Origin of the sequence: Rhizobium gallicum bv. gallicum R602sp (genome assembly GCF_000816845.1) — a bacterium.
Lineage (GTDB): Bacteria > Pseudomonadota > Alphaproteobacteria > Rhizobiales > Rhizobiaceae > Rhizobium > Rhizobium gallicum.
The window spans coordinates 1,433,913-1,490,730 of the sequence record NZ_CP006880.1 but is presented as its reverse complement, the minus strand read 5'-3'; the positions used below and the strand labels follow the sequence as shown (position 1 = coordinate 1,490,730).

The 56,818-nt window shown below is 59.9% G+C and carries 52 protein-coding genes and 1 tRNA gene (2 of these 53 only partly in view); 28 read left to right on the top strand and 25 right to left on the bottom strand.

Annotation, left to right across the window (positions count from 1 at the left end; genetic code table 11):
- The 10 genes from tssJ to RGR602_RS30065 all read right to left on the bottom strand — a co-directional run.
- Positions 1-176 carry the start of a type VI secretion system lipoprotein TssJ gene (tssJ, locus tag RGR602_RS30110; protein ID WP_040115647.1) on the bottom strand. 286 nt of this gene lie to the left of the window's left edge, so the window shows 176 of its 462 coding nt (coding positions 1-176); the start codon lies at positions 174-176; its stop codon lies off the left edge, out of view.
- Complete coding sequence (gene tagH, locus RGR602_RS30105) at positions 176-1,444, bottom strand: type VI secretion system-associated FHA domain protein TagH (protein WP_040115646.1); 1,269 nt, start codon at positions 1,442-1,444, stop codon at positions 176-178. Before tagH ends, tssJ begins: the two co-directional genes overlap by 1 nt.
- Positions 1,441-2,502 (bottom strand): type VI secretion system baseplate subunit TssG, encoded by a 1,062-nt coding sequence (gene tssG / locus RGR602_RS30100; RefSeq protein ID WP_040116607.1) that lies wholly within the window; start codon positions 2,500-2,502, stop codon positions 1,441-1,443. The genes tagH and tssG overlap by 4 nt, the downstream gene beginning before the upstream one ends.
- Entirely contained in the window at positions 2,466-4,340 is a 1,875-nt protein-coding gene (gene tssF / locus RGR602_RS30095) for a type VI secretion system baseplate subunit TssF (RefSeq protein WP_040115645.1), read from the bottom strand. Before tssF ends, tssG begins: the two co-directional genes overlap by 37 nt.
- A gap of 2 nt (positions 4,341-4,342) precedes the next feature.
- A complete protein-coding gene (gene tssE, locus RGR602_RS30090) occupies positions 4,343-5,101 on the bottom strand; it encodes a type VI secretion system baseplate subunit TssE (RefSeq protein WP_040115644.1) in 759 nt (252 codons plus the stop codon).
- Positions 5,088-5,537, bottom strand: a complete 450-nt coding sequence (locus tag RGR602_RS30085; RefSeq protein WP_040115643.1) for an Hcp family type VI secretion system effector — start codon at positions 5,535-5,537, stop codon at positions 5,088-5,090. The genes tssE and RGR602_RS30085 overlap by 14 nt, the downstream gene beginning before the upstream one ends.
- Before the next feature lie 28 nt (positions 5,538-5,565).
- Positions 5,566-7,074: a type VI secretion system contractile sheath large subunit gene (gene tssC, locus RGR602_RS30080; protein WP_040115642.1), complete on the bottom strand. Its 1,509-nt coding sequence runs from the start codon at positions 7,072-7,074 to the stop codon at positions 5,566-5,568.
- 3 nt (positions 7,075-7,077) lie between these two features.
- Positions 7,078-7,614: a type VI secretion system contractile sheath small subunit gene (tssB, locus tag RGR602_RS30075; RefSeq protein WP_040115641.1), complete on the bottom strand. Its 537-nt coding sequence runs from the start codon at positions 7,612-7,614 to the stop codon at positions 7,078-7,080.
- Positions 7,611-8,774, bottom strand: a complete 1,164-nt coding sequence (locus tag RGR602_RS30070) for a type VI secretion system protein TssA (protein ID WP_040115640.1) — start codon at positions 8,772-8,774, stop codon at positions 7,611-7,613. Before RGR602_RS30070 ends, tssB begins: the two co-directional genes overlap by 4 nt.
- Before the next feature lie 93 nt (positions 8,775-8,867).
- A complete protein-coding gene (locus RGR602_RS30065) occupies positions 8,868-10,961 on the bottom strand; it encodes a serine/threonine protein kinase (protein ID WP_040115639.1) in 2,094 nt (697 codons plus the stop codon).
- Positions 10,962-11,119: 158 nt separating this feature from the next.
- On the opposite strand from RGR602_RS30065, the gene tssH reads away from it, so the two are divergent.
- Positions 11,120-13,837: a type VI secretion system ATPase TssH gene (gene tssH, locus RGR602_RS30060; RefSeq protein ID WP_040115638.1), complete on the top strand. Its 2,718-nt coding sequence runs from the start codon at positions 11,120-11,122 to the stop codon at positions 13,835-13,837.
- Between the two features lie 37 nt (positions 13,838-13,874).
- Here tssH and RGR602_RS30055 read toward each other — a convergent pair whose 3' ends face one another.
- Positions 13,875-14,621, bottom strand: a complete 747-nt coding sequence (locus RGR602_RS30055) for an OmpA family protein (protein WP_040115637.1) — start codon at positions 14,619-14,621, stop codon at positions 13,875-13,877.
- 119 nt (positions 14,622-14,740) lie between these two features.
- Here RGR602_RS30055 and RGR602_RS30050 point away from each other — a divergent pair, with 119 nt between their 5' ends.
- The 8 genes from RGR602_RS30050 (at position 14,741) to RGR602_RS30015 (ending at position 23,138) form a co-directional block, all read left to right on the top strand.
- Positions 14,741-15,508: a PP2C family protein-serine/threonine phosphatase gene (locus RGR602_RS30050; RefSeq protein ID WP_040116606.1), complete on the top strand. Its 768-nt coding sequence runs from the start codon at positions 14,741-14,743 to the stop codon at positions 15,506-15,508.
- A 35-nt stretch (positions 15,509-15,543) separates the two neighbouring features.
- Positions 15,544-16,410 carry a M15 family metallopeptidase gene (locus RGR602_RS30045; RefSeq protein ID WP_052451812.1) on the top strand — a complete coding sequence of 289 codons (867 nt, stop codon included), beginning with the start codon at positions 15,544-15,546 and terminating at the stop codon, positions 16,408-16,410.
- 44 nt (positions 16,411-16,454) lie between these two features.
- Entirely contained in the window at positions 16,455-18,905 is a 2,451-nt protein-coding gene (locus RGR602_RS30040) for an ImcF-related family protein (RefSeq protein WP_223844086.1), read from the top strand.
- Positions 18,906-19,430: 525 nt separating this feature from the next.
- Positions 19,431-20,216 (top strand): SDR family NAD(P)-dependent oxidoreductase, encoded by a 786-nt coding sequence (locus tag RGR602_RS30035; RefSeq protein WP_040116605.1) that lies wholly within the window; start codon positions 19,431-19,433, stop codon positions 20,214-20,216.
- Positions 20,217-20,372: 156 nt separating this feature from the next.
- Positions 20,373-21,116 (top strand): SDR family NAD(P)-dependent oxidoreductase, encoded by a 744-nt coding sequence (locus tag RGR602_RS30030; protein WP_040115634.1) that lies wholly within the window; start codon positions 20,373-20,375, stop codon positions 21,114-21,116.
- Positions 21,113-22,030 (top strand): RNA polymerase sigma factor, encoded by a 918-nt coding sequence (locus tag RGR602_RS30025; RefSeq protein ID WP_040115633.1) that lies wholly within the window; start codon positions 21,113-21,115, stop codon positions 22,028-22,030. Before RGR602_RS30030 ends, RGR602_RS30025 begins: the two co-directional genes overlap by 4 nt.
- A gap of 279 nt (positions 22,031-22,309) precedes the next feature.
- On the top strand, positions 22,310-22,666 hold the full coding sequence (locus tag RGR602_RS30020; RefSeq protein WP_040115632.1) for an ArsR/SmtB family transcription factor: 357 nt from the start codon (positions 22,310-22,312) through the stop codon (positions 22,664-22,666).
- Positions 22,650-23,138, top strand: coding sequence for an SRPBCC family protein (locus RGR602_RS30015; RefSeq protein WP_040115631.1), 489 nt, complete (start codon positions 22,650-22,652; stop codon positions 23,136-23,138). The genes RGR602_RS30020 and RGR602_RS30015 overlap by 17 nt, the downstream gene beginning before the upstream one ends.
- A gap of 398 nt (positions 23,139-23,536) precedes the next feature.
- Here the strand turns inward: RGR602_RS30015 and RGR602_RS30010 are convergent.
- Positions 23,537-23,612 (bottom strand) — tRNA-Val (locus RGR602_RS30010).
- Positions 23,613-23,884: 272 nt separating this feature from the next.
- Here RGR602_RS30010 and RGR602_RS30005 point away from each other — a divergent pair.
- Entirely contained in the window at positions 23,885-24,490 is a 606-nt protein-coding gene (locus RGR602_RS30005) for a class I SAM-dependent methyltransferase (RefSeq protein ID WP_040115630.1), read from the top strand.
- Positions 24,491-24,505: 15 nt separating this feature from the next.
- Here the strand turns inward: RGR602_RS30005 and RGR602_RS30000 are convergent, their stop codons facing one another.
- Positions 24,506-25,234 carry a YoaK family protein gene (locus RGR602_RS30000; protein ID WP_040115629.1) on the bottom strand — a complete coding sequence of 243 codons (729 nt, stop codon included), beginning with the start codon at positions 25,232-25,234 and terminating at the stop codon, positions 24,506-24,508.
- Between the two features lie 329 nt (positions 25,235-25,563).
- On the opposite strand from RGR602_RS30000, the gene RGR602_RS29995 reads away from it, so the two are divergent.
- From RGR602_RS29995 to RGR602_RS29965, 7 genes are read left to right on the top strand one after another with little or no spacing between them, the layout of a single operon-like run.
- Complete coding sequence (locus RGR602_RS29995) at positions 25,564-27,201, top strand: TIGR04028 family ABC transporter substrate-binding protein (protein WP_040115628.1); 1,638 nt, start codon at positions 25,564-25,566, stop codon at positions 27,199-27,201.
- Positions 27,202-27,254: 53 nt separating this feature from the next.
- A complete protein-coding gene (locus tag RGR602_RS29990) occupies positions 27,255-28,199 on the top strand; it encodes an ABC transporter permease (RefSeq protein ID WP_040115627.1) in 945 nt (314 codons plus the stop codon).
- Positions 28,196-29,113 (top strand): ABC transporter permease, encoded by a 918-nt coding sequence (locus RGR602_RS29985; protein ID WP_040115626.1) that lies wholly within the window; start codon positions 28,196-28,198, stop codon positions 29,111-29,113. Before RGR602_RS29990 ends, RGR602_RS29985 begins: the two co-directional genes overlap by 4 nt.
- On the top strand, positions 29,110-30,810 hold the full coding sequence (locus RGR602_RS29980) for a dipeptide ABC transporter ATP-binding protein (protein ID WP_040115625.1): 1,701 nt from the start codon (positions 29,110-29,112) through the stop codon (positions 30,808-30,810). The genes RGR602_RS29985 and RGR602_RS29980 overlap by 4 nt, the downstream gene beginning before the upstream one ends.
- Positions 30,807-31,856, top strand: coding sequence for a putative FMN-dependent luciferase-like monooxygenase (locus RGR602_RS29975; RefSeq protein ID WP_040115624.1), 1,050 nt, complete (start codon positions 30,807-30,809; stop codon positions 31,854-31,856). Before RGR602_RS29980 ends, RGR602_RS29975 begins: the two co-directional genes overlap by 4 nt.
- 35 nt (positions 31,857-31,891) lie before the next feature.
- Entirely contained in the window at positions 31,892-32,524 is a 633-nt protein-coding gene (locus tag RGR602_RS29970; protein ID WP_040115623.1) for a CMD domain protein, read from the top strand.
- A 12-nt stretch (positions 32,525-32,536) separates the two neighbouring features.
- Entirely contained in the window at positions 32,537-33,148 is a 612-nt protein-coding gene (locus RGR602_RS29965) for an alkylhydroperoxidase domain protein (protein WP_040115622.1), read from the top strand.
- 30 nt (positions 33,149-33,178) lie between these two features.
- Here RGR602_RS29965 and RGR602_RS29960 read toward each other — a convergent pair whose 3' ends face one another.
- From RGR602_RS29960 to groES, 10 genes are all read right to left on the bottom strand, one after another.
- Positions 33,179-34,264, bottom strand: coding sequence for an ABC transporter ATP-binding protein (locus RGR602_RS29960; RefSeq protein WP_407692058.1), 1,086 nt, complete (start codon positions 34,262-34,264; stop codon positions 33,179-33,181).
- Positions 34,257-36,185: a glycoside hydrolase family 127 protein gene (locus RGR602_RS29955; protein WP_040115621.1), complete on the bottom strand. Its 1,929-nt coding sequence runs from the start codon at positions 36,183-36,185 to the stop codon at positions 34,257-34,259. Before RGR602_RS29955 ends, RGR602_RS29960 begins: the two co-directional genes overlap by 8 nt.
- Before the next feature lie 23 nt (positions 36,186-36,208).
- Positions 36,209-37,072, bottom strand: a complete 864-nt coding sequence (locus RGR602_RS29950; RefSeq protein ID WP_040115620.1) for a carbohydrate ABC transporter permease — start codon at positions 37,070-37,072, stop codon at positions 36,209-36,211.
- Positions 37,069-37,983: a carbohydrate ABC transporter permease gene (locus RGR602_RS29945; RefSeq protein ID WP_040115619.1), complete on the bottom strand. Its 915-nt coding sequence runs from the start codon at positions 37,981-37,983 to the stop codon at positions 37,069-37,071. The genes RGR602_RS29950 and RGR602_RS29945 overlap by 4 nt, the downstream gene beginning before the upstream one ends.
- A gap of 75 nt (positions 37,984-38,058) precedes the next feature.
- Positions 38,059-39,297: an ABC transporter substrate-binding protein gene (locus RGR602_RS29940; RefSeq protein WP_040115618.1), complete on the bottom strand. Its 1,239-nt coding sequence runs from the start codon at positions 39,295-39,297 to the stop codon at positions 38,059-38,061.
- A gap of 41 nt (positions 39,298-39,338) precedes the next feature.
- Positions 39,339-40,367: a LacI family DNA-binding transcriptional regulator gene (locus tag RGR602_RS29935; protein ID WP_052451811.1), complete on the bottom strand. Its 1,029-nt coding sequence runs from the start codon at positions 40,365-40,367 to the stop codon at positions 39,339-39,341.
- A gap of 151 nt (positions 40,368-40,518) precedes the next feature.
- A complete protein-coding gene (locus tag RGR602_RS29930) occupies positions 40,519-40,806 on the bottom strand; it encodes a hypothetical protein (RefSeq protein WP_040115617.1) in 288 nt (95 codons plus the stop codon).
- A gap of 248 nt (positions 40,807-41,054) precedes the next feature.
- Positions 41,055-41,291 (bottom strand): hypothetical protein, encoded by a 237-nt coding sequence (locus RGR602_RS29925; RefSeq protein ID WP_040116602.1) that lies wholly within the window; start codon positions 41,289-41,291, stop codon positions 41,055-41,057.
- Between the two features lie 53 nt (positions 41,292-41,344).
- A complete protein-coding gene (gene groL / locus RGR602_RS29920; RefSeq protein WP_040115616.1) occupies positions 41,345-42,976 on the bottom strand; it encodes a chaperonin GroEL in 1,632 nt (543 codons plus the stop codon).
- Between the two features lie 51 nt (positions 42,977-43,027).
- Positions 43,028-43,342, bottom strand: coding sequence for a co-chaperone GroES (gene groES, locus RGR602_RS29915; protein WP_040115615.1), 315 nt, complete (start codon positions 43,340-43,342; stop codon positions 43,028-43,030).
- Between the two features lie 330 nt (positions 43,343-43,672).
- On the opposite strand from groES, the gene RGR602_RS29910 reads away from it, so the two are divergent.
- The 11 genes from RGR602_RS29910 (at position 43,673) to RGR602_RS29865 (ending at position 54,147) form a co-directional block, all read left to right on the top strand.
- Positions 43,673-44,179, top strand: a complete 507-nt coding sequence (locus tag RGR602_RS29910; RefSeq protein WP_040115614.1) for an Hsp20/alpha crystallin family protein — start codon at positions 43,673-43,675, stop codon at positions 44,177-44,179.
- Positions 44,180-44,412: 233 nt separating this feature from the next.
- Complete coding sequence (locus RGR602_RS29905) at positions 44,413-44,598, top strand: hypothetical protein (protein WP_040115613.1); 186 nt, start codon at positions 44,413-44,415, stop codon at positions 44,596-44,598.
- Between the two features lie 73 nt (positions 44,599-44,671).
- A complete protein-coding gene (locus tag RGR602_RS39550) occupies positions 44,672-45,046 on the top strand; it encodes a group II intron maturase-specific domain-containing protein (RefSeq protein ID WP_208867265.1) in 375 nt (124 codons plus the stop codon).
- 407 nt (positions 45,047-45,453) lie between these two features.
- Positions 45,454-46,485, top strand: a complete 1,032-nt coding sequence (locus RGR602_RS29900; RefSeq protein ID WP_040115612.1) for a hydroxyacid dehydrogenase — start codon at positions 45,454-45,456, stop codon at positions 46,483-46,485.
- Positions 46,486-46,802: 317 nt separating this feature from the next.
- Complete coding sequence (locus RGR602_RS29895; RefSeq protein WP_040115611.1) at positions 46,803-47,966, top strand: isovaleryl-CoA dehydrogenase; 1,164 nt, start codon at positions 46,803-46,805, stop codon at positions 47,964-47,966.
- On the top strand, positions 47,963-49,570 hold the full coding sequence (locus tag RGR602_RS29890; RefSeq protein WP_040115610.1) for a carboxyl transferase domain-containing protein: 1,608 nt from the start codon (positions 47,963-47,965) through the stop codon (positions 49,568-49,570). The genes RGR602_RS29895 and RGR602_RS29890 overlap by 4 nt, the downstream gene beginning before the upstream one ends.
- 7 nt (positions 49,571-49,577) lie before the next feature.
- Positions 49,578-51,557 (top strand): acetyl/propionyl/methylcrotonyl-CoA carboxylase subunit alpha, encoded by a 1,980-nt coding sequence (locus tag RGR602_RS29885; protein ID WP_040115609.1) that lies wholly within the window; start codon positions 49,578-49,580, stop codon positions 51,555-51,557.
- Positions 51,557-52,426: a hydroxymethylglutaryl-CoA lyase gene (locus RGR602_RS29880; RefSeq protein WP_040115608.1), complete on the top strand. Its 870-nt coding sequence runs from the start codon at positions 51,557-51,559 to the stop codon at positions 52,424-52,426. Before RGR602_RS29885 ends, RGR602_RS29880 begins: the two co-directional genes overlap by 1 nt.
- On the top strand, positions 52,426-53,214 hold the full coding sequence (locus RGR602_RS29875) for a crotonase/enoyl-CoA hydratase family protein (RefSeq protein ID WP_040115607.1): 789 nt from the start codon (positions 52,426-52,428) through the stop codon (positions 53,212-53,214). Before RGR602_RS29880 ends, RGR602_RS29875 begins: the two co-directional genes overlap by 1 nt.
- Before the next feature lie 62 nt (positions 53,215-53,276).
- Positions 53,277-53,648 (top strand): DUF2384 domain-containing protein, encoded by a 372-nt coding sequence (locus RGR602_RS29870; RefSeq protein WP_040115606.1) that lies wholly within the window; start codon positions 53,277-53,279, stop codon positions 53,646-53,648.
- A complete protein-coding gene (locus RGR602_RS29865) occupies positions 53,641-54,147 on the top strand; it encodes an RES family NAD+ phosphorylase (protein ID WP_040115605.1) in 507 nt (168 codons plus the stop codon). The genes RGR602_RS29870 and RGR602_RS29865 overlap by 8 nt, the downstream gene beginning before the upstream one ends.
- 328 nt (positions 54,148-54,475) lie before the next feature.
- Here RGR602_RS29865 and RGR602_RS29860 read toward each other — a convergent pair whose 3' ends face one another.
- Positions 54,476-55,972: a DegQ family serine endoprotease gene (locus tag RGR602_RS29860; RefSeq protein WP_040116601.1), complete on the bottom strand. Its 1,497-nt coding sequence runs from the start codon at positions 55,970-55,972 to the stop codon at positions 54,476-54,478.
- A gap of 307 nt (positions 55,973-56,279) precedes the next feature.
- On the bottom strand, positions 56,280-56,818 hold the 3' end of the coding sequence (locus tag RGR602_RS29855; protein WP_223844084.1) for an FAD/NAD(P)-binding protein. The gene runs 874 nt beyond the window's last position; the window shows 539 of its 1,413 coding nt (coding positions 875-1,413); its start codon lies beyond the right edge, outside the window; it ends in the stop codon at positions 56,280-56,282.

The following is a 56,818-nucleotide window of genomic DNA, read 5'->3' as shown; positions in this document are numbered from 1 at the left end:
TTCAGCCGAAGAATAAGGAGGGTCACCGGACGTTCCCCACCACCAGCGGCCGCATTCATCCCCGCTTGTCCCGTCGCCGTGACCGTTACGGTCGACGATTTTGGCGGGCCGCCCATGCAGGCGGAAAGCGCGCCTGTCGCGCCAATCACCATGATAAAGTCGCGTCGGTTAAGCATCAGTCGTTCTCCCTCTCTTCATAGCCGTCTCGAAAGTCGCTGCCGATCTCGCCCAGGAAGCGCGTCGACGCACTTTTGGCGATCTCGCGATAGCGTTTCTCATAAAGCTCCCAGAGCTTTGCCCGCCTGCCACCGGCAAGCAGGGCATCCAACGCGGAGTGCGATTTCAGTTCGCTTTCCAAGGTCGCCGGGTCGAAGCGGCCAATCATCCTGGCGAGCGCCGCTTGGACGCCGCGCCACGTTCGCACGTGGTGGTGTGCGAGATCGCGGATGGAACTGCCGATGGCGGCCTCAGGAGGAAGAAAGCCGGCCTGGCGCTGCGCCAGGAAGGTCGCGATCACATCGTCCACCGTGGGAAGGAATTTAAGAGGGTTGACCTCGGATGCTCCAACCACAGTCTGGGCGATCCTCGCTTCGCCTTTTTCTTCGGTGCGCTTGCGCAGGAGATGCATCAACCCTTCCAGCATCATCCGGTATTCCCGGCCGAAACTCTCCATCTGGGCGACCGGATCTGATGTCGTGAAATCATCGGCGCCGAGCCCCAGTCCCCGCAGGAAGGCGTCGCGCAAGGCGGTTTCGGTTTTTGCCGTCCTTTCCTGCATTGGCTTTGCTTGTGGTTTCGGGGCAGGGCGCGGTTCGGCTGGGGGCTCCGTGACAGACTGCTCGGGCGGCGTTGTACCGGGTAAAGAAAAATCCCAAGCCCCCTTGTCCTGACCCGATGCTGGCAACGGATCAAGGCTGAAGGGATCGTCGAACATGGGCGCCCCTTTTGCTGTCTCGCCCCTGCCTGCTGCGGCGAATGCCCCTGCGGCTGGTTGTTCGAATGGATCGGGCAATCCCGCCGGCCGCGGGGGGGGCGCTGCCGGCTCCCTGCGCCCGGAGAAGAAATCGTCCCGCTCGAAGCCGACCGGCGGTGGGGAAGCCGGCTGGTCAGACGCCCGCTCCGTCGACGTCGCCTGGAAATCGACGCGGACGACATAATTTCCGAGCTGCAGCCGCGCTCCGTCATGCAGCGGGGCGGAGTTCCCAAGCCCAAGCGGCGTGCGCGACCCATCGATGAAAAGCCCGCCGCTGGAGGTGTCCGTCACCACATACTGGCCGCGAACGCAGGCGATCGTGCAATGAGCGCGTGAGATATACATGTCGGGATCGTCGATCCGCCAGTCTGCGTCTGCGCTGCGCCCGATGACGAGCTCTCCCTCGACGAGCCGCATCTGGCGCACGGCTTGGGGTCGGGGGGCTTGCTCGAGAGTAAGGATGAGGCTCATGCCACAGCCTCCGGCATTTCCGGCCGCCAGCCAATGATGGTGCGTATGCACAGATCATCTGCGTCACTGCGATCTTTCGGTCGAGCGAGCCAAGCGATCTGTCCGATCCGCGCTGCTCCCATTTTGGCCGCGGGAACTTCGTCCCGCCTGAGCACGAGCCTTACGTCGACATCGAGCCCGTATCCCACGAGATCGCGGATCGCGGTCTGCAGGGTTTCGCGCCGTTCGCAGCCCGGTAGGAAAGCTACGTAGTCGGCAAGCGTCAACGGGCCGATGGAGAGCTCTATCCTTTGCTGCCGCTGGAACGTCCTCGGTCCGATCGTGGCGCTTCGTCCGAGTTGCACATGCGCGCCGCCAAGCCGGGACTGGAGCCCGTTTGGTATAGGCATAAAGGTGCCGACAAATTCGCGAAGCCGAACCGGCACCTTCAAGAGGTCGGCAAGAAACAGGGTGAGCCTCTCCGGCCCGTCTACCTGATGGGCAAGCGCCGGAGCGTGAGAGAGCTTCGTGGCATCGATAGCTGCGTACCCATCATGGGCCCTACCACACAAGCCAAGGCCGGCCAGGGCTGCCGACATTACGCGAATACGGCCGCCGTCTTGGCGCCTGACCTGCACAGCCGGATGAGCGTCGGCCCACGCCCGGTAAAAGAGGGCGATCATGCGATGCTGAAGAATATTCACGAAATCGACGAAGGTCGTATCGCTGACCTCCCGCATGTCCGCCCTGGAAAACCAGCGTTGCGACAGCCGATCCAGCACCCAGCGCGTTAGGTAGAGGGGCATTGGACCCTCTGGTCCGAGCAATCCGAGGTTCGAGACCGTGACGCGCGCCGGCGTGGTTTCGGTGGCCGGCTCGACCTTCGCGACATCCTGCACGGCAAAACCGAGCCGCACATGCTGTCCGAGCCGCGCCGGTTCCCGGTCCGGGCGGCCGGCCTGCCCAAAAAGCCGTCCGTCGTCTTCGAGGCGCCGCAAGAGCTCGAAAAAGTCGAACGCCTCAAGGGATGGAGCAGCGTCGTTCAGATCAGGAAGCGATTGCCCGGCGCTATGGGCCATAGCACATCCTCCTGCTTTTGTATGATCCGCGCGCGGGTTCGCACGAAAGCGTTGATTGCCGCATAGCGAGCAAAAAGCCTTGCCAGCAGCGCCGAGAGCAACAACGTGCTGTGCCCGGCAAGCACGGATTGGTCGATATGAAGCGTAACCTCGGTGCCGCGCGCAAAACACATTGGCCCGGCGATTGCCAAGCGCTCGATCAAGGGTCGAGCCTCGACGCGGGCGACGGCGCGCACGTGCCGGCTGAGACTTGGATCCCCGCGGTTCGCGTAAAGCTCAAGTAGAGCGTGAAGCGGATCAACCCCGCGGCCCTCCTCAGCCAGGCTGAGGAAATTCAGCGAGAGTTGCGCGATGAGCCGCCAGGCGAGTTCATCGGCTCTGGAGCCTTCCACTGCTTCAGCCGGGAGCGTCGCTGGAATCGAGGGCCACGGCGGCCGCAGCGCGCCAAGGAGTTGGATGGTCTCGACGGGATCGCCGCTCTCGAGCGTGAGGGACGGCGTATCGTCCAATATCGGTAGATCGCGATTGGTGCACAGGGCCGTCACCTCGATCCGCTTCGGTGGCCGGGCGGCTTTGGACTGAGCCGGGCGCGAAAGCGTGATGAAGACATCGTCACCTGTATAGGAGGTCCGCGTTTGCCCCTGGCGAAGCTCGTCTTCACTCGGGCGCCGCGGGCGGCGTTCGGTAAAATAGACCCAGCCGTTTCCACGGTTCTGGCCCAGGCTGAAGAGAGCCGGCATCTCGGCGTCGGGGCCTTCGGCATCGGCATCTTCGACGCGGATTGCGCGATAGATCTCGAAATCCCGTGGGCGGGTGCGATCGGCGTGAAGCACTTGCCGGGTCCGCCGTGCATCGAGTTCGATGACATTGCAGCCGCGCTCGAACAGATTGATGATTGGCGTTGCGAAGAGTTCGAAATCTTTCGCTGCGATATTCGCCAGCTCGGGGATGGGACGCCGCAACAGAAAGAGCAGTTCCAGCCCAGCCCCGCAGCGCCGAACGACCGGCTGCAGCCCTGTGACGCGCACATAGTGAAATCTTTCCGGCGCGATGAAGTATTCCCGCAAAAGCCTGTAGCCTTCGAATGTTTCGCGTGTGCGCGGCATAAGTGCTTCCTCGTCGGAGATCCCGATCATCTCCGGCTCCGGAAGTGCGCTCAGGGCATTATCGCGTCCTTCGGGGCGGGCGCCGGTCGCGGCGCAAGCGCCAAAGAGCGTATCGAAGAGCAGCGACGCCTTGCTCTTGCTACCAAAATAAAGATCCAGGCGGTCGAGCGACAAGTCGCTGAGCTTGCCTTTGCCGGTTCGATTGAAGGTGATGCTCAATGCCGCCGAACCGGTTACGCCGTCAATCGGAGCAATCCCCGCTGCGGCGAGTGCGCTTCTATCCTGTATGTAGGTGGCCGAGGTAATCGCGAGCGGCCAGAGCATCACGTCCTGGGCCGTGGTATAGATGCACCGGGTGGAAAGGCCTGGGCGGACGCTTGAAACCAGCCGGGTCCCGCGCTTCACAAGGTGTCCTGCGAGCATCGTTTGAACCTGCTGGCCCGGCTTCAGCAAAGCCATGGCGGTTGCGGGCGTCGGCGAAACGAGATCCGGATAGAAATTTTCGAGCACGCTTCGTGCGAAACGGGAGCTTTCTGCATCCACCTTCTGTCGGGTGCGCGCGGCCAGATAAGCCACGCCATCCAGTAGGCGTTCGACGAAGGGGTCGGGACACGGAGCCGTATCAAGGGAAAGGTTGCGTGCGATCGAGGGATGCATATCTGCAAACTCGGCGGCGAGCGCGCGGATGTGGGTTAGTTCTTCCTCGTAATACTCCAGGAAGACCCGGTCCATGGTCAGGTGTCCTTAAGTTCAGTCCGCGCCGAACCGTCGTCGAGGTTGAGTATCGTGCGCAGGAGCAGCCGTTCGGGCGCCGGCGAGGTAAGCAGCAGTGCGTCGATGTCGATCCTGAGGCCGGTCGCCCTGTCGCCGAGGCTGACGGTAACTTTCGTCGCGCTTTCCTTCAGCCGAGGTTCAAACGCGGCGAGCACGCTTCGGATTTCCTTCGACAGTTCATCGCGGTCGAAGTCACGGGAGGAACGGCCGGAGAAGGGGGGAACCCCATAATTGATCACGCTGCGGCGAACTTCCGGGAAATCCTCAAGCGACGGAGGGTTGTCCCCAGCCTGATCTGCCTCTAAATCCGTCAAGAGTGGCGTGGATTCGAAGCGTTGTGCATTAAAAAGCGCCTCGATGTCGCGCCGCACTGCCTCGCGCAGCACATCGGTCGAGACAACGACGCCGCGACTTTCCAGTTCTGCCTGGCGTCGCTCAAGAGAGAACAGGCGGTGTATGTTCTTCTTCTGCTCGGCGCTGATATCCGCAGCAGCCTCCATTTGGTGAACCCCTGCGGCAACCAGCCCGTTCAGACGTTCGAGGTCTATCTCTTTCTGGATCGCCTGCCGAAGTTGGTTGATTTCCGAGTTGAGCCCCGGCAGGTCGTTCACCAGGCGATCCCACAAGGACGGCTGGATCGCTTCGCGAGTCGCCCGCAGTTGTCCCCCGGGTCTCGTCTTCCTTCCAAATCCTTTTTGCCAGCTGTCACTTGCCGACATAGACATCCATCTCGACCTCGTCATTGTCGTCGTAATTGAAAGTGATGTTCTTGTAAGCGAAGCCGACGCGCTCTTCGATCACATCTGGCTCTTCCTCACTCGGCTTCATGGTGTAGTTGGTCACCGAAGCTTCCTTCAACGTGATGACCAGGTAGTCGCTCGTTTCGCCTTCTATCGTTCTGCGCGCTGAAAACTTGACCTCGTCCAGAAGCTTGTTGTCGAACAGAGCCTTCTTCAGATAGGGCGAGGCCTTATCGTAGTGCTTGATGAAATTGAGCATGCCCAAGCTGACGCGGCCTCTCCGCGATAGCGAATTCGGATCGAAAGGAGCCTGCATTTCAAACTCCACTCCGTGCACCTCGATTTCGTCTACGTGGCCGTCGCGAACGCTCGGCCCCGTGATGTCAGGTACCTTGAGAAAACCGTCGATTTTCATGAATAACCTCCCATCGGCTAAATGTTGTTCAAGACTTCATAGACGGCAGCTCCGAAACGAGCCGGAGCGAAGCATTGATGCCTTCCAGCTGGTAGTGGGGCCGCAGATAAAACCGAGCATTGTACCAGCCGGGGCGACCTTCGACGCTGTCAACCTGGACCTCGGCGGCTGCAAGGGGACGTTTTGCGCGCGCTTTTTCGTCGGCGAAGGCAGGGTTGGCGAGAACGTAGCGGTTGATCCACTCCGTCAGCCAAATCTGCATGTCGGCACGTTCCTTGAATGAGCCAATCTTATCGCGAGCGATCGCCTTCAGGTAATGGGCGAAACGGGAAACCGGGAAAAGGTAGGGCAGATTTGCACTCAGTCTCTCGTTGGCCTGAGCATCCGGGTCGACCAGACGGCCGGCTCGCGCCTCGTCGTCTTGCAACGAATGGGCGCCGATGAAGGCAGCAATATCAGTGTTCTTGCGATGGAGGATCGGCATCAGCCCGAGCTTGGCGAGCTCGGCCTCGCGCCGATCGTCAATGGCGACCTCGGTCGGGCATTTCATCGCCACCGTCCCGTCGTCGGTCGGGAAGTTATGGACAGGGAGATTGATCACTGCCCCGCCGTTCTCGACCCCGCGGATTTGCGTGCCCCAGCCAAACAGCTTGTGGCTGCGGTTGATGTTGACCCCCATTGGGAAGGCCGCGTTCATCCAGACATATCGGTGATGGTCGCCCTGGACCTCTTCCTCGAACGCGAAGCCCTTCACAGGAACGGTTTCTGCGCCATAAGGCAGCCTCGCCAGCACCCGTGGCATTGTCAACCCTATGTAACGGGCGTCCTCGCTCTCGCGCAGTGACTGCCATGAGGCATAGGCCGGCGACGACACGATCTGTTGCAGGTCTTGCGGGTTAGGCAGTTCCTGCCAGCTTTCCATGCGGAACAGACGGGGGGCGGCGGCGGCAATGAAGGGGGTGTGCGCCGAGGCGCAGATGCCGGACATGTTGCGGAGGAGACCGGCATCCTTCGGGTGATTTGAGAATTCGTAGGCACCGATCAGGCAGCCAAAGGGGTTGCCGCCGAGCATCGAGTATTCGTCGGTGTAGACTTTCTTGAATATGGGGCTTTGGTCCCACATCTGACCCTCGTAATCCTCAAGGGTATCAGCCAACTCCTCCTTCGAAATGTTCATGACGCGGATCTTCAACTTTTGATCCGTCTCGGTATTGTTCACGAGGTACCACAGTCCGCGCCATGTCCCCTCCATCTGCAGCACTTCAGGCGCATGGAGAATTTCGTTGGTCTGCTCGGTCAGCAGCTTGTCGATGCCGGCAATCAAGGACTTGATCGATTTGATCGCGTTGGAAGAGATGACTGTCGATTCTGTACGGCCGCGCGCAGCAAGCGCCAGATTTCTGACCAAGGTTTGAAGCTTGTCGCTGTCATCTTTTTTGACCTTGAAGTCCTTTTCCAGAAGTTCGCTGAATTCCTGAAGGTCGACTTCTTTGGCTTCCGTGACACCAACTGCAGCGGTACTTTCCTGTTCGGCCATGGCTCAGACCTCCGACTTGCTGCTATCTTCGAGCGCCTGATCGGCGATCTTTCCCAACAGGGGCTCGTTGTTCAAAAGTTGCGCGATGCGTTTTTCGGCGTCGATGCGGCCATCCATGAAACCGAGCAATTCCTCAAGTTGGCCGCGCATTCTCAGGAGTTCTGCAAGCTGTGGAACTTGTTCGGCAATACGATCCGGCGCGAAATCGGCCATGCTCGTAAAGGTCAGGTCTAGCGTAAGCTCTTCGTCGCGCTCTTCGCCGGCAGGCTGGGGAAGGGTGTTCTTCACGCGGGCTTTGACGCGCGGGCTGAGTGCTTCCATGAAACGACCGAACCTGTTTGCGTCGGTTTCGACAAAGGAGCGGTCCCGGACGGACTTGCGGGCCTCCGGCGTCTGGGAGGCGCCCGCGAGATCCGCCATCACGCCCATGACGAACGGCAATTCGATGGTGGTCGGACTGCCGTAAGTTTCGACTTCGTAAGCGATCTGGACGCGAGGCGCCCGGTTTCGTTCAATTACCTTGGCCTTAGTTTCGCTCATTGGTGATCACCTTTCGTCCCAGGGACAGGTTTTTTTCTTTCCGGCACACCGGCCAGAAGCCGGAATTCCTTCAAACCGGAGGGCGCCAGGTCCTCCATGAGTTCCAGAAAATCCATCGGCACCATACGTTTGATCCTGTGCGCCAGATGGGGAATAGGACTCGACGGTTCAGTGCGGTCGTAGAAGGCAATGATGAGGTCGATGCACTTTGTGACCTCCTCGCGCGAGGTGAGCCGCGACGGAAAGACTGCCGGTGCTCCGCTGTAAGCCGGAGCTGCGTCAGAGATCGTTTTTGCAGCCGCGCTCTCACGATCGAGCGTTTCCTCGTTTGCAGTTTCCTGCCTGGGGTTGGGCTTGACACGCTCAAGCGTAGAGATCACTCGCTGCAGGAAGCGACTGAGATCTGGCAAGGTCACGCGCACATCCCCGCCGAGTCGCCGATTGAGCGATGTCTCGAGGGCTTCCATCGCTGTGGCGGCAGCGTTTGCGCTGACGATGAGCGCGGACGCCTCGTCCCCGGCTTGTTCCGCAAACGCCGCGCAGCCGATCCTCACGCGATTGAGTAACTGGTCGTGCTCGCTTACGAGCGACGCCTTCTCAGCGTCGCTCAGTCCGGGTGCAGCCTCGTTGAGAACGGTTCGGGTGTCGAGAGCCCCGCGCTCGAGATCGCGCCCTGTGACGGGCCCGACGCTCCGTGGCGCAAAGAAAGTCATCTTCCGAAGATCGCCGAGTAGCCCATCCTTCTCGTTTTGGAGTTGGAGAAGAGCATTAGTCCGGCGCAGGGCGGCATCCCGTGGAGGCAAGCCCTCACGAAGTTCCGGATGCATCGTTTCCCAATGCATGTCGAAGCTTCCGGTGATCAGGTTCAAGCCTTCCGCGAGGCCAGCAAGACCTTGTTCATTTGCAAGGGCGCGGGTCACGATCACGAGGAGCCTCAGATCCCGTCCGTGCGGGCGCAACTCTTCTGATTTTCGAAGGACGATCGACCAATCGACCGGGACCTCGGTCCGTGAGACCGGGTTATTGCGTTCGTCGCGGCTGATCTCGATCTGCGGTTGCACAAGGCGTTCCAACTCGTGGAATCGTCCGTCATTCCGTAAGCTTTCGCCCGACGGGTTGTCGCCGTTCAGTGGACTTAACCAGAGAGCCGAGTTGAACAACAGATCCCCCCGTTAACCGACTAGTATTCCCCTACTTTTGCTTTTACCACAACTTCTTGTTCTAGACTAATGGCAGATTTCTGGGACTTGCAATTATTTGCGCGTGTCGATTAACCGGGTCGTCATTGACAGCATCGAGACATGACCGGCCGCTACCACTGCACGTAAATCTTCGGCAAAGGACTTGGTGGACTCGGTTGTTGGTCGAAGCTGGGGGAAAAGCGGCTGGTCTGTCTGCATAGCAATTATCAGAGTTCTGCCGAAGGTGTTGTCGACGGCGAAGGTGAGCTTTGCGGGGTCGGCGGCACCCTCTGCCGTTGGATAGGCGACCCGAATGGTGCGCATGCCATCTGTCACGGTCCCGATTTCGGCGAGTGCATGATCGGGTCTTTTGATGTTCGGAAGAACATTGAAGAGATTGCCGGTGACGTCGGCGATGGCGACCCACAAGTACCCCTTGTCGAGCGAAGCCGGCGCGAGCACGTCGATAACGGGATTGTCGCCAACCGAATAGATGCCGGACATGTTCGGCTCGGATCTGTCGCCATAGCCAAGAACGATCGTCATCTGACCTTGCGGCGTATCCGGCAGCAGCACTTGAACAACGCACAGCTGGGCGCTGAGTACCGTGGTATCGAAGCGCAGCTCGCGATCTCCGACGTGGGGTGCGAGTGCCTGCTGGAGGGCGTCAATGTCGCCGCTTGAAGCGACGTCTCCTTGGATGGAGATCGTTGATCCGAGGGGAAAGGTACCGCCCTCCGGTTGTTGAACGCGCAGTGGGCCGCAGGTCTGAAGCGGCACGATAAGGGGTTTCAGTTGGTCCGGCGACAGATCTCGCGGGCCGGCAGCAATACGGGCGACAGGCCGGTAGCCGGCCGCTTTTGCTGCCGCATTAAATCGTGTGACCGCAGCTTCGCGTCCCGCTTTATCGGCGGCGAGGCCCGAGAGGCGGACCGTTCGATCAGCTATTTCAAGCTTCCACTCGTCGAGCGGAACGGCGGCCGCAAAAAAGACATCGACGTCCTGCGACCACCGTTGGGATGGCGCGCCCTGGGCGAGTGTGAGGGCGTTATTAGGTGGGGGAAGCCCGACCGTGCGGGTGAAGTTTGCTAGGATTGCCTGATGCTGGTCGGCGTCGGGAGCGAAACCGGCAAGCGTGGGCCGCCCTTGCGCGTCCACCCCGGCAGTGAGTTTGTAGGGCGTCGCGATCGGCAGGGCAGTCGGAGACAAGCTTTCAAAAACTCCGAGAAGCCAAAGTCCGCCAATAGCGGCCAGCGCCGCAAGAGGCAGAATAAGAAGCCATGGCCGCAACATGAGCCTCTTGTTGCGCCCGCCCGGCCGTGCTTTGGCGTGACCAGGTTGCAGCAACCGTCCGATTTCATTCACGACCGCGGCGGCACTCGGTGGCCGGTGGGCCGGGTCAGGCTGAGTGAGGTCGTCGATCAGCGTCTTGAGCGGTTCTGGAACGCCCGAGGTGTCAAGCCGGCGCTCCTTATGACGGACGACCTCGCCCGGACTCCTTCCGACGTCTGGAACCCTTCCCCGAAAGGTTGCGAGCAGCGATGCGCCCAAGGCATAAAGGTCGGACCGCGGCTCCGCTTGCCCATGCATCTGCTCCGGCGCGGCATATTCATACTTGCCCGCAAACTCGTTGCCGACAATCGTGCGCGCTCCTGTGTTGCTGTCCTTGGCGATACCAAAATCGATAATGACGGCTTCCTCCGGCCTGCCGTCGCGAAGGATGATGTTGTCAGGAGAAAGGTCGCGGTGGACGATCTTGCGCTCGTGCGTTGCGACAAGACCTTCGGCCACTCTGTGTGCCACCACTAGCAGATCCCGCGCGGTAGCCCCGCCCTGCTCGAGCCACTCACTGAGCGGCGTGCCGGCAACGTAGTCCATCACCAGATAGACGTGGCCGTCGCCGGTCTGGCTGCAGTCGGTGTAGCGCACGACCGCGTGGTGGGAGATGCTGCGCATCTCCTCCTCTCGCTTCATAAGCTCCAGATAGCCGGCATTTGCCGAGAGCTCCCGCTTCAGCGCCTTAAGCGCCACCACGCGGCCGGTGATCCGGTTGCTTGCTCGATAGACTTCACCTGTTCCACCGCGGCCGAGGACACCCTCGATCTCGTAGGTGTTGTTGAGCACCTGTCCTTTGCGGAAGATGTCGCCAGGCAGAGGATCAATCATCTGGAGCCTCCCAGCGCACCCAGAACCACGCGACATAATATTCATCAAGAACACGCGGGTCGAATATTTGTCAAGAATACACTAATGTGGCACGCTGTGACTAGCGATCGAAGACCAGCGACGCCCTATTCAAGATCACATGATAGGAGCCGACCGACATGCAGCAGAGCTTCAAGCGCAAGGAACTGGTCGGCAAACTCAATCCCGTTTGCTTGCGCGCTTTCAAGGCGGCGGCGGACGCGGCCAAGCTTCGCGGCAATCCCTATGTCGAACTCGTTCACTGGATCGAACAGCTGGCCCTGGTCGACCGCGCAGATTTTCAGCTTATCTTCCACGATGCTGGCGTGGATCTCGGCCGGCTTGCTGCCGATATGGCGAGGGCGATAGACAAGCTTCCCTATGGCGCTACCTCCATCGAGGAGTTTTCCGATCACATCTTTCATGCCATCCAGGAGGCCTGGAGCCTGGCAAACCTGCAGTTCGGATCTGACGAGGTTCGCGGAGTGCATGTTCTGCTGGCCTGCAGAAAGGTAGCGGTACTTGACGGGCTTCTGTTGAAGATCAGCGCCGAATTCGATCGGATCGAGGCGGATTCCCTGATCCCCCGGCTGGACGACGTGCTGGCCGGATCACTTGAGAATGCCGGCAAGGCCGAAGCTCCAGACCCGTCGCGGAAAAAACGCCCCGCGGGCGGCGACTCCGCACTGGCGAAATACGCCACCGACCTCACCCGGCGCGCACGCGACGGCCAAATTGACCCGGTCCTGGGCCGGGATCCAGAGATCCGGCAGATTGTCGATATCCTCATGCGCCGGCGCCAGAATAACCCGATCCTGACCGGCGAAGCCGGAGTGGGAAAGACGGCGGTGGTCGAGGGTTTTGCGCTCCGCCTTGCAGAAGGAGATGTGCCGCCGCCGCTGAAAGGTGTGGCGCTACACCTGCTGGACATCGGTTTGATGCAGGCAGGGGCGAGCGTCAAGGGCGAGTTCGAGAAGCGGCTGAAGACAGTCATCGAGGAAGTCCAGGCATCTGAAACTCCGATCATCCTCTTCATCGATGAAGCTCATACACTGATCGGGGCAGGCGGGGCAGCGGGAACGGGAGACGCGGCAAATCTTCTTAAACCGGCATTGGCGCGTGGCGAGCTGCGCACGATCGCTGCAACGACATGGGCAGAATACAAGCAGCATATCGAGAAAGACCCGGCTTTGACCCGCCGCTTCCAGGTGGTCAAGGTTGAAGAGCCTGATGAAGAAGCCGCCATCCTGATGTTGCGTGGCGTGGCAGGCGTGCTGGAGAAGCACCATCAGGTGCAGATTTTGGACGAAGCCATCGAGACAGCCGTCAGCCTTTCACATCGCTATATCCCCGCACGCCAACTGCCGGACAAGGCAATCAGCCTACTCGATACGGCCTGCGCGCGCGTGGCGGTATCGCAGCACGCGACACCGGCTGAGGTCGAAGATCTTCTGCGGCGCAAGCAGTCTCTCGAGGTCGAGCAGGGCATTATCGGGCGCGAAGCTGCAATCGGCATCGAGGTCGCGGAGCGCCAGTCGAAGGTCGAAGCCTCGCTCGTCGAGACGGAAGCCGCGTTGCTTTCCGCAAAGGCCCGTTGGGAAAAGGAACAGTCAATGGTCTCCGAAATCCTCGATCTACGGGCGGGGCTACGGGGAAAGGGAGTTAAGCTTGATGCGGTGCTGGCCGAGGGAGAAGCAGACCAGGAATTGCCGGTGGCCGCTGACGTGGATCTCCCCGAGCAGGAGAGCGGCGATGGAGTACTCCCGAACCAGGGCGCCGATCTTGCACGGCTCAAGGTGCTGATGGCGGAACTTGCGGGCGTTCAGGGCGAGACGCCGCTCATCCTGCTTTCCGTCGACAGGAACGCTGTGGCCTCCGTCGTGCAGGACTGGACGGGTATTCCCGTCGGCCGGATGCTGACCAGCCAGACTGAAAAAGCGCTACAGCTCGCCGAGGTTCTGGGAGAGCGCGTCGTCGGCCAGGAATTTGCAATGGAATCAATCGCGCGGCGCGTGCAAACCAGCCGTGCGGGACTTGGCTCACCTGAAAAGCCTGTGGGCGTTTTCCTGCTGTGCGGCCCTTCAGGCGTCGGCAAGACAGAAACGGCGCTGGCGCTCGCCGAAGCTCTCTATGGAGGCGAACAGAATCTGATTTCGATCAACATGTCGGAATTTCAGGAGGCACACACAGTTTCTACCCTCAAGGGTGCCCCTCCCGGCTATGTCGGCTACGGCAAGGGAGGGGTACTGACCGAAGCCGTGCGGCGGCGCCCCTATTCCGTCATTTTGCTCGATGAAGTCGAGAAGGCGCACCCGGATGTGCACGAGATCTTCTTCCAGGTTTTCGACAAGGGAATGATGGACGACAGCGAGGGCCGACGGATCGACTTTAGGAACACCCTTATCCTGCTGACGTCGAATGTCGGTTCGGACGTTATCATGAAGCGAACAGACGGCGGCAGGACGCGGCCGCCGCTTGAGGAACTCGAAAGCGCACTGCGGCCGCCACTGCTGAAAGTGTTTCCGCCAGCGTTCCTCGGGCGGGTGATTGTCGTACCTTATTACCCGCTCTCAGATTCAATGATCGATGCGATCACACAACATCATTTCGCCAAGATCGCGCGCCGACTGCGCGCCAGCCATGACGCCGAACTGGTCATCGGGAACGGGGTTCTGGAATTGATCAAGGCTCGGTGCACCGAAGTTGAATCGGGGGGGCGCATGATCGACGCGATCTTGACAAACACGCTACTGCCGACGCTGAGCCAAGGCGTTCTGAACTGGGCACTCGAAGGCAAACGTCTCACCAAGGCCACGGTCGGAGCATCTGCCGAAGGCTTCACCTACGCGTTTGAATAAGAAAAGTGCTCCCGCCAGCTAGCAGCTGCAGCCGTCTTTAGCTCACAGCCTGGAATTCTACGCGCCTGTTCTCGTCAGCCTTCGGATTTTCCTGGTTGAGAAGAAACTGCTCGCCTGCCCCAACTGCTTCGAGCCGTTCCCGAGCGATGTTGCAATCATCCGTGAAGAAGCGGGTTACCTCCTTCGCGCGCAGGACTGACAGGTGCTGATTGTAGCTTGCGCCTCCGACAGCATCCGTGTGACCGATGATACGGACGAGTTTGATGTCCATATCCTTCATTACTCCGCAAAGCTTCTGCAGCATCGCCTTTTGGTTCGGAGCTATGGCTGCTGAATCGAAGTCGAAATTTACGCGGACGTTGATCTGGTCGTCGGGCGGCAGCTTCCAGTATGTCTGCGGATCGCTTGTCACTGCTGCGGATACGGCAGTCGTCGGTGATGTCGCTGTCGGTTGCGGGATTGATGGCTGTCCTACAGCTGGGGCAGCTTGGGTTCCTTGGGAAGCAATGGCTGCAGGGGCAGGGGGAGCCGGAGCGGGTTTGGCTGCGCCGGTTTCCGGCGTGGCAATTGTCACCGGTACGGCCGCGGCTTTGGGCGTGGAATTGGAGTTGGTAAGAACCAGGCCACGCGTGGCTCCGAGCCGTGCCGCCTTGAACAACTCGATCTGTCGCTGAAAGCGCTCTTTAAGCGCCGAATCGTTCAGTTCCTGCGCACCCAAATCAGTTTGGGTCACGAAGAATAGAGCGAGAAACACCGTCAGCTTGGTGGTCAGCAGGCGCTTCATCTTAGGCTCCTTTGGCAAAAAGGTTTCGCCTCCTATGAAATTACTATAGGATGACTTTAGCTGCAACCGATCCGCTAGCCGCTCTCGCGACGGATCGATCTAATGGGGTTCATCCGATCATGACCCCGGATTCTCGGGACAATGCTTCAACGCGCGTGCCCAACCGGCCGGGCAGGCCGCAAGGAGCGGGACTAAGTCATACCGGGCATGTGCGAACAAACAACGAAGACGCGATTCTCACCGATCCCTCGGGTGTCCTTTGGGCAGTAGCTGACGGGATGGGCGGCTACGGCCACGGCGACGTCGCAGCTGACCTGGTCATCGAACAGCTCGCCCTGATCCCGCACACTCCCGTTTCCGGCGCTCACCTCGTTGCTGCGCTGCAGTCAGCCAATTCCGCCGTCCGTCGTTGGGCGGCTTCGGCCAATGTGCCACAGATGGGCGCTACAGTGGTCGCGGCACTCGTCGACGGCGGAGCGACGACAATCGCTTGGGTGGGAGATAGCCGAGCCTATCGTTTGCGAGGAGGTGAGTTGCTGCAACTCACGCGCGACCATTCGGTAGTGCAGGAACTTCTCGATGATGGGCACCTTAGCCCCGCCGGTGTCCGGCAGCACCCGCAATCCCACGTTGTTACTCGGGCAATCGGCGCCGCCGACCGTCTGGACGTGGATTGCGTCGAAGTCGCGCTAGAGCCGGGCGACTTTCTTCTTCTTTGCTCCGACGGATTGACCGATTGTCTTGCCGAGCGCGAGATCATCAATCACTTGAGCGCGCCGAGCCCAGACGCCGCCTGCCGGCGACTGGTAGCGGCCGCTCTCGATCAGGGCGCTCCAGACAATGTCTCTGTGGTAGTCGTTCGGATTGACGGAGATGCAGCGCCTTGAGGCCATTAAATCCGATTGCGGCTGTCGTCATTGGAATGAGCGTCATTCTTGCGGCGGCCGTTTTCGCGTTTGTTGGCGACCTGCTTCGGGACACGGACCGTGATCCGAATGCAGGAAGGATCGATCGGTTAACTCAACAGCTCGCTCAGCAGGACAGAGAGATCCAGTCGCTGCGAGCTGAACTGAACTCGGTCGAAAGAAAGGTGACGGAACTTGAGGGAAAAGTGAAAGAACGAGCGCAGGCGCGCCCCGAGCCCGTCCCGCCAGGCACCGACATCACCCCGTCGCCCGGGGAACCTCTGAGCCAGCAGTCATTTTCGATCGACCAGTTCGGCGGTATGGCGCCGCCCGAGGAGACCGAAAATATGACGGAGCCCATGCAGCTGGCGAAGAAGCGCTTCAACGAGGGCGTCATACGCCCGACCCCGGCAGTGCTCCGCCAAATCCTTGGCGAGCCGCGAACTACCTATTCCACAAGCTGCCAGCCGGTCAACAACCCGAAATTGCTGAGAAACCTAGTAACCCGAGAAATAGGACATTTCCGCCTAACGATGATCAAGCCCGCCCTCGATTCGCTGGGGCATATCATGGAGCGCCTCCGAAAGGAGGAGCCGGATATCTATGCCGCGATCGGCACTGCTGGTGCGCTGTGCGCGCGTTATGTGCGAGGCTCGAACAGGTCGGTGTCGTCGCATGCCTGGGGCGCGGCCGTCGATCTGACACTCAAGAAGGACCTCGACAGGATGGGAGATAGCAGCACGCAGTTCGGACTTGTCGTGCTCGCAGAGTTCTTCAACGATGCCGGTTGGTATTGGGGTGCTGGCTATACCCGCGAAGATTCCATGCATTTTGAAGTGGGTGAGGCGCTGCTTCGTAAATGGGCCGCGGAGGGCCAACTGTGAGAGACTATTTCCAGACTCCGGGTCGGGATGGAGTGGGAGCGGACGTGCTTCCAGCACTGGCCGAGCCTCTGCTTGGCCTCGCGAAGCGAGCCGAAAGCGAGAAGCGGCCTGATCCGCAGGAGTTGGCCGCGACCGCTCGCATGCTCGTGGCCGAGTTCGAGAAAGAAGGACGCCGCAGGAACGTTCCGCCGGATTGGATTCTCGATGCGCGCGACGCGCTCGTGGTGTTGCTCGATGTCCGTGTGCGTAGCAATCCGGCGCTGCCAATCAGACGGTGGGAGCGTGCGCTCGCGGCCGCTCTTCCGATCAGCCACATGATTGGCGCCGATGGTCTCGCCGAAAGGGCGGCCCAGGCGGCGAAAGGGGGGCTCGCGCGGCGTGATCTGGCGCGCTTTCTCGGGCACTGCAGTGAAGCCGTTCAAGCTGCACAGTCGAAGGAGGAGCAGCACAGAACGCGAGCAGATCGCGGCCTGGTCTTTCTTCCGGTGGCTCTGTTCTTCGCGGTGCTGGTGGCCTGGGCCGGGTGGGCCGAATGGCAGTTTCGCGAGCGGCTGCTGGCACAATTGCCCGACGTCCGCAGCGTTGTGGAAGCTGGCAAGGCCGCCACGCCAGCCGCGCGGGCGGCTCAACTCGATGCCTTCGTGGCGGCGGTCCGGCTCATTGAGCAGGATGCCGCCCGCTCACCGCTTGGCCTCATTCACCATATAGAAATGGTCGATCCCGCTGCAGCAGCGCGCCGTCGCTATGGCGAGGCGGCCGAAGCCTTGGTTGCCGAGCCGCTCGCCGAGGCACTGGCTATTGCGCTTGCCACGGAAGGGGAGGCGAATGCGCTCTACGATTCCCTCCGCGCTTTGTCGACACTGAAAGGGACATCGGACTGGCAGCCCAGGTTTCTGGGGGGCTGGGTCGCCGATCGCGCCGAGAGCTTCCCCGAACTTGCTTTGCTGGCTGAACATGTTGCTGCCATGCCCAAGCCGCAGCCGGGGCTTCCATCTCCCGATCCCGAAACGATCGCCCAGGCGCGGCAATTCGCTGCTGAAGGCTTGGCCAGTGAGCGGGCCTTGCTCGAACTGGCACGTGCCGAAAAGACGGCAGCTGTTCCTCCCTGGTCTCTCAGTCAGGCGGCCCCTGGTCTCGACACGATCTTAATCCACCGGTCGGGCCTGCCGATCGAGCGCGGAGTCCCGGGTCTCTATACGGAGGCTGGATGGAACTATGCGAGGTCGGGCGCCGCCGATGCTATCCGCCGGGCAACGTCCGAAGCCGCAACGCTGCTCCCCTCGGGCGGCACGACGACCACGGAAGCGGTGATGGATCTCCTCCAAAAGCGTACGCTTGAGGTGTGGACGCAGTATCTGGGTGAGCTTCGCGTGAGGCCGTTCACAGACCAACCCACTTCTGTCGTGATCAGCGGTGGGCTGAGCGCACGCAACTCGCCGCTCTCGGCGCTTATCCGCGAGGCATGGCGTCAGTCCGGCGGGACCGACCGGAGCCGAAGCCACGCCAACCAGCTTCGAGTCGCAACGGCATTGGGTCCGGCCATCCAGTTCGTGGAGCAGGGCCGGATGTCGGAAATTTCGCAGCTCTTTGTCTCGCTGAACGTGGCTCTCTCCGTCCTCGATGCGGATGCGGAGATCGGCAAGAAATCCCTCATGGACGCACAGGAGCGCGCCAACTCGATCGTTGCCTTGCAGCAAGCCCCGCTGCTGGTTGTGCAGATCGTCGAGGACGTGATCTCTCAGACGGCTACCCCAAAAGTGCCGGAGGTTGCTGCGGATCATGTCCCAAAGCAGGCGACCTCGGCACCGCAGCCTGCACAGTCATCACAATCACCTTGGGGTTCTCAGGTTGCGGCCGCCTGCCAGGCCGCCGTAAGCGGCCATTATCCATTCTTTGATGGACCTGATGCGGACATGGCCGAAGTCGCGCGGATCTTCGCGCCGAACGGCACCATAGAAAGGTATTTCCGGGCGCAACTGGCACATTTGATGGACACGTCGACGACACCGTGGCGATGGAAGCCGGAAGCGCGACTTTCAGGCTATTCACCCGGAAGCGCGGCCTTTCTCCAAAAGGCGGTTGCCGTTGGCGAGGCCCTTTTTCAAAAGGGAGCCTCGCCCGACATCCCGATTGTGCTGGAGGCTCTTGCCCAACGAGGAGCCGCGACTGTCTCGATCGGCGGCGCTCATGCCCCGGTCATCACTTCCGGGGAGTCGGTCACATTGAACTGGCCGGGAGCCTCGCCCGCGCAAGGCTTTGAGATATCCTTCAATACTGGTCCTGGGCTCGAGAAGAAGAGCGCACGCGGTCCATGGGGCCTGTTGCGGTTTTTGGATGGGTCGCGCTTGCGGCCCCGCGAGGCCGGCCGACGGTTCCTGATCGATGTCCGTGCCAAGAGCGCGCGCGCCTATCTTCAGATGTCCTTCGCAGGAGCTGCCAACCCGGTGTCGGTACGCTCACTGATGCGCGGCTTGACCTGTCCATTCACGCTCTGAATGCAATATTCGAATTTTTGCACATAATACCCGCGCGGTTGGGGCGGGGTCAATTCCTTCGCTTCGCTTGACATGAGGTTTCAGATATCTGGCGATTAATGGAATGTCGTGTCATTCGGCGCGCCAAATCGGCACTCACGAGCAATTTCATTTTAAAGCTTACGTCGAGGAAAAGGGTGTCGGAGAGTTTTTCAACACTATCGGCCCTAAGCGGCCATTAGGATGGGAACCCTCATGATCATTTTACGAGTTTGACCGTCGCAGAAGCGAGTCCGCCACCGGCGGCACCGCGGTCGAAATGAACTGCTCGAGGACTCTGCGCAAATTCAGGCCAACTTTCTGCTCAAGGCCACGCCTTGACCAAATGGACGTTCGATCTCGCCTTCAGTGATCTGGGATCGCGCAAACGCCTAACCGAAAACCGTCAGCATGCTCGCAATATTTCTCTTGGTAATGTCGGAAGGGGGAACTCGCGATCGTCTTCTAGTGCCAGCTTATGTAAACAGTGGCAAAAAGGAGAGGTGCATGTTGCTGAAAGATCGAAATGCAATTGTTTATGGTGCCAGTGGGGCTGTTGGAGCAGCCGTGGCAAAGGCATTTGCCCGAGAAGGCGCTCGCGTCTTTCTGGCGGCCCGTCATAAGGATCGGTTGGATGCGGTTGCGGACGATATTCGGACGCGGGGTGGAATGGCGGAGGTGAAGCCTGTGGATGCAACGGACAAGCAAGCTGTTGAGGCGCAACTCGCGCTGATCTCCGATAAGGCGGGTCCGGTCAAGATAATGTTCAACGCGATCGATTGGGGCGACACACAAGGTGAGCCACTCGGGACGATTTCATTGGAGAAAGTCCTTCGGCCCGTTCAAACCGGTCTCACAACGTGGTTCTACACCGGAACTGCAGTTGCGGATCATATGGCGCGCAACGGTGGCGGTTCCATCGTCGGTATCAGTGCGAACGCTGGACGCCAAGCTTTCCCGAACGTGGGCGGGTTTGGAATTGCCTGTGCTGCCGTCGAGCATTTTTTGCGACAGTTAGCAGTAGAGAACGGGCCCTTAGGAGTGAGGGTCACGTGGGTTCGTTCGCCGGGCTCCCCAGACTCTCCCGGCGTTCGCGACGTTTGGTCGATGGCTGCGCGTGAGCGTGGTATGACTTTCGATGAAATCCATAAAGAGTTCGCCAAGGATACCCCGTTGCGGCGTGTGACGCCGCTCGCGCAAATAGCTGACGCGGCGGTACTCCTGGCCAGCGACTTGGCGGCCGGCATGACAGCCACGATGGCCAATGCGACAGGAGGCGCACAGATCGACTGAATTGCTGCTCGCGTATCGGGACTCGTAGACACAGTGTGGACAGTCAGTACGATAGCTTCCCACGCCCGAGCGCGAAAATGATGACTCTTTTCAGCTCATTCGAACGTCCTTGTCGCGACTGCCTTTGCGCGGTTTGGATCCAATGAGGAAAAGAACATGGATTTGGATGGAAAACGAATAGTTGTCGTCGGTGGTAGCCGCGGGTTGGGCTTCGGAATGGCCGAGGCGTTTGTAGCGCGCGCAGCTAAAGTGACCGTCGTGGCTCGCGACGCGACGACTTTGCAAGCGCTGGGCGAGCAACTAGCCGTCACGACTGTGTCTGCTGACGCGACCAGTATCGACGCCGCGAACAGGATCATGTCAGAGACACGACCTGATGTCGTCATCATGAATGCTGGTGCGGAACCGCCCATGGAACGTATCGACCGCGTTAGCTGGGAGGCGTTCACGACCAACTGGAACGTCGACGTGAAGGCCGCCCTGCATTGGGTCCAGGCTGCTTTGACGTTGCCGATGGCGTCGGGCGGGCTGGTCGTTCTCGTTTCCAGCGGAGCCGCGGTGCAGGGCTCGCCGCTATCGGGAGGTTATGCAGGAGCAAAACGGGCGCAGTGGTTCATTGCAAAATATGCTGAGGGCTTGTCGACCCAGCTCGGCCTGGGCCTGCGTTTCCGGGTCATCGTTCCCCGGCAGATGTTCACAGGAACGGGCGTGGGCAACGCCGGAATCTCCGGCTATGCTGCGGCGGCGGGCCGGACATACGCCGAACAGGCCGCTACCTGGCCGGACATGACACCGCGTGGCTTTGGCGATACGGTAGCCGAACTGATCGGCAAGACGGCGCTAGAAGAGGCTATGATCTACGCCGTGCGTGGAGACACCGGCGTGACGGTCATCGAATGATGGATGAAGTTGCGCTCGAAGCAGAAGCGAAGAACACACTGTACGCGGTGCTGGCCAAGGAGGCGGATGCAGTTCGCCCGGAACTGCATCGCTATGCCGCCCGATTGGTCGGCTCGGTGATCGACGGTGAGGACGTAATACAGGACGCGTTAGTCAGTGCGTTCGCGATGGTCGGCTCGATCTCGTCGGGCACGCCGCTGCGACCCTGGCTGTTTCGCATTGTTCACAATCGCGCCATTGATGCGCTGCGCCAGCGAAGTACCCGCCGGTCGGAGCCGCTGGAGACGGCCTTTGATTTAGCTGATGTCAGTGCTGTTGATCCAGAGGATGCACTGAGTCGGCAGGAAACGGTGCGGATCGCCTTGGCTCACTTTGCTAAATTGCCGGTGCCGCAGCGTAGCGCGGTGATCCTCAAGGATGTGCTGGGAGAGTCCATCGCAGACATCTCCGCGCTATTGGGCCTGAGTACCGATGCTGTCAAAGCCCATCTCTCACGTGGTCGGGCAGGATTGCGATCCATCTCCGAGTCAGAGTCCGAAGTTCCGCTGTCCCCAAGTGCCGAGGTTCTGAATTTCGCAGCGCTCTTCAACGCGAGGGATTGGACGGCTCTGCGCAGGCTGCTTGCCGAGGATGTTCGGCTTCGTCAGGCACGACGGCCGCAGGTCTCCGGTGCGGCGAACGTTGGCCGATTCTTTTCCTATTATGCGGATTATCCGCGGGTTTGGATCGAGCCGGCTTGTCTGGAGGGCAGGGAAATAGTGCTGGTCTCGGCTGCGCCGTCCGCTGCTCCTGCTTACTTCATGCTGCTTGAATGGAGGGACCAAAAGATAACACTGATCCGCGACCATCGATATGCGACCTACGTCATGGAGGGCGCGGCTGTGACGCGGGCCGCATCGCAACGCGAATATTAGGCCTGGCGGTCTCATGGCTCGTGTTGGCGCACAGATGTCGTCGCGTCAAACCAATGCGATGGCCGCTTTCGGTCCGAGGCAACAACTGCCGATCGGCATGGTCGATTTGACTGGGAAAGGCGGAGTCGTCGATTGTTCCACCACGACGATCAAGTCATGCAAGCAAGCTTGCCCTTCCATCTGCCGTGATTTCGAACTTAACCGGACGGCCGGTTTTTTTGCTGGACGACCATGCCCGAGTTCGAATTTCCGTTCCTGTCAGGTTAGACTCTGAACTATATGGTTCATTATGTAAGCTCTTCCCTCGATCTCTCGTTTGCGGCGCTGTGCGATGCGACCCGCCGCGGGATCATCGATCAGCTTGGGCGAGGGGACGCGTTGATCACCAGTCTCGCGGATACGTTCCAGATGACGCTGACCGGCATGAAGAAGCACATCCAGGTTCTCGAGCGAGCGGGGCTCGTCGTCACGCAGAAGGTCGGACGGGTGAGAACCTGCAAGCTTGGGAAACGCGGCCTCAAGGCGGAGGCCGAGTGGATCGAGGCACATCGCAAGCTCTTCGAGGCCCGCTTCGAAGCACTGGACGAAATTATCAGCGAAATGAAACAGGAGGGAAGCGATGAATCAGCAAGTTAACAGTGCAGCTGGTGCGCAGAACAGCACGTCAGTCGAGCGTAGAGGGGATCGCGAGCTCGTCGTAACGCGGACATTCAATGCGCCGCCGAGCACGGTTTACAGGGCGTGGAGCCAGCCCGAGCTGTTCCAGCGCTGGTGGGTGCCAAAATCGGCATCCGGCGTTTCGCTCGTATCGTGCGATATGGACGTCCGTACCGGCGGCAAATATCGGCTGGAATTCGGCGCCGGCGGTTCGGACACCATGGCCTTCTACGGCAAGTATCTCGAGGTGGTGCCGAACGAGCGCATCGTCTGGACCAACGACGAGGGCGAAGAAGGCGCGGTCACGACCGTGACCTTCGAGGACCAGGGCGGGAAGACGCGGCTGAATTTCCACGAAGTCTATCCGTCCAAGGAGGCGCTTGAGGAAGCACTACATGGCTCGGCGGCCGCATTGCCGGAGCAGCTGGAGCAGCTCGACGAATTGCTATAGGCGAGTGGCGCGGGTCGGGAAACTCGCCTCGGGGGAACGTCTGCTCTTGGGAAGTGGCTCGACCGGCCCTTCAGGCCGCTAATCTCGTATATGATGACGCCCGTATGTTCGGTATTGCCCAACAAATGCGGAAACTCTGTGAGGAAATAATGCCCACGGCCCAAGAAGGCTGTCTGCCACGATCGCAGCAAGCGCCGGCGCGAAAGCACATGAACTGATGGCTCGTTATGGCTGGGCCACGACGCAACATGCCGAGATTTATACCAAGGGCGCCGATCGCGCGCGCCTAGCTGTAAGTCTTCACGCCTTGTCGCAGAACAAATCGAGGCCGCCAAAACCCCACCTTATTCCCGGTGCGGGAACGAGCAGAAAAGAAAAACAAAGGCATTTTAAGGGAATGGTGGGCGATGAGAGACTCGAACTCCCGACATCCTCGGTGTAAACGAGGCGCTCTACCAACTGAGCTAATCGCCCCTCGATGCCGCAGCATCCAGCGTGAAGGCTCTCTATCGATATCGGCGCAGAACTGCAAGACCATTGGCGGGTTTTTTCGCCAAAATTTTTGAACCGGCAATCATCACCTCGTGTGCATCACGGGCACGCTCAGATTATTGTGAACCGCCAAGGGCAGGTCCCTTGTCTCGCAAGCTTTCGTAATGCCGGGCTTGCGTATAGAGATGGGCTGCGTCGCGGCACATTCTGGTGTTGTGTCGCGACTAACAAATCATTCCGCACTGGAGCACAGAGTGAAAACGCGCGAAGAGCGGCTGCGTCTGAGGAGCAGCACACCTCGAACAAGACTTGATTTTGTCCATACCGAAGGCGCCAAACTGCTGCCTGATCGCAATGAACTCCTCTATCGTCTGCCCAATCATGCAGTTGCAGCCGAGATTGGCGTCGCTGAAGGAGAGTTCACGTCTGAAATACTCAAGCGGAACCGCCCCGAAAAACTTTTCCTGATCGATCCATGGGGGATGGATCGTTACTCCGCCGGCATGGCGACGGTGAGCGAGAAATATGCCGGCGAGATAAAAGGGGGAACGGTGGTGATCCGGCAGGGCACGTCGCTTGAAGCCCTCAGCACGTTTGACGATGGTTTTTTCGACTGGGTTTATATCGACACCGATCATTCCTTCGAACTCACCTGGAAGGAGTTGGTCCTGTCAAACAGCAAGGTCAATCGCGGCGGACGAATTGCCGGCCACGATTTTTGTACCGGTAACACCGTAAAGCCGATCGTCTACGGCGTCGTGGAAGCCGTCAACAAGTTCTGCGCGGAATGCGGATGGCGCTTCGAATACCTGACGCTGGATCCGGATGCGCATTTTTCCTTTTGCCTGCAGCGCCTCTGATGTACCAGCCGTAAGTCACGGGGCGTGTGCCCGCTGCTGCCGCACCCGGAAAATGCCGGCCATGGCAATCGTCAGCAAGAGCGCGGCAGTGGCGATAAGCAACAAGCCGCCGGCGGCGCGATAGACGACGACGCCCACGATCCCGCCGAAGAGGAACGCAAGGATGGTTTGGACATGTAAAAGGAGCTTGGCGCGGTCATACTGCGCCTCGCTGGCTCGCTCCCGTCCGCGCAGGATGTCAAATGCCATCCCAAGCTCTATGCCGACATCGGTCGCCATTCCCGATATATGGGTGGTCCTTACCCGAGCGTTGGAAATGCGGGTGACGACTGCGTTTTGAAGGCCCATGAGAAAGGCAAGGCCGATCACCAGAACCGGTGCCCGCCATTCTCCAAGCAGCCAAAGGTCGGCACAGCCGAGTACCGCAAGCAATATCGCCTCGGTCAGGATGCTGTAGGCGTAGATGGCATGTATGTTGCGTCTGCGGCCGGCATTGATGAGCAGCGTCGAGACGGTGGCGCCCATTATGAATGTGACGATGATCGCAAGGTAGAACAGGGCGGAAATCCACGCGCCGACGGCAATGTGGTCGGAAAATGTGGAGATGTTTCCGGTCATGTTCGCAGAAAAGAAGCCGACCGCGTAAAAGGCGGCCGCGTTGAGCGCGCCAGCGATCGCTGCAAGGCAAGAGGCGAGCTTCCTGTCAATCTGTTCGTTGCGTTCGTGCCCCTGGCGGATCAGCATGGTCTGTCTTCAACGTGGCGGGATTGGGTCAATGCTTAGAAAAAAAGGTCAATGGGACGTTAATCCTCGATGCGGTCGAGCTTTTTGGCGGTCGCCGAGAGCAGAGGAATCTGCACAACCCAGTTCTATCGCCCGAAACCTGAACGTCAACAGGGTCGACATCTCGACTTTTCGACGGGCGCATTTGCCTCTCCATGCCGGATGTTGCCGGTTTTATCGTCGCGCGAGTTCTTCATTTCACCTTACGGGCGTAAAATAGAACATCAATTCTATGGATTAAGACATGAAAACCGTATCCTTCGGCTATGTTTCATCCGAGGGAAATAGACATGAGCTTCAAAAATTTGGGCGCAGCCGCATTGATCGGGGCATTGTCGTTGACGATTTCTGCTTCCGTGGGCATTGCGGAAGATGCGGCCAAGCCGGTTACCGGCGGCACGCTGATCTATCTCGAGCAGCAGGCGCACACCAATCTTTATCCTCCGGCCGGCGGTTTTTATCCGAATGGCGGCGTGCTCAATCAGATTACGGATAAATTGACTTATCAGAATCCGAAGACGCTCGAGATCGAGCCCTGGATCGCGCAATCCTGGACGGTGAACGAGAATGCGACGGAATATACTTTCCGGTTGCGCGCAGGTGTGACTTTCTCGGACGGATCGCCGCTCGATGCGAACGCGGTTGCGAAAAACTACGATACGTTCGGTCTCGGTAACAAAGCGTTGAAGCAGCCGGTTTCGGAAGTCATCAACAATTACGACCATTCCGAAGTTATCGACCCGCTCACCATAAAATTCTACTTCAAAAGGCCATCGCCGGGATTTCTGCAGGGAACGTCGGTTATCGGCTCCGGCCTAGTTTCGCTGGCGACGCTGGCTTTGCCGTTCGAACAGCTCGGGGATGCAACGAAGATCATTGGCTCGGGCCCCTTTGTCGTCGAAAGCGAAACGCTCGGCAAGGAGCTTTCGCTGAAGGCGCGCCAAGACTACAACTGGGGTCCTCCAAAGTTTAAACATCAGGGCCGCGCCTACCTCGACGGGATCAAATTTGTCATCACCGGGGAGGACAGCGTGCGGATCGGCGCGCTGCTGTCCGGCCAGGCGGATTTCATCCGCCAAGTGCAGGCCTATGACGAAGAGCAGGTCGAAAGCCAGGGTTATAAGATCTACGCGCCGCCCACGCGCGGCGTGAACAACAGCGTCGTCTTCCGCCCAGACAACCCGCTCGTTGCCGATCTGCGCGTCCGACGGGCGCTGCTGCATGGCACGAACACGCAGGAGATCGTGTCGACGCTTTTTTCCGTGAACTATCCCCAGGCAAAATCGATCATCGCTTCGACGGCGCAGGGCTATGTCGATCTGTCCTCGAAGCTTGCCTACGATCCTGCCGAAGCCGCAAAGCTGCTCGACGATGCCGGCTGGAAGGCCGGCGCCAATGGCGTGCGTGCGAAAGACGGCCAGCCACTTATCTTGACAGCCTATGAATCGCCACCGCAGCCCCAGAACAAGGCAACGCTACAGCTTGTCGCGCAGCAATGGGCGAAGCTCGGCGTGACGCTCAATGTTCTTGCAGGCGATGCCGGCAGCAAGACGGTCGATGATCTCGATCCGGACAAGACGCCCGTTTCGCCGGCGATGGTGGGCCGCGCCGATCCCGACGTCATCAAGAGCCAGTACTATCCGAAGAATCGCGACGTTCTTCGCCAGAAGGGCGGGTTGAGCGACAAGGTGAAGTCCTTTGCGGACGGCAGGCTGAACGGCCTGCTTGAGCAGCTTTCGTCAGAACCCGATCCTGCGAAGCGCCTGACGATTGCCGGCGAGGTTCAGAACTACGTGATCGATCAGGCCTATGCAATCCCGATTTTTGAAGAGCCGCAGGCCTTTGCCGGCGCACCTTATGTGCAAGGGGTAGCCTTCGAGGCGGTCGGCCGCCCGAGCTTCTACAGCATCTGGCTTGCTGAACACTAACCGGGCGAAAGCCCGGCAAGAGCCGCGCTAGTTCCGCTGAGACGGAGTTTACCATGGCAAGATATGTTCTTTCACGCACAGGGCAGGCGCTTCTGGTGCTATGGGCCGCCTTCACGATTTCTTTCGTGCTGCTGCAGGCGATGCCCGGCGACGCGGTGCTGATCAAATTTCAGAACCCGGAATACGGCCTCGGCCCGGAACAGCTGGCCGATATTCGTGCAGCCTACGCAGCAGACGGGTCTCTGGCGTCGCAATATCTCCAAACAATCGGCAACTTCCTGACAGGCAATTTCGGCTATTCGCTGCAGCGCGGCGTCGCCGTCAGCGCGCAGCTTGCGGTCAACCTGCCCTCGACCATCCAGCTTGCAGGGCTCGGCTTTGCCACCGCTTTGATCCTGGCGGTCATTCTTGCGATCTTTTGCAATATTCCGGGCCTCGGCCGGCTTCGTTCATTCATTCATTCTATCCCTTCGCTGTTCGTCTCTGTGCCCACGTTCTGGCTCGGCATCATGCTGATCCAGATATTCTCGTTCCGGCTGAAACTCGTGCCGGTGATCAATCCCGGGCCATGGGAGGGACTGATCCTTCCCGTCCTGACCGTTGCCGTTCCGATTTCCGCACCGATGGCGCAACTCCTGCTTCGCAACGTCGATGAGGTCCTTACGCGTCCCTTCGTGGCTGTTGTGCGCGCCAAGGGTGCATCGCATTACTGGGTGTTGTGGCGCCATGTCGCAAGGAACGCATCGCTGCCAGTACTGACGGTGGCTGGTGTGCTCTTCGGCGAACTCCTGGCCGGTGCCGTCGTGACCGAAGCCGTCTTTGGCCTCAACGGAATCGGCGGCCTCGCCGAACAGGCAGTGACCTCCCAGGATGTCGCGGTTTTGCAGGCGATCGTCGTCATATCTGCAGCCACCTTCGTCGCCATAAACCTTGCGATCGATCTGCTCTATCCCGTGCTCGATCCGCGACTGAAAACCAAACTGGGGACCGCGCGATGACCCAGCTCGATAGTGCTAAACGGCACCTCGATATCAAAAGTCCGGATCCGGTCGACTGGATCGCGCAAGCACCGGTCGGCGATGAGACGCTGCCCACCGCTGAGGAAAAGAGGCACGGCATCCGCGTCCAGCCCGATTTTGTGCTCGCTGTTGTGACCCTGACCCTTGTCCTTTTCTGGGCTTTCATTCCAGGGCTCTTTACCGCGCATGACCCGATCCAGGGGCAGGCGGGTCAGCAATTGAAACCGCCTGGGACAGCGCATCTGCTGGGTACGGATTCACTCGGCCGCGATCTTTACGCGCGGCTCGTTCACGGTTCGGTGCATACGCTTTCCGGCGCGCTTGCGGCTGTCGCCATCGGCATTGCCATCGGCACGGCGCTCGGGCTTCTTGCGGGTTCCCTAGGCGGTTTGGTCGACGGGATCATCATGCGTCTCATGGACGTGCTGCTCTCGATCCCGGGCCTATTGCTGTCGCTCAGCATCATCATCCTACTTGGCTTCGGCACGACAAACGCTGCCATCGCCGTCGGCGCGACGTCGATTGCAAGCTTTGCCCGAATCGTTCGTTCGGAGGTCGTGATGGTGCGCCGCAGCGAATATGTCGAGGCGGCCTTCGGCAGCGGCGCCACCTTCCTGAAAGTGCTGTGGCGACACGTTCTGCCGAATTCGCTGACTTCTGTCATTGCGTTTGCAGCGCTGCAGGTCGGGTCGGCCATCCTGCAACTTTCGACCCTCGGTTTTCTGGGCTACGGCGCGCCACCGCCGACGCCGGAATGGGGCCTGCTCATTTCCGAGGGCCGCAACTATATCGCAACCGCATGGTGGCTGACGGCCGCACCCGGCATCGCGGTGGTGCTCGTCGTTCTCTCGGTTAACCGGGTCAGCCAGGCAATCGGAAAGGTGCAGAGATGACGATCCAACCGGTCAATCGGTCGAACGGCGCGACCCAGCCCGCCGCGGTCCTCGAAGTGTCGGGGCTGACGGTGTCCTACAGCGATCGAAATGGAACGCGTACTGCGGTGCGCGGGATCGATTTTCGCGTTGATCCGGGCGAGGTCGTGGCGCTTGTCGGCGAGTCAGGTTCGGGCAAGAGCTCGACTGCGCAGGCAATCATCGGCCTTCTGCCGGAAAACGGACGCCTCGAGAAAGGTAGTGTCCGGCTGAACCGGCAGGAGATTGCCAACTGGCCTCAGAAGCGGCTCGATGGCATTCGCGGTTCCGTCGTGAGCTTGATACCGCAGGATCCGGGCAACGCGCTCAATCCGGTCAAGACGATCGGCAAACAGGTGGCGGAGATCTTCGCAATCCACGACCAGTCCTCCGGACCGGTTGCCTATGCTCAGGCAATCGAACTGCTTGGGCGCGTCGGCCTCTATCAGCCGACGTTGCGTGCCCAGCAGTATCCGCACGAGCTGTCCGGCGGCATGAAGCAGCGCGTGCTGATTGCGATTGCAATTGCACTGAGACCCTCGCTGATTATTGCCGACGAGCCGACGAGCGCGCTCGATATGACGGTCCAGAAGCACATTCTCGACCTCATCGACGCGCTGCGCCGCGAATATGGTACGGCGCTCCTATTGGTGACGCACGATCTTGGAGTTGCCGCCGACCGGGCCGACAAGCTGGTGGTGCTGAAACATGGCCGCATTCAGGAACAAGGCCGTACCGGCGAAATCTTGAGGGCGCCGCAAAGTGCATATACGCGTCAACTTCTTGCCGACGCGCCGTCTCTCAATGCCAGTCGACGCCGCCTGCCGGCTGCTGCAGGAGCGCCGGCCACTGAGCCGGACGACATCATCATTGTCGAAAATCTAGTCCAGGATTTCGGCCTCGGCGGACAGAAAGGCCACTTTCGCGCCGTCGACGATATCTCGTTTCGGGTCCGACGCGGCACGACTCATGCGCTTGTCGGTGAATCGGGATCCGGCAAGACTACGACAATCCGTACTGTGGCGGCCTTCCAGAAGCCGACGGCGGGGAACGTTTTCGTCGATGGTCTAGACCTGGCTCGTCTGGGCGGTGAAACGCTGAGGCTCTTTCGCAAGAAGATCCAGCTCGTCTATCAGAATCCGTTTGGCTCACTCGATCCGCGCCAGACCATTGCACGGATTGTCGAGGAGCCACTTTTGAACTTTGATCCGATCTCACGCGCCGAACGGGCTGAAAGGGTCGCAAGCACGCTCGAAAGGGTGGGGCTGACGCTCGATATGCTGCAGCGCAGGCCGCATGCGCTTTCCGGTGGACAGCGTCAGCGCGTGGCGATTGCCCGTGCGCTGGTCCTTGGTCCGCAGATCCTCGTTCTCGACGAGGCTGTCTCAGCGCTCGACGTTACCGTGCAGGCGCAAATCCTGGCATTGCTCGACAAACTGCAGCGCGAGCTCGGGCTCACCTATCTTTTCGTCTCCCACGATCTCGCCGTGGTCCGCCAGATCGCCGACACGGTCTCGGTGCTGAAAGAAGGCAAGCTCGTCGACAGCGGGCCGGTGGAGGGCGTCTTCAGCGATCCGCAGCATGCCTACACGCGTGAGTTGATCGATGCCATTCCCGGCAAGAAGTGTCCGCCCATCCCGAGGCGGTCGTCGTTGACCAATGCAGGAACAAATCCATGAGATATCCAGGCCAGCCGAAGCGTCTCGGCTTCTTCAGTCGGGTACTCGACCAGGCCGATCCGGCAACCCGCTACCGGCTGGTTGTCGAGCAGATCATCCATGCGGAAAAGTTCGGATTCGACAGCGCCTGGATTGCCCAACACCACTTCAATGGCGAAGAAGGGGGACTTCCTTCACCCCTTATCCTTCTTGCCGAACTTGCGGCGAGAACATCGCGCATCCGGCTCGGAACAGGCGTGATCACGCTTCCGATGGAGAATGCGGTTCGTGTTGCGGAGGACACGGCGATTCTCGATATCCTTTCGAATGGCCGCCTAGAAATCGGTTTCGGCACGGGCGGCACGCCTGCAGCCTTCCTGCCGTTCGGCTTGCAAAGTGGCGATCGCGGCCAGGTTTATGCTAAGAGCCTTGCGATGGTGCGACGCGCCTGGGCCGGCCACGAGCTGGAAGGAGGAAACCGCCTCTATCCAGATGCGCCGCACTTGCTTGATCATGTCTGGCAGGCGACGTTTTCCGTCGACGGCGGCGAGCGTGCCGGCCGTGATGGTGATGGTCTGATGCTTTCGCGGACGCAACCTCGTCCGCTTGAAGCCCCGTCTGCGGAGCTTTGGGAATTGCAAAATCCGATCATTGATACCTATCTCGAAGCGCTGGCCAACCGCCGCGCACCGCGCATTCTCGGTTCCCGCAGCCTCTTTGTCGCCGATGACCGCAAGGAGGCGCTGCATTTTGCCGAACTCGGGCTGAAGCGCAGCGTCGAGCGCTTTGTCTCAAGCGGTCATAAGATTACCGGCACGACGACAGAAGACCTCATCAAGGCATTCGATGTGCATGTCGGAGCGCCGGACGACGTGATTGCGTCGCTGAAGGCCGATACTGCGCTGTCGCGAGTGACCGATCTCGTCTTCCAGGTGCATTCGGTTGATCCACCGCACGAGCATATCCTGCGTTCGCTGGAATTGACGGCAACCATCGTGGCGCCCGCGCTTGGCTGGACGGGCCAGGCTCCGCTTCATCAGGAGCGGCGGCTCGCAGCCAACGCCTGAACTGATTTTCGGCTTTCCAAGAAAGGGTAACGACCATGACCGCTTCGACACCTGACGTTATCGATCTTTTAGCCGGCATCGGCGCCGGCTCCTTCGTCGATCGCATTCGTGCGGAACGGCCTGAAACACGCTTAAATGCGCAGAAGAGCTATCTGGCACTTTTCGAGCCGATACAGGAAGGAGGCATCTTGCGGATGGAGCGACTTGCCGTCGCGGCCTTCGTTGCGGGATTGCACGATGCAAGCGCGGCAGCCGAATTTTATTCGGCCGGCATCATCGAGACGATGGGCGGCGCTTCTCTTGCCGCAGCCGTCAGAGCAGAGGTCGAGAAGGGGCGCACGCATGGCCCCTACGGCAAGTATCCGGCGGCACCCCTATCGGTTGGAGACAAGTCGGGCCTGGTCTTTGAGGTATCCGATTTTGGACGCGTCGCTCTCGGAGGTAAGCTGTCGGCGGCGCTTGAACATAGCCATCTGCTGGTGTTCCGGCCGCGGGAAGCCTCTCCGGCTGCATTGCAAAAATTGCTGGATGCCGGATGGAGCACGACGGCGATCGTGACGCTTTCGCAGATCGTATCCTTCCTTGCATTCCAGATCCGCGTGGTCACCGGGCTTGCGGCGCTTTCCAAGGCGGGCGCGGGAACACTTGCTTCGGCAGCAGCCGAATAAGGAGACGATGACATGAGCGAGATTGCAATCCATCCTAAGCTCGAGCGCCGCCCGAGCGCCTTCACACAGGCCGAGATTGGCTGGGCACCCTGGCTGGCGCCGCTCGTGGAAGAGGACCTGACAGGCCGGCATTGGGCCGGGCTGGTTGATCCATCGCGCGCCAAGTCGGCTTACTTCATGCTGCTTGTACGCGATCCGGAGATTCTAGAGGCTCGCACGAAGACTGACAAGGACATCTTCCACAATACAGCGGCCGGTCTGCCGCGCGCCGATAGGGAGCTGTCTGCGACGGCCGCGTCGCGGGTGAACGGCTGCATTTTCTGCGCCTCGGTCCATTCCCGTTTTGCCTCTCATTATTCCAAGCGCACCAGCGATGTTCAGCGCCTGCTTGACGAAGGAACGGATACCGACCTCGGCAGCCGCAGGTGGAATGCAATCGTCGAGGCCTCGGTCGCTTTGACGGCGACACCATCCGCCTTCAACGAGGGAGAGATTGCCCGGCTGCGGTCCGAAGGTCTGAACGATCTGGAAATTTCCGACGTCATCCATGGTGCCGCTTTCTTCAACTGGGCCAACCGACTGATGCTCTCGCTCGGCGAGCCGACACCTGCGGCTGAAGCCTGATGGCGCCGGGTTTCATGTATAGAGAAGGTCTTAATCCGCCAACCGCCTTCCATCTGCATCGAAGAAGCGGCGCTTGCTCATCTCGCTTGCGAGATGGACGATGTCGCCGGCCCCGATTGTGAGTGAAGACCTGTGTTCAGCGATGACGGTCTGGCCATCATCGAGTTGGCAGTAAAGGTACTGGGTTCCGCCCAGGTACTCAAAAAAATCGACGCGCGCTCTAAGCGTCTGCGCCGCAGCTTCAGCGACAATGAAGTGCTCGGGGCGAACGCCGAATGTAAGCCGTTCGCCGGCTGAAAGTTTGCCAGATGCAATCGGCCCCGGGATCACGGTCCCGGCGATGCTGAGTGTGCCGCCGCCCGACCATGTCGCTTGCAGTAAATTCATCCGCGGTGAGCCTATGAAACCCGCTACGAAGACATTGGCCGGGTTCTCATAGACGTCACGCGGCGTTCCGGCTTGTTCGATACGCCCATCGCGCAGAACGACGATTTTGTCCGCAAGCGTCATCGCCTCGGTCTGGTCATGTGTCACATAGATCATCGTGTTGCCGAGTTCGCGATGCAGCCGAGCAATCTCGATGCGCATCGAGACCCGCAATTCGGCATCGAGATTGGATAGCGGCTCGTCGAACAAGAACACGTCCGGCTTACGCACGATTGCCCGGCCGATCGCTACGCGCTGGCGCTGACCCCCGGAGAGTTGTCCGGGCCTGCGGTCGAGCAGGTGGTCGATCTTCAAGATCGCGGACGCGGCCTTCACACGTGCTTCGATTTCTGCTGCCGCCGTTCTCGCCATCTTCAGTCCGAAGGCGAGGTTTTCGCGCACGCTCATGTGCGGGTAAAGCGCATAGGACTGAAACACCATGGCAATGCCGCGCTCGGAAGGATCGAGATCGGTGACGTTGCGTCCCTTGATCTCGATCTCGCCGTCGGTGACCTCTTCCAATCCGGCAATCATGCGAAGCAGCGTCGACTTTCCGCAGCCGGACGGTCCCACGAAGACAACAAACGAGCCTTCGGCAATTTCAAGGTCGATGCCATGAATGACATCGAGGCTGGCGAAACTCTTGCGGACGCCCGCCAGCACGACGCCAGTGTCAGCCAGTTTACTCACCGCGTTCTTCACCTGCTCTTACCCAGACAAGCATCTCACCCGGCGCTCGATTGTCCCAGAATGGATAGGGCACGAAGCGCGCAGTCGTTTCCCGTGCATGAGGCGGTGACGCCCTGTAAAGGGCGCTGCCCCAATCGGCCTCATCGCGCCTTGCGGGCAAATCCAGAGCAACGGCACCACGAAGCTCGGCGACTTCGAAGGTTGTCGCTTTCGAAACGTCGCCATTGAGCCGGATTCCGTTCAAGCCTGAGCCGTTGTCGGTCGCCTCGAGGCAGTAGACCAGAGGGCCGCGCATCAACGCGGTGCGGCCGGCATCCTGGCGCACGAGCGGATTGGCAAAGAGCGAGCGAGCCGCAAGAGGAATGTTAAGATCGACGTGATCGCCGCTTTTCCATTCCCGCTCGATGCGGGCATAGCCGTCGAGCGCCACGGATGAAAGTTCAAGCGCCTCGCCATTCACCTTGATCGCGACGCCGTTTGCCCATTCGGGGATACGAAGCGACACTGCGAAACGCGCCGGCCTTTCCGTTACGACGTCGAAACATATGGCGCCATCCCAAGGATAGCGCGTCTCCTGCGAAAGCGTGATCTTGGAGCCGCCGATTTCAAAATGCGCCTTGCTTTGTCCGTAGAGATGTACGGCGATCTCGTCGTCGGCAACGGCATACATATACGACCCGATGGAGGATAGCAGGCGGGCAATGTTCGGCGGACAGCACGGGCAATGATGCCAGATCCAGCGATGATGCTTACCGGCACTTTCAAGTGGGTTTTCATAAAAGAACGTGCGGCCGTCGAGCGAAATTCCGGCCATGGCGCCGTTGTAAAGCGCCTGTTCCATGATGTCGGCATAGCGGCGGTTCGGGCCCCGGCCGAGCATGCGGCTTGCCCAGAAGACAAGGCCGACCGAAGCACATGTTTCCGCATAGGCGGTTTCGTTCGGCAGGTCGTAGTAATCGGTGAAGCCCTCATTTGCGGCGGCCGGTCCAATGCCACCTGTAATATACATCTGCTTGGTGGTAAGGTCGTCCCAGAGTGTTTCGAGCGCTGTCGTCAGCGTGTCGTCGCTATATTCCGTCGCGATATCGGCCATGCCGGAATAAAGATACATCGCGCGCACCGCATGGCCGACCACCTTCTTCTGCTCGCGCACCGGTTGATGCGCCTGATTGTATTCGTAGGTCTTCTGAATGAAATTTGCCGGGTCGCGCCCATCGCGGGTCGCCTCTTCGGTGAAGAAATGCGGCTCTGTGCCACGCTCGTCAATGAAATACTTGGCGAGATCCAGATACTTCTTCTCGCCGGTCACCCGCGCGAGTTTCACGAGCGCGAGCTCGATCTCCTCATGGCCGCAATAGCCCGGTATCTGGCCCTCGCCATGGCCGAAGACCTTGATCATATAATCGGCATACCGGCACATGATCTCGAGCAGCTTTCGCTTGCCCGTCGCCTGATAATAGGCAACGGCGCCCTCGATCAGATGCCCGGCGCAATAAAGCTCGTGGTGATCGCGCAGATTGGTCCAGCGGCGACCGGGCTGAACGCGTTGGAACCAGGCATTCAGGTAGCCGTCCGCGTCCTGCAGCTTCCCGTACATGTCGATGATTTCGTCGACGCGCGCCTCAAGTTTGGGATTGGGGCGCCGGTAAAGCGAATAGGCGACCGTCTCGATCGACTTTCCAAGGTCGCTGTCCCAGAACATCTGCGTCGTACCGCCCCAGGGCTGAATTGGAATGACGACACCGGGGCCTGGCTGGCTGGTATCGATCGCGCGCAGCATGCCCGCCTCCACGCAGCGGTCGAGAAGTGTCTCGGCCGTGGACTCGCAGATGGCATCCTGACGGTCACCGAAGATGCCGTAAAGTTCGACGCTTGGAACGGGCAAGGGGCGGAACTGGCGGTCTCGTTTTGGCTTGTTCATGGCTTCATCCGTTGTAGCTGGGTTCATTTTACCGCGCCGGCCATCAGCCCGCGCATGTAGTAGCGTTGCAAAAGCAGGAAGACGATGAGGCAGGGGATCGTCATGACGACCACGCCGGCCTGCACAGCACCCCAGTTGATGGCGCCAAGGCGGCCGGCGCGCACTGCCGTCATGAGGACCGGCAGGGTGTATCTCTCGTTGCTGGAGAGCAGCACAAGTGCTGCCAGGAACTCATTCCAGGCATTCAGGAACGCAAAGATCGCGACGGTGGCGACACCCGGCAAGACGAGGGGCAACAGCACGCGCCCGAGGAGTTTTAAATCACGGGCGCCGTCGATGCGCGCAGCCTCCTCGATCTCCTTCGGCACGGCGTCGAAAGCATTTCGCATCATGAAGACGGAAAAGGGTAGCTGAAGCGTCACATAGACGAGCGTCAGCCCGAGCAGCGAATTGTTGAGCCCGAGCTTTGCAAGGATGATAAAAAGCGGCGTCAGGATCGACTGGAACGGGATCATCAGTGTCGTGATGATCAGCACGAAGAGCACGTTCTTCAGAGGAAAGCGGTAGCGCGAAAATCCGTAGCCCGCAAGCAGGCTGACTGCAACCGTGAGCACCACGGTGGCAAGGGAAACAAGCAGAGAATTGATCATATGCCGCCAGATCCCGGCGCCGAAGGTATCCAGCAATCTGTAGGAATCGAAGCTTATTTTCGCGGTCGGCCATGGTGGAAGGGGCGGCAGGCTCGCTTCGGTTCCGTGCCGGAACGAGGCAAGCAGCGTGACGGCGAAAGGCGCCAGAAAGAAGATTGCGATGGCGATCCCTGTCAGGTGATAGGCCGACTGCAAGCGCAAGCGCTTTCGCGCACGTTTTTCCTTCGCGGAAATCATGGGTGATCCTCTCCCGCACGGAGCAGCCAGAGCTGCACGATGCTGATAGCCACGAGGATCGCGAGCAGCGCGATCGAGAGCGCTGCGCCATAGCCGAGATTGAAGGACACAAAGGACTGATTGAAGATGTAGTAGACGACCGAGATCATCTTGTTTTGCGGTCCGCCGGCCGTCATGATGTAGAACTGGTCAAAGGCGAGGATCGATCCGGTGACAGAGACGATCAGTGCCAGTGCGATCGTCTTTCGCATCAGCGGCAGTGTCAGGTGCACGAAGCGTTGCCAACGCCCGGCGCCATCGATGCGGGCCGCCTCGTTGAGTTCGGCGGGAATAGCCTGAAGTCCAGTCAGGAGGATGATCATGGTAAAGCCTGCGATCTTCCAGACGACCATCACGACAATCGTCAGAAACGCCGTGTCGAAAGTCGCAAGCAGGTTGGGGCTTTTTGCCACGAGGTCGAGGCCTTTCAAGGCGGGACCGATGAAACCGCTGTCGACATTGGCGAGCCAAACCCAAAGCAGCGAGGCCGTCGCAAGGCCGACGACCACAGGCAGGAAGATGATCGTGCGGTAGGCGCTGACAAACTGCCGCTCTTTCTCGACGAAGATCGCGAGCGGAAAGGCCACCGAAAAGATCGCGATCGTGACGATCACTGTATAATAGGCCGTAAAATTCAGCGCTGTTATGAAGCGGCTGTCGTTATACATGCGAAAATAGTTGTTGAATCCGATCCAGCGCGAAGCGCCCATCAGCGGCCAGTTGTGAAGGCTCATCCATCCGGTGAAAAGCACCGGCATGATGAAGAAGACGATAACGAGCGCCATGGCCGGCGCGATATAGGCAAGGCCGCGCCATTGCGATCTCCGACGCCTGCGCGGGGAAGATTGGCGCGGTAAGCCTGAACCTGTCATCGAGAACGCTCCGCATCTGTCATTGAGGTTGGCCGGGAAGCTGCCACCGCCTCCCGGCCCGCGGCCGGGAGAGCATTATTGGCCGCTGTCTATGATCGATTGCATTTCCGACTGGGCGCTTGAAAAGGCGCCGTCGACATCGTCGCCGAAGATGGCGGCATTTGTGAAGCTGGCCCATGGGCCGTTGGCGCTGTTGATCAGATCGTTGAACTGCAGCGTATAGGGTGTCTTCGCAACGCCAATGGCCTTGAGGCCGACCTGCATGCGCGGATCGAGACCTTCCAGTACCTTGTCGGCGATATCGCCGCGCGTCGGCAGGCTGCCGTACTTCGCCATGACTTTCTGGCCATCCACTGAGTAGACGTATTCGAGGAATTCCTTCACAGCGTCGATCTTCTTCGTGCCCTTGGTGATGACGAAATTATCGCCGCCGGCGAAGGAGGACGGCGTTCCTTCGACGCCGGGAATGAGCGTGACCCCGAAATTGATGTCCGGATGTTCGGTCACCAGTGTGCCGATGGCAAAGGCGCCGAGGCTCTGCTGACCGATTTTGCCATTGGTGAAGGTGAGGAAGTTCGCGCCGTTGTCGCTTGCAGCTCCCGCCGGCACGAGGTCCTTCTTGACCATGTTGCGATAAATATCGACGGCCTTGCGCATTTGCGGGGTATCAAGCGTTGCTGCCTTGCTGTCGGCCGACAGGATATCGGCTCCGGCACCCCACACGAGCGGCGTGAAGGTGAATATCATGCAGCCACCGCAGCCGCCGCCGGAGAAATAAAATCCGTAGGTGTCTTCACCGAGTGCTCGGATCTTTTCCGCGTTGGCGGTAATTTCGTCCCATGTTGCCGGTGCCTTTTCCGGGTCGAGACCGGCCTTCTTGTAGAGATCCTTGTTCCACGCGAAGACCGATGTCTCGACGGAGAGCGGCAGGCCGTAAATCCGGTCCTGATAGGTTCCGAGGCGAACATGTGACGGCGACAGCGAATTGAAGTAAGGCAGAGCTTTTGCCCAGTCCGTCAGGTCCTCCAACTGGCCGGCCGCAGCAAAGGCGGGGTTATAGATAAGATCCATCGAAAGGGCGTCAGGAGCCTGTCCGCCGGCAATCGCGGTTGCATATTTCTGCACCAGTTCGGAAAATGGTACCTCGGTTGCGACGACCTGGTTTTCGTGGTTGGCGTTATAGGCTTCGACGACCTTCTTGAAGGCGTCGCCGATCCCCGAGCGGACCCACATTTCAACTTTTTCGGCGGCCGCTGCTCCGGATACCAGGCATAGGGTAGCGATGCTGGTCGCTGCTATTAGGCGCTTGATCATGACATTCCTCCCAATATGGCGCGTCTCCTTCGCGCCGCTTCTCATTCTTCGCGGGCATCACTCCCGCATGACTGCCGCACGATCAAACGGCACGGCAATTTCCGCACGCCGGGCTCGACGGGCCGGCCTTCGGCAAGGGCAAGCACGGTCAACCCTGCCTGACGCCCGAGTTCCTTCAATTCCATGTCGATCGTCGTCAGCGGCGGCCGCGTCTGTGCGGCGACGATCTCCCAATTGTCAAAGCCAACCACAGAAACGTCCTCCGGTACTTTGACGCCCCGTTCGCGCAGCGCGTCGACGACGCCGCGGGCAATCTGATCGTTGCCGCAGAAGATGCCATCGGGTTTTTCTCCGGCGCGGCTCCATATCTGGTCGACCGCTTCGTGACCCCAGGCCTCTGCCCACACGCCGTAAAGAACCGGTTCACCGTCACCTGCCAGCTCACGATAGGCAAAAGCGCGTTCGCGCACCGAAAAGAAGCTTTCAGGACCAGTAATATGGGCGATGCGGGAACGCCCGAGCCCGATCAGCCATTCCACAGCGAGCCTTGCGCCTTGTGCGTCATCCGAGCGGAAGCTCACGCTGCCCGGCATACCTTCCGTAAAGGCATAGACCACGGGTACCGGAATGCTCGACAAATCGACCGGAAGCTGCCGATCGACCCGTTTTCCCGATGCGATGATGCCATCGACCTGCTTGTCCAGCATCGCATCCACATGAATCTGCCCAAGAGCCGGATCATCCTCGATCGCACACAGGAAAACCGAAACTCCGTGATCGACAAGCGCTTCCGAAACGCCTGCCATTACCGGAAGGGTGAAGCGGCCATAGGTATCGTTGGTCAAAAGCCCGATAGTGAAGCTGCGCTTGCTCAAGAGGCCGCGCGCCAACGCGTTCGGCCTGAAGCCAATTTCCCGTGCGATGCGCTTGACCCGCTCGCGTGTTTCCTCGCCCATACGGCCCGTATCATTTAACGCCTTCGACGCCGTCGAGATGCTGACCCCGGCCGCAGCGGCTAGATCGTGGATCGTGATGCGGGTCTGCTTTCTTCCTGTTTGGTCCAGTCTCATTCTTCCACCCGTCGCCATAAGAGAAAACCTTTTCGCAACAATAATGTCAACTGCGAAAACGTTTTCTCAGCGTCAGGGAGGCGATCTTAGACCATTGTTCCGAACGATTAGACTGGTCGGGATCAGAAATCTAATGAGGATCTGGCAAGGCCTACTTGTTCTTTAGCAGCCACATTTTGCCCGCCATCGTGATCCCGTAGACGTCCTTTGAAGCATCATGATCGAGATGGCGCCGTTCCAGAAACCCGGACGCTTTTAACTCGTCCAGTGCCTTGCTGGTTACGGATTTCACTTTCTGCGGCCGTTCTTTCCAACGGTCGGTTTTCGCGTAGGTCACCGTGGCGTTTTGGTGCGTCCACTTCTTCGTCGGCTGAGGATAAAGATCACCGTCTCTTGCGAGTTTCAGTGCTGCGACCTGCGATGGCGTAAGTTCAATCATGGGTTCGATAGTCCTATGGTGGCGTTCTTTGCCGCGACTTAGCACAGATTCATGGAACCTCCTCAAAAAAGGGGCGAAAAATTCAGATCATCGGCAAGCGGCAGCGGACATAAAGGGCCGCAAGGATTTCATCGGCGCGTCGCCGACAGACCGTCTGCTCGTGCTATTGAACTTTTGTCTTCCAGTCCGACTGTTTGCCCGTTTGTGGATTCCAAACGGGCATGACCAGTCCCGGCCATCCATTCATTCTACTTTTCGCGCGGCGCGATAAGGCCGCGAGCCGCTTCTACCATGACCTTCAGATGGTCTGGGCTGCGCACGCCCTGGCGATAGAGTTCGATCGTTATGGCAGCAATGCGCTCCGCTTCTTCGGAATCCTTGGCTACCTTGGCGTCCGATCGAACCTCGTCGAATACGCATTGGCACATCTCAAGGTCACGGGTATCGAGCGGCACGTCCGATCTGTTTATGATCGTCTGAACCATCTTGACCTCCATTCCGTACGGCCCGCCCGTTGCCAGGCGGGCCGCATGTCAAGCTAGAAGTCCATGCCGGCTCCGGGGGGCATGGCAGGGGCGGCGGCTTCCTTCTTGGGTTTTTCCGCCACCATCGCTTCGGTCGTCACCAGCAGGCCGGCAACGGAGGCAGCATCTTGAAGCGCTGTTCGCACGACCTTGACCGGGTCGATCACGCCCATCTGATAGAGATCGCCATATTCATTGGTCTGAGCATTCCAGCCGTAGGAGAATTCGGCTTTTTCTCGCAGCTTGCCGACGACGATCGACCCTTCCGCCCCGGCATTCTCGGCGATCTGGCGCACCGGGGATTCGATTGCGCGCCGGACGATCTCGACGCCGACACGCTGGTCAGAATTGGCCGCGCTGAGGTTGTCAAGCGCCTTGACGGCGCGCAGCAGTGCCACACCGCCGCCTGGCAGGATGCCTTCCTCGACTGCCGCACGGGTCGCATGCAGCGCATCGTCGACGCGGTCCTTCTTTTCCTTCACTTCGACTTCCGTCGAGCCGCCGACGCGGATGACGGCAACGCCGCCTGCGAGCTTGGCAAGGCGTTCCTGCAGCTTCTCGCGATCGTAGTCGGAGGTGGTTTCTTCGATCTGCGCCTTGATCTGCGCAACGCGGCCTTCGATGTCGGACTTGGCGCCGGCGCCGTCGATGATCGTGGTGTTTTCCTTCTCGACAACGATTTTCTTCGCATGGCCAAGCATGTCGAGGGTGACGGACTCGAGCTTGATGCCGAGGTCTTCGGAGATGACCGTACCACCGGTCAGGATCGCGATGTCTTCGAGCATGGCCTTGCGGCGGTCGCCGAAGCCCGGAGCCTTGACGGCAGCAATCTTCAGCCCGCCGCGCAGCTTGTTGACGACGAGCGTTGCAAGCGCTTCGCCTTCGACGTCTTCAGCGATGATGAGCAGCGGCTTGCCCGATTGTACGACGGCTTCGAGAACCGGAAGCATCGACTGCAGGTTGGAGAGCTTCTTCTCATGGATGAGAACATAAGGATCCTCAAGCTCGACCCGCATCTTGTCCTGATTGGTCACGAAGTACGGGCTGAGATAGCCGCGGTCGAACTGCATGCCTTCGACGACTTCGAGTTCGGTTTCGGCGGTCTTGGCTTCTTCGACAGTGATGACGCCTTCATTGCCGACCTTCTGCATGGCTTCAGCAAGGAAACTGCCGATTTCGGCATCCCCGTTGGCGGAGATCGAGCCGACCTGGGCGATTTCGGCATTATTGGAGATTTTGCGGGCGTTGTTCTTCAGTTCCTTGACGACGGCATCGACGGCAAGATCGATACCGCGCTTCAGGTCCATCGGGTTCATGCCGGCAGCAACGGCCTTGGCGCCTTCGCGAACGATCGCCTGGGCAAGAACGGTTGCTGTCGTCGTGCCATCGCCGGCAACGTCGCTGGTCTTGGACGCGACTTCGCGCAGCATCTGCGCGCCCATGTTTTCGAACTTGTCCTCAAGTTCGATTTCCTTGGCGACCGAAACACCGTCCTTGGTGATGCGTGGCGCGCCGAAGGACTTGTCGATCACGACGTTACGGCCCTTCGGGCCGAGCGTCACCTTCACCGCGTTGGCAAGCACGTCGACCCCGCGCAGCAAACGGTCACGCGCGTCGCTGTGGAATTTGACTTCTTTAGCAGCCATGTCTTCACTCCTCCATTGGGTAGTCGGCTGACGTTAGCTGAAAGGCGCGCCTCAAGCGGCCTTCTTGCCGGCCACCGGAACCTCGATGATGCCCATTACGTCGCTTTCCTTCATGATCAGCAGGTCTTCGCCGTTAATCTTGATCTCGGTGCCGGACCATTTACCGAACAGGATCCGGTCGCCCGCCTTGACGTCGAGGGGCTGGATCTGGCCGGCGTCGTTGCGCGCGCCGGGGCCGACGGCGATGACTTCGCCTTCCTGCGGTTTTTCCTTGGCGGTGTCGGGAATGATGATGCCGCCTTTGGTCCTTTCTTCAGACTCAACACGGCGGACGAGAATGCGATCATGAAGCGGTCGGAACGTCATGTCTTCCTCCATGGACGATGATGATCACTTATCACGCTCCCGGACCAGGCGACCAATCCGGGCTACCGAGCTGCTGACCGCTCGGCGGAAAAAATCTGCTACCGATTTTTTCGAATTTCAAGGGGCCGACGGCAAAAAATTAGCACTCTTATCAGGAGAGTGCTAACGGCGCGGAACGGAAGCTTCGCCATCGGCGTTTAATCTCTGATGCGGCGCAGGCAGTTCTGTGCAGTGTCAAGCGTATTCCGAAGAGTGACTTGTCGCCTGATACCCGAAAGGCAAAGGCGAGTGCGCCGGATGAGCTGGCGCGTTGAAAACATGGAGGCTTAGATGAGCGTTCGTGATCTTATTCCCTGGGGCCGCAGCAACAGTCCGGTCCCGACAGGCTATGCAGGCAGAGACCAGCATCCGTTCCTTGCGCTTCATCGCGAGATGAACAGGTTGTTCGATGATGTTTTCCGCGGCGTCGAGGGCCATTTTCCGACTGTCGGGTCCGGTTTCATGTTCGAAACGGCCTGGCCGAAGATCGAAGTCTCGGAGACGGACAAGGACATCCGTATCGTCGCCGAAATCCCAGGAATGGACGAGAAGGATATCGAACTTCTGATCGACAATGGCATCCTGACGATCCGCGGTGAAAAGCGCGCCGACAGCGAGGATAAGGACCGGCAATTCTCCGAGCGGTTCTATGGCCGCTTCGAGCGCCGCCTGTCGCTCAATAACGAGGTGCAGGAAGACAAGGTGGACGCTTCGTTCAAAAATGGCGTCTTGACGATCACCCTGCCACGCTCCGAAACGGCGCAATCGACCGCCAAGCGCATTACGATCAACAGCTAGGCTCCAAACATTGTTGCCAAAGCGCATCCGTGGCCGAGAAACTGGGCGGGACCGCTGGCAGCGGTCCCCTTCTCTTTGAACGAGCGCCAGGATGATTTGTCGGCGCCTGCGGTCGATGCCTCAGCCTCACTCCAGTAGTCCGCGAAAGAGCGACGCCATGCGCACGGGGCGTTGCTGAGTTGACTTTAACCGAAAAAGAGAACATAAAGGGAACAGATGTAACGGAGATGCTCATGACGCACGCAGAACTCGTTATACAGAATGCCATGGCTTTTGTTGCTGCATCCCGCTCGGCGCGCGAGCGCGATCTGGAACGGCGTGAAAAGCTGCTCGCGCGGATCCAGTTGATGAGACCGCCGAACCCCTATCTCGTTAAGACCCGCGGCGGTGAGCAGCTCAAACTTGACCTCGATCGCTGAGAGGCGTCTGCCATTTAGGCAGAAGAGGGTGTTGCCTGCGCCTGGCATGCTGTAGGCCTTCGTAACGACACGCATCGCGCGGCGCGTCGCAACAGCTGCGCGAAGACCTGAAGATCAGGAACATGAGAACCTCGGCCAGGGGACGGCAGAGGAACCGGGAAAGAACGTCACGAAGAAGGCCGAACTCAATCACTCAATCCTCACGGCGGCGTGGTTCCGCTTCGATCTCCCCGGCTGGAAATCCTACTTCCAACTGGCACAGACACCGCAAATATTCAAAAACCTGGACTCGTGGATACGCCACCGCCTTCGGGCCATCCAGCTCAAGCAATGGGGCAAAGGAACCACGGTCTATAGCCGTCTCCGCAGCCTCGGCGCTCACCATGAGTGGGCGGCACTCATAGCCGGAGGCCGGGACATTGGTGGAGGCACAGCGAAGCTGGGCTGAGCCGCGTCCTGACGGTTGGACACTTCGACGCCCTCGGCTTCCCCCGACTTGCATGACCTCAACTTCTCGAACCGCCCGGTGCGGATCCGCTGCCGGGTGGTGTGGCAGGCGTACGGCTTAATCGCCGTCCCCTATGCCGATTAACTCGACAGGCCTCTATGGGACTGTCCGGCATCCGATATCCGCCTCCGTTTTGCCTGCTCGGTGCCGTCAAACCGATCGCTACAGACCTGGTCCCAGGTGCTCGACGAAGAAAAGCACCTGGTCAAGGAATTATCCGGCTATGATCGCTATCGCCGGGAGGCGAAGCACCGGCTTGTGCCAGGCATCTGGAGCTTCGCGAACGAATGCGGTTGCACCAGGGTGCGTTAAGCAGGTAGCCCCTGAAGTGCTGCGGAGGAGAAGAGATGACATATGACGAGCGGCCATTGGCGATCAGTGCACCGGAACCACGCACGCTCGATCTGATCTTTACCGATGAGGCGCGAAAACTGTTGCACGCCAAATATCAGATCATCGAGGCCGATCCGGAAAACATCGCCGGGCTCGGCGATGGCGTTCTCGCAATGGCGCGTTACATCATCGGCCAGCCGCCGTTGTCGGCCGGGACCGTGGCGCGCATGCCTGAACTTCGCTGTGTGCTGAATGTCGAAAGCAATCTCATCAACAATATGCCTTATGAAATCCTCTTCCAGCGTGGCATTCACGTCGTCACAACGGGACAGGTCTTTGCCGAACCCGTGGCGGAAATCGGTCTGGGTTTTGCACTTTCGCTCGCGCGCGACATCATCGACCAGGACTTGGCTTTTCGCAGAGGCAGAGAGCTTTGGGGCGGAGAGGGCAATGCAAGTTCCCGGCTGATTGCAGGCTCCGAGATCGGCATCATCGGCTTCGGCGATCTCGGCAAGGCCCTCCGGCGGGTGCTTTGCGGTTTCCGGGCGACGATCCGGGTTTTCGATCCCTGGCTGCCGCGCTCCATCCTGGAGGAGCACGGCGTCGAAGCGGCGAGCCTAAGAGAGGTGCTAACAGAGAGCGATTTCGTCTTTGTCGTTGCGGCGGTGACCAGTGAGAACAAGCAATTCCTTAATGCTGAGGCTTTTGCCAGCATGCGGCCTGGCTCGGCGTTCATCCTGCTCAGTCGCGCCGATGTCGTCGATTTCGATGCACTGATGGCGGCCGTCGCATCGGGCCATATCGTTGCGGCAAGCGACGTATATCCCGAAGAGCCGTTGCCGCTTGACCATCCGGTGCGCAGTTTGAAAGGGTTCATCCGCTCCGCCCATCGTGCCGGTGCACTCGACAGTGCCTTCAAGAAGATGGGCGACATGGTGTTGGAAGACATGGACCTGATGGACCGCGGTTTGCCGCCCATGCGGTGCAAGCGGGCCGAGCGTGAGACCGTTTCGCGCATGCGCTCGAAGGGCGTGAAGATCAATTGATCAGGTATGTGCGGTGCCGCGTGAATAGCGGCGGGCCGCCGGGCGTTTGCCGCACGATCGCGGCGGCAGATGGCTCGACACCGCCGATCCCAGCTCCTTTATGAAAATATCGCGAACCTGGGCATTCGCTTTTCGATTGATGCGCCGCGGCAGCATTTTTGGTGGGGAAATTCTGCGGATCGGGTGCTATCGTTCTGACATGGACTGATGAAGCGGAGGAGCAATGCTTCCAGTATCATGGATCAACACTGCGACCTCGAAGGTGAGCAGATGCCGGTGACGATGCGGCGCGATCGACGGCTAAGGGGAGAGGCCGGATGTATTCAGGTGGTTTGAATTTCGCACTCGGCGACGAGATCGAAGCGCTGCGCGAGAGTGTCAGGCGGTTTGCGAGTGGACGCATTGCGCCGCTGGCGGCAGAGACCGATCGCAGTAACAATTTTCCAGCACTGCTCTGGCGGGAGATGGGAGATATGGGCCTGCTCGGCATCACGGCGGACGACGCTTATGGCGGTGCGGGTCTCGGTTATCTCGCCCATTGCGTCGCCATGGAGGAGGTCAGCCGCGCCTCGGCCTCGGTCGGCTTGAGCTATGGGGCGCATTCCAACCTCTGCGTCAATCAGATCAACCGCAACGGCAATGACGCGCAAAAGAGCCGCTATCTGCCCAAGCTTATCTCGGGCGAACATGTCGGGGCACTCGCCATGTCGGAGCCGGAGGCCGGTTCGGATGTTGTTTCGATGAAGCTCAAGGCCGAAAAGCGCGGCGACCGATATCTCCTGAACGGCAACAAGATGTGGATCACCAACGGTCCGGATGCCGACCTGCTCGTGGTCTATGCCAAGACCGACGCTGAGGCCGGACCGCGCGGCATCACGGCGTTCCTTGTGGAGAAGACCTTCCAGGGGTTTGCGACAGGCCAGAAACTCGACAAGCTTGGGATGCGGGGTTCGAATACTTGCGAGCTGATCTTTCGAGATTGCGAAGTGCCCGAGGAGAACGTGCTGGGCGCAATCGGCGGCGGCGTGAAGATACTGATGTCAGGCCTGGACTATGAACGCGTGGTGCTTTCGGCCGGTCCCCTCGGCATCATGGCGGCTTGCGTGGATCTTGTTCTTCCCTATCTGCATGAACGCAAGCAGTTCGGCCGGGCGATCGGCGAATTCCAGTTGATGCAGGCCAAGCTCGCCGACATGTATGTGACGCTGAATACGGCGCGCGCCTATGTCTATGCCGTGGCGGCGGCCTGCGACCGCGGCGAGACGACCCGCAAGGACGCTGCAGGTTGCATTCTTTATGCAGCGGAAAAGGCAACTGGCATGGCGCTCGAAGCGATCCAGGCGCTTGGCGGCAATGGCTACACCAATGATTATGCCGCAGGGCGGCTCTTGAGGGACGCTAAGCTCTACGAGATCGGTGCCGGAACCTCTGAAATCCGGCGAATGCTGATCGGACGCGAGCTCTTTGCGGAGACGGCATGACCGTACTCAAATCCCAGATCGCGAGCAATTCTGAAACCTTCAGGGCCAATCAGGCGGCTATGCAGGAGGCTATCAGACTCATTGAGGACGTCGCGCGATCGGCCCAGGACGGCGGCGGGACGGCGGCACGCGAGCGGCATGTGGGTCGCGGCAAGATGCTACCGCGCGACAGGGTCATGGGACTGATCGACCCGTCAACACCGTTTCTGGAAATTGCCGCGACGGCTGCTTACGGCATGTACGGCGATGAGGCGCCGGCAGCCGGGTTGATCACGGGAATCGGCCGCGTCGCAGGTCGCGAATGCATGATCATCTGCAACGATGCGACGGTCAAAGGCGGCACTTACTATCCGATGACGGTGAAAAAACACCTAAGGGCGCAGGAGATCGCAGCGGCGAACAAACTGCCCTGCATCTATTTGGTTGATTCCGGCGGTGCCAATCTGCCCAACCAGGACGAGGTCTTTCCCGATCGTGATCACTTCGGACGGATCTTCTTCAACCAGGCTAATATGTCGGCGGCCGGAATCCCGCAGATTGCCGTGGTGATGGGCTCTTGCACAGCAGGTGGCGCCTATGTCCCTGCCATGTCTGACGAAGCCATCATCGTGGAAGGGCAGGGAACGATCTTCCTCGCTGGACCGCCGCTCGTCAAAGCGGCGACGGGCGAGGTGGTTTCTGCCGAGGAGCTCGGCGGCGGCGACGTGCATACGCGCCTTTCTGGCGTTGCCGACTATCTGGCCCGCGACGATGCCCATGCCCTGGCGCTGACACGCCGCGCCGTCGCCTCGCTGAACCGACAAAAAGCACATACGGTCGAACTTCGCGAGGCAGAGCCGCCGCACTACGATCCGGCGGAAATCGCCGGTATCGTGCCCGCCGACCTTCGCACGCCCTACGAGGTGCGCGAGGTGATCGCCCGCATCGTCGACGGTTCGCGTTTTGACGAGTTCAAGGCGCGCTACGGCGCCACGCTCGTCTGCGGCTTTGCGCATATCCATGGCGTCCCTGTCGGGATCCTTGCCAACAACGGCGTCCTGTTTTCCGAATCTGCGGTCAAGGGCGCACATTTTATCGAGCTCTGCTCGCAACGGAAAATCCCGCTAGTCTTTTTGCAAAACATCACCGGCTTCATGGTCGGACGCAAGTACGAGACGGAAGGTATCGCCAAGCATGGCGCCAAACTGGTCACGGCTGTGGCAACCACCAAGGTACCGAAGATCACCATGCTGATCGGAGGCTCCTTCGGCGCCGGAAATTACGGCATGGCGGGCCGCGCCTTTTCGCCGCGCTTCCTCTGGACCTGGCCGAACAGCAGGATTTCCGTAATGGGCGGCGAGCAGGCGGCAGGCGTGCTTGCCACCGTTCGCAGCGAAGCGCTGATCCGTGCCGGGACGCCTTGGAATGCAGAAGACGAGGCGGCTTTCAAAAAGCCAGTTCTCGATCTCTTCGAAAGCCAGAGCCATCCGCTCTATGCCTCCGCCCGCCTTTGGGACGACGGCATCATCGATCCTGCAAAGAGCCGCGATGTTCTCGGCCTGTCGCTGTCAGCTGCGCTGAATGCGCCGATCGAAGACACGCGTTTCGGCCTGTTTAGGATGTGAGGCTGCGATGTTTGGAAAGATCCTGATTGCCAACCGTGGTGAAATTGCCTGCCGTATCATTCGTACGGCCCACCGCCTGGGCGTGCGCACAGCCACGGTCTATTCCGATGCCGACAGCGGCGCGCTGCACGCCGAGCTTGCCGACGAAGCGATCCGTATCGGCGGTTCGGCGGCCCATGAAAGTTATCTTTCGATCGAGCGTGTTATAGAATCGGCCAAGCGGACTGGCGCCGATGCGATCCATCCGGGCTATGGCTTTCTTTCGGAGAACGCCGAGTTCGCCGAGGCTGTCGAGGCGGCGGGATTAGTTTTCATTGGTCCGCAGCCAATGGCGATTCGGGCAATGGGTCGCAAGGATGCCGCCAAGGCCCTGATGGAAAGCGCCGGCGTTCCGATCGTGCCCGGCTATCACGGCGACGACCAGGATCCGGACCTTCTGGCGGGCAAGGCATCCGAGATCGGCTTCCCCGTTCTCATCAAGCCTCGCGCGGGCGGCGGCGGTAAGGGCATGCGCCGTGTCGAGCGGGCCGAAGAGCTCCCATCTGCCCTGGAAGCGGCAAAGCGCGAGGCGAAGGCGGCATTCGGCGATGATGCCATGCTTATCGAAAAATACCTGCTTCGACCGCGTCATATCGAGGTACAGGTATTCGGAGACCGGCACGGCAATGTCGTCCACCTTTTCGAGCGCGATTGTTCGCTCCAGCGGCGCCACCAGAAGGTCATCGAGGAAGCGCCGGCTCCGGGCATGACCGCCGAGATGCGCCGCGCCATGGGCGATGCGGCCGTGCGGGCTGCGCGGGCGATCGATTATCGCGGCGCCGGGACCGTGGAGTTCATCGCCGATGTCTCGAAGGGGTTGTGGCCGGACCGCTTCTTCTTCATGGAAATGAACACGCGCCTGCAGGTCGAGCATCCGGTAACGGAGGCGATTACGGGTGTTGATCTCGTCGAATGGCAATTGCGGGTCGCAGCCGGTGAACCGCTTCCGAAAAAACAATCCGAGCTGAAGATCGACGGCTGGGCCTTCGAGGCGCGCATCTACGCGGAAGACGCGGCAAGGGGTTTTTTACCGGCCACGGGTGTGATCGACGAGATGCGCTTCCCAAAGGACGGCGTGCGGATCGATGCGGGCGTCAGGACAGGTGATCGGATTTCTGCCCATTACGACCCGCTGATCGCCAAGATGATCGTGCATGGCGCGAATCGCTCCGATGCGCTTGGGGTGTTGACGCGGGCACTGCAGGCATCGCACATCGCCGGGACGGTGAGCAATATCGGCTTTCTCACCAAACTGAGCCGTCAGGAAGAATTTGTCTCTGGCCATCCGGACACAGGTCTGATCGAGCGCAATCTTGAGACCCTGACCGCAATTCCAGCTGCCGAAGACACGGTGATTGCGCTTGCGGCAGTGCTGTCGCTGGAAGGAAAGAGCCACGGCCGCGATCCCTGGGACACGCTCGGCCATTGGCAGCTCTGGGGCGAGATGCAGCGTAAAGTGACGTTGGAACATGCCGGCAGTCTTGCAAGTCTGCGTGTCGTCGCTCGAGGCTTCGGCATGTTCGCCGTCCATGACGGCCGCCGGGTGATTCCCATTAGGTTTGTCAGCCGCCATGGCGACCGTCTACAAGTGGAGACCGATGGCAGACAGGTTTCTGTCGAGGTGGAGCGCGGGACGCATCGGTTGTGCCTGAGGCTCGACGGCAATTCACACCTCTTTGCGCTGCCCGATCCGCTGGATGGTACTGCCTCAGAAGCAGAGGTCGGCGATCGCCTGATCGCGCCGATGCCAGGCTTCGTCAAGATCGTGCGGACAAGCGAAGGTGCCGCCGTCTCGAAAGGCGCGCCGCTGATCGTCATGGAGGCCATGAAAATGGAGCTGACGCTGACCGCCGCGCGAGACGCCATTGTGGAAAGCGTTCACGCAAGTGAGGGTCAGCAGGTTTCCGAGGGCGCCGTCCTCGTCACCCTGAAGGCTGGAGAGGCATGATGACGGCTCTACACCAGGAACATGTTTCGATCGTCGAGATGGCACCGCGTGACGGTCTGCAAAATGAGGAACACTTCATCGGGACGGCAGACAAGATTGCACTTGTCGATATGCTGTCCGATTGCGGCTACGAGCGCATCGAGGTGACCAGTTTCGTGAGTCCGAAATGGGTGCCGCAGCTTGTCGACGCCGCCGAAGTGATGGCCCGAATTCGCCGCGTGCCTGGCGTGCGTTATACAGTCCTCACCCCCAACATGAAGGGCTTTGAGGCGGCACTTTCGGCACGGGCGGACGAGGTCGCGATCTTTGCCGCAGCTTCCGAAAGCTTCTCCCAGCATAATATCAATTGTTCGATTGCCGAGAGCATCGATCGTTTCCGCCCCATCGCGCAGGCAAGCAGCGCGCACGGTATTCCACTACGCGGCTATGTCAGCTGTGTCGTCGAATGCCCTTATGAAGGTGCCGTACGGCCCGCCAATGCCGCGAAGGTCGTAGCATCGCTGAGGGAACTTGGATGCTACGAGGTCAGCCTTGGCGATACGATCGGCCGCGCAACACCGGAAGCCGTGGCGAGGATGCTTGCCGCCGTGCTTGACGAAGCGCCTGCCACAATGCTTGCCGGCCATTTCCACGACACCTCAGGCGGTGCGCTCGATAATGTCGACGTTGCGCTGGACCATGGTCTTCGCGTCTTCGATGCCTCGATCGGCGGGCTCGGAGGCTGTCCTTATGCGCCGGGTGCAAAGGGCAATGTCGACACGACGGCCGTCGCGCAGCATCTCGCGGCAAGAGGTTTTTCGACAGGACTTGCGGAAGACAAGCTGCGGCAGACAGCCGCCTTTGCCCGTGAGCTGAGGAGTAAGTCGTGATGCCTGAAACGCTTCACATCGATATCGACGCCCGCGGCCTTGCGCGGCTGACGCTTGCGCGGCCCGAAAAGCACAACGCGATCTCGGCCCAGATGATGGATGAACTGACCGCCGCATCAAAGGCTCTCGGTTTTGATCGCAACGTTCGGGTTATCGTGCTTGCCGCAGAGGGGGCAAGCTTCTGCGCGGGCGGCGATCTCGATTGGATGCGCGCGCAGTTTGAGGCGGGGCGGGATGAGCGGATTTTTGAGGCAAGGCGGCTTGCCACCATGTTCCGTGCATTGAATGACCTTCCGAAGCCGGTGATTGCTCGTGTTCAGGGCAATGTCTTTGGGGGCGGTGTCGGCCTTCTCAGCGCTTGCGATCTGGTGATCGCCGCTGAAACCGCCCGTTTCGGCCTGACCGAAGTTCGCCTCGGGATTATCCCGGCAACGATCAGTCCTTTTGTCGTGGCGCGGATCGGCGAAGGAGCTGCCCGGCCGCTCATCATGTCCGGTAAACTGATCAACGCATCGGAGGCAAAGGCTGCCGGGCTGGCCGGGCATGTTGTACCCGCTGGGGATCTCGATGCGGCAGTCGAGACCGAAATCGGGCATTTCCTGAAGGCGTCGCCTGATGCAGTGGCAAGAGGCAAGATACTTGCCCGCTCGCTCGGAATGCCGATCACGGACGCGGTCATCGAAAGCGTCATCGAGCAATTAGCCGACACCTGGGAAACGGAAGAGGCGCGCGAGGGCATTGTCGCCTTTTTCGAACGACGGCAGCCATCCTGGCGAAGTGATGCTTGAATTGAGCGCACTTTGAGCATATTTTGATTGAGAATTGATCAAAATATGCGAGGACATCGATCATGGCAGCCATAGGCCTCAGCAATATCGCTGCCCGCTTCGGCGATGAACATTCGTCGTTTCTATCGGCCCGTCGCGTCGCCGAGCAACTCGGCGTAACGCTCTCCGAGCTGGCCCGGCTGATCGGGGTTGCGCGCAATACGCTGGCGGCGAAATCGAGCGCCCGTAAAGTGGATAGTGCGCTGAGCAACGTCGTCCGCATCCTTGCCATGGCAAGCGAAATGACCGGCGACGAAAACCGCGCGGTCATATGGTTCAAGCATCAGCCGATCCCCGGCTGGGGCGGCAAGACGGCTTTTGATCTTGTCGGTGAAGGCAAGTCCGACCGGGTTCTCGCCTATCTGGAGGCCGTCCGCTCCGGCGTCTATGCCTGAAGCCGTCGTGCATCTGTGGCGCGCCTTCGTTCCACGATGGGCCTATGCGCCGCTTTCTGGCGAGGGCGCCAGCCGTTTTGGCGGTCGCTGGAATCCGGTGGGTGCCCCAACCATCTATGCGGCCTGCGAACTGTCCACGGCCTGGGCCGAATATAACCAGGGCTTTGTCCAGCATCCGGCGATGATCGTGCAACTGGAACTCAAAGGGGCGCGCCTCGCCGACACGACAGACCAGGAGCTTCTTCGAAAGTTTGACGTTACTGCGGACATCCATCGTTGCGAATGGCGGATGCTGATGGATGAAAGCAAGGTGCCGGCAACCCACCACTTGCGCGAACGTCTGATTGCGTCGCGATATCATGGCGTGATCTATCCATCCTTCATGTCGCTCGGCGGCACATGCGTCGCGCTGTGGGCATGGAATATGCCGGGTGCACCGGAGCTTCGCGCAATTGATCCAGAGGGCCGACTGCCCAAATCACCGGCCTCCTGGTTGTAGATTACGGGCGCGCCGAGAACATCGCGACGGGAATTGTCCGATTAAAGCATTCCGGCAATTTATGAGTGCTCTTCGAGGGCAATGAACGGTTGCTTAAGGAGCTGGTGTCGGCGCATCTGTCGTTCGAAGTAGCAGAAGTCTGGCTCGCGAAGCTGGAAACGGGGAGGATGCGGGAACCCTACTGCCATCACTGATCTGTGGGCTGCCAATGCTGGCTGGCGCCCACGCGAGTATTCGCGTTCCGGCGCTTAGTGAGGTGGAGGCGGCGCAGGCCTTGGAGCAATAGCGCTCCGCATCCGGTTGAATGCAGAGCGCATGATATTCGGCGTCAAGCGGCTGCGAAAGGTACGGCTACGAAGATCCTATTGCCACCACGTTCGACAAGCAGGAGAACCGACTTGCGGCCGGATCTTGCAGCATTGGCGACGGCGTTCTTCACATCGCCTGCATTATGTACGGTCTTGTCGTTGACCGAGACGATGACATCGCCCGTCTGAATGCCTGCTTCGGCGGCCGGCTTGTCCGGATTGACACTGGCGACGACCGCGCCCGTGACGCCTCTGGCCAGGTGAAGTTCTTCCCGGGTATCCGGTGTGAGATCGGCAAGAGCAATTCCAATGCCCGGACCGGCCTGTGTCCTGCCGCTGCTTTCTTCGGCTTCTGCCTGCTTATCGCCGGTGCCGTTGCCGCCGATGGTGACGGTGAGGTCGGTGCTCTGGCCGGCGCGCCAGACGGTGAGCGTTTTCCTGGCGCCCGGCGACATGTCGGCGACGAGACGCGAGAGGTCTTTCGGCGTCCTTACGGTCTGGCTGCCTAAGGCGGTAATGATATCGCCCGTCTTGACACCGGCGCGTGCGGCAGGGGTTCCCCCGGTTACGGCTGCAACGAGCGCACCCTGCGAGGCATTGAGCCCAACGGCATCTGCAACATCCTTGGTAACTGCCTGGATCTGCACGCCGAGATAGCCATGCTCGATCGAACCATCCTTCTGAAGCTTGGCGACGATCGCCTTGGCCTCATCGGACGGAATGGCAAAGCCGACTCCGACACTGCCACCGTTTGGGGAATAGATCGCCGTGTTGATGCCGACGACATTGCCGTCGTGATCGACGAGCGGACCGCCGGAATTGCCGTGATTGATCGGCGCGTCGATCTGGATGAAGTCGTCGTAGGGACCACTGTGCAGATCGCGGCCGCGGGCCGATACGATACCGGCTGTGACTGTCGTGCCGATGCCGAAGGGATTGCCGATGGCCAGGATCTGATCACCAAGTTTCAGAGTGTCAGAATCGCCCCAGGCGATCGTTGCAAGGGGCTTTTGAGCTTCAATCTTCAAGACCGCGATATCAGACTTCGAATCGGCACCGATCAGCCTGGCCGGCATTTCCGTTCCGTCATCAAGGGTCACCTTGATGTCCAAAGCATTGTCGATCACATGATTGTTGGTGACGATGACGCCATCGGAGCCGATGATGAAGCCGGAGCCGAGCGCCATGGCGCGCTCACCGTGCTCATGCTGCGGCAGCTGCTTCGGAAATGGTATGCCTTGCTGTTCGAAGAACTGCCGGAATTGCTCGTCCATCGGCGATTGATCGTCGTCGGCGCTGGCGTCGGCCTTCATCGTCGTGGTGATAGTGACGACGGCAGGCTTGTCGGCATGGACGACGGAGGCGAAAGAGCCGCTGGAGGAAGGCCCGCCGTTGGTTTCGGCCGAAGCGGCGGCGGCATTGGATGCGTTGATGGCAAAGGGCACGACGGCAGTACCGGCGATAATCGCAGCGCCGATCAGCGCTGCGATGCGATGCTTGGAGAGGATCGGTAACATGGTGATAGGTTCCTTGCGAAAATACTGCATGGCGGCGTCTTGGTTCCATGCCGGGGAACGCGGGCGTCGGGTGAACGTGGCGCCAATCCTTTGGCCTCCAGAGGACAATCATCGAAACTGTAGCGAGTGCTGCCGGTTCAAGAAATGGCGTCTTGGAGAGATATGCTTTGGTCAAGCCGCATTTACAAATTAAATGTTCATTACGGTTTCATTGCAAAAATGTAAGAATTACAGTTGGTTAATGTTCGCGCACCCTATGCGGACATCGGGGGCGAGGGGGCCGATCTTCGTCAGGGATCACACGACGCTATCGGACCGCTTTCAGTTTTTTTGCAAGTTCGGCTGCGATGAAGACGGCATGCTCGCTTACCTGCGGCAGTCCCATCAGCTCACCGAAGGTGCCGCGCGCCAGCGGACCCGAGATCAGCAGTGATGAATTCGCCAGGCCATCCGTTCCGACTGCTTCTGAGCTCTCGTTGCAGGCGATGCCGAGGCCGGTCGGATCGAGCTTCAAATGGCCGCCCTGGTTGAGCTCATGCAGCCACATCTGGCTTTGGAGAATGCTGCCATGGGCAGGACCGGTGGTCACGACCACGGCATCGAAGCGTTTCTCCACGCGCTCGCCGCTTCGCTTGAACAGGACTATATCGATCGCCGCTCCGTCGGTTTTGGCACCGGCAACGGAAGCGCCAAGGATCTCGAGGCGTCCTTCAACGATCGCCCGATCCAGTACCTCTTCGACCTGCGGTGCGATGCGGAACCGATGGACGTCCCAATAAGGCCGCAAATGGCGGACGATGCGCCGCCGCTCGGCAACAGGCAGATTGCGCCAGATTTCATGGCCGT

What these genes read in the sequence shown, in the direction of transcription:
- tagH (WP_040115646.1), bottom strand. Translation starts at nt 1,444, where the DNA reads ATGAGCCTCATCCTTACTCTCGAGCAAGCCCCCCGACCCCAAGCCGTG.
- tssG (WP_040116607.1), bottom strand. Translation starts at nt 2,502, where the DNA reads ATGGCCCATAGCGCCGGGCAATCGCTTCCTGATCTGAACGACGCTGCT.
- tssF (WP_040115645.1), bottom strand. Translation starts at nt 4,340, where the DNA reads ATGGACCGGGTCTTCCTGGAGTATTACGAGGAAGAACTAACCCACATC.
- tssE (WP_040115644.1), bottom strand. Translation starts at nt 5,101, where the DNA reads ATGTCGGCAAGTGACAGCTGGCAAAAAGGATTTGGAAGGAAGACGAGA.
- RGR602_RS30085 (WP_040115643.1), bottom strand. Translation starts at nt 5,537, where the DNA reads ATGAAAATCGACGGTTTTCTCAAGGTACCTGACATCACGGGGCCGAGC.
- tssC (WP_040115642.1), bottom strand. Translation starts at nt 7,074, where the DNA reads ATGGCCGAACAGGAAAGTACCGCTGCAGTTGGTGTCACGGAAGCCAAA.
- tssB (WP_040115641.1), bottom strand. Translation starts at nt 7,614, where the DNA reads ATGAGCGAAACTAAGGCCAAGGTAATTGAACGAAACCGGGCGCCTCGC.
- RGR602_RS30065 (WP_040115639.1), bottom strand. Translation starts at nt 10,961, where the DNA reads ATGATTGATCCTCTGCCTGGCGACATCTTCCGCAAAGGACAGGTGCTC.
- tssH (WP_040115638.1), top strand. Translation starts at nt 11,120, where the DNA reads ATGCAGCAGAGCTTCAAGCGCAAGGAACTGGTCGGCAAACTCAATCCC.
- RGR602_RS30055 (WP_040115637.1), bottom strand. Translation starts at nt 14,621, where the DNA reads ATGAAGCGCCTGCTGACCACCAAGCTGACGGTGTTTCTCGCTCTATTC.
- RGR602_RS30050 (WP_040116606.1), top strand. Translation starts at nt 14,741, where the DNA reads ATGACCCCGGATTCTCGGGACAATGCTTCAACGCGCGTGCCCAACCGG.
- RGR602_RS30045 (WP_052451812.1), top strand. Translation starts at nt 15,544, where the DNA reads ATGAGCGTCATTCTTGCGGCGGCCGTTTTCGCGTTTGTTGGCGACCTG.
- RGR602_RS30035 (WP_040116605.1), top strand. Translation starts at nt 19,431, where the DNA reads ATGTTGCTGAAAGATCGAAATGCAATTGTTTATGGTGCCAGTGGGGCT.
- RGR602_RS30030 (WP_040115634.1), top strand. Translation starts at nt 20,373, where the DNA reads ATGGATTTGGATGGAAAACGAATAGTTGTCGTCGGTGGTAGCCGCGGG.
- RGR602_RS30025 (WP_040115633.1), top strand. Translation starts at nt 21,113, where the DNA reads ATGATGGATGAAGTTGCGCTCGAAGCAGAAGCGAAGAACACACTGTAC.
- RGR602_RS30020 (WP_040115632.1), top strand. Translation starts at nt 22,310, where the DNA reads ATGGTTCATTATGTAAGCTCTTCCCTCGATCTCTCGTTTGCGGCGCTG.
- RGR602_RS30015 (WP_040115631.1), top strand. Translation starts at nt 22,650, where the DNA reads ATGAATCAGCAAGTTAACAGTGCAGCTGGTGCGCAGAACAGCACGTCA.
- RGR602_RS30000 (WP_040115629.1), bottom strand. Translation starts at nt 25,234, where the DNA reads ATGCTGATCCGCCAGGGGCACGAACGCAACGAACAGATTGACAGGAAG.
- RGR602_RS29995 (WP_040115628.1), top strand. Translation starts at nt 25,564, where the DNA reads ATGAGCTTCAAAAATTTGGGCGCAGCCGCATTGATCGGGGCATTGTCG.
- RGR602_RS29990 (WP_040115627.1), top strand. Translation starts at nt 27,255, where the DNA reads ATGGCAAGATATGTTCTTTCACGCACAGGGCAGGCGCTTCTGGTGCTA.
- RGR602_RS29985 (WP_040115626.1), top strand. Translation starts at nt 28,196, where the DNA reads ATGACCCAGCTCGATAGTGCTAAACGGCACCTCGATATCAAAAGTCCG.
- RGR602_RS29980 (WP_040115625.1), top strand. Translation starts at nt 29,110, where the DNA reads ATGACGATCCAACCGGTCAATCGGTCGAACGGCGCGACCCAGCCCGCC.
- RGR602_RS29975 (WP_040115624.1), top strand. Translation starts at nt 30,807, where the DNA reads ATGAGATATCCAGGCCAGCCGAAGCGTCTCGGCTTCTTCAGTCGGGTA.
- RGR602_RS29970 (WP_040115623.1), top strand. Translation starts at nt 31,892, where the DNA reads ATGACCGCTTCGACACCTGACGTTATCGATCTTTTAGCCGGCATCGGC.
- RGR602_RS29965 (WP_040115622.1), top strand. Translation starts at nt 32,537, where the DNA reads ATGAGCGAGATTGCAATCCATCCTAAGCTCGAGCGCCGCCCGAGCGCC.
- RGR602_RS29955 (WP_040115621.1), bottom strand. Translation starts at nt 36,185, where the DNA reads ATGAACAAGCCAAAACGAGACCGCCAGTTCCGCCCCTTGCCCGTTCCA.
- RGR602_RS29950 (WP_040115620.1), bottom strand. Translation starts at nt 37,072, where the DNA reads ATGATTTCCGCGAAGGAAAAACGTGCGCGAAAGCGCTTGCGCTTGCAG.
- RGR602_RS29945 (WP_040115619.1), bottom strand. Translation starts at nt 37,983, where the DNA reads ATGACAGGTTCAGGCTTACCGCGCCAATCTTCCCCGCGCAGGCGTCGG.
- RGR602_RS29940 (WP_040115618.1), bottom strand. Translation starts at nt 39,297, where the DNA reads ATGATCAAGCGCCTAATAGCAGCGACCAGCATCGCTACCCTATGCCTG.
- RGR602_RS29935 (WP_052451811.1), bottom strand. Translation starts at nt 40,367, where the DNA reads ATGAGACTGGACCAAACAGGAAGAAAGCAGACCCGCATCACGATCCAC.
- RGR602_RS29930 (WP_040115617.1), bottom strand. Translation starts at nt 40,806, where the DNA reads ATGATTGAACTTACGCCATCGCAGGTCGCAGCACTGAAACTCGCAAGA.
- RGR602_RS29925 (WP_040116602.1), bottom strand. Translation starts at nt 41,291, where the DNA reads ATGGTTCAGACGATCATAAACAGATCGGACGTGCCGCTCGATACCCGT.
- groL (WP_040115616.1), bottom strand. Translation starts at nt 42,976, where the DNA reads ATGGCTGCTAAAGAAGTCAAATTCCACAGCGACGCGCGTGACCGTTTG.
- groES (WP_040115615.1), bottom strand. Translation starts at nt 43,342, where the DNA reads ATGACGTTCCGACCGCTTCATGATCGCATTCTCGTCCGCCGTGTTGAG.
- RGR602_RS29910 (WP_040115614.1), top strand. Translation starts at nt 43,673, where the DNA reads ATGAGCGTTCGTGATCTTATTCCCTGGGGCCGCAGCAACAGTCCGGTC.
- RGR602_RS29905 (WP_040115613.1), top strand. Translation starts at nt 44,413, where the DNA reads ATGACGCACGCAGAACTCGTTATACAGAATGCCATGGCTTTTGTTGCT.
- RGR602_RS29900 (WP_040115612.1), top strand. Translation starts at nt 45,454, where the DNA reads ATGACATATGACGAGCGGCCATTGGCGATCAGTGCACCGGAACCACGC.
- RGR602_RS29895 (WP_040115611.1), top strand. Translation starts at nt 46,803, where the DNA reads ATGTATTCAGGTGGTTTGAATTTCGCACTCGGCGACGAGATCGAAGCG.
- RGR602_RS29890 (WP_040115610.1), top strand. Translation starts at nt 47,963, where the DNA reads ATGACCGTACTCAAATCCCAGATCGCGAGCAATTCTGAAACCTTCAGG.
- RGR602_RS29885 (WP_040115609.1), top strand. Translation starts at nt 49,578, where the DNA reads ATGTTTGGAAAGATCCTGATTGCCAACCGTGGTGAAATTGCCTGCCGT.
- RGR602_RS29880 (WP_040115608.1), top strand. Translation starts at nt 51,557, where the DNA reads ATGACGGCTCTACACCAGGAACATGTTTCGATCGTCGAGATGGCACCG.
- RGR602_RS29875 (WP_040115607.1), top strand. Translation starts at nt 52,426, where the DNA reads ATGCCTGAAACGCTTCACATCGATATCGACGCCCGCGGCCTTGCGCGG.
- RGR602_RS29870 (WP_040115606.1), top strand. Translation starts at nt 53,277, where the DNA reads ATGGCAGCCATAGGCCTCAGCAATATCGCTGCCCGCTTCGGCGATGAA.
- RGR602_RS29865 (WP_040115605.1), top strand. Translation starts at nt 53,641, where the DNA reads ATGCCTGAAGCCGTCGTGCATCTGTGGCGCGCCTTCGTTCCACGATGG.
- RGR602_RS29860 (WP_040116601.1), bottom strand. Translation starts at nt 55,972, where the DNA reads ATGTTACCGATCCTCTCCAAGCATCGCATCGCAGCGCTGATCGGCGCT.